The sequence below is a fragment of the Luteimonas sp. GW821-FHT14E02 genome (assembly GCF_058803905.1).
This window is the reverse complement of record NZ_JBXAPK010000001.1, coordinates 630582-683930: the sequence shown is the minus strand read 5'-3', so window position 1 is coordinate 683930 and position 53349 is coordinate 630582. Positions and strand designations below refer to the sequence as shown.

62 protein-coding genes (2 of these 62 running past the window's edge) are annotated in these 53349 nt (G+C 66.4%); 29 read left to right on the top strand and 33 right to left on the bottom strand.

What is annotated here, in order from left to right:
- Both AC1RNP_RS02995 and mqo read right to left on the bottom strand, forming a co-directional pair.
- Positions 1-283, bottom strand: the 5' portion of a protein-coding gene (locus AC1RNP_RS02995; protein ID WP_493049755.1) for an SRPBCC family protein. 191 nt of this gene lie to the left of the window's left edge; only the first 283 of its 474 coding nucleotides appear in the window; the start codon lies at positions 281-283; the stop codon falls past the left edge of the window.
- Positions 284-404: 121 nt separating this feature from the next.
- Positions 405-2123, bottom strand: a complete 1719-nt coding sequence (mqo, locus tag AC1RNP_RS02990) for a malate dehydrogenase (quinone) (RefSeq protein ID WP_493049754.1) — start codon at positions 2121-2123, stop codon at positions 405-407.
- Positions 2124-2372: 249 nt separating this feature from the next.
- Between mqo and AC1RNP_RS02985 the strand changes: the two genes are divergently transcribed.
- Positions 2373-2828, top strand: coding sequence for an Rrf2 family transcriptional regulator (locus AC1RNP_RS02985; RefSeq protein ID WP_493049753.1), 456 nt, complete (start codon positions 2373-2375; stop codon positions 2826-2828).
- A gap of 106 nt (positions 2829-2934) precedes the next feature.
- On the top strand, positions 2935-3948 hold the full coding sequence (locus tag AC1RNP_RS02980) for an MBL fold metallo-hydrolase (RefSeq protein ID WP_493049752.1): 1014 nt from the start codon (positions 2935-2937) through the stop codon (positions 3946-3948).
- Between the two features lie 144 nt (positions 3949-4092).
- Here AC1RNP_RS02980 and AC1RNP_RS02975 read toward each other — a convergent pair whose 3' ends face one another.
- The 4 genes from AC1RNP_RS02975 to AC1RNP_RS02960 all read right to left on the bottom strand — a co-directional run bounded on the left by AC1RNP_RS02975 (position 4093) and on the right by AC1RNP_RS02960 (position 6320).
- Complete coding sequence (locus tag AC1RNP_RS02975) at positions 4093-4479, bottom strand: VOC family protein (RefSeq protein ID WP_493049751.1); 387 nt, start codon at positions 4477-4479, stop codon at positions 4093-4095.
- 56 nt (positions 4480-4535) lie between these two features.
- Entirely contained in the window at positions 4536-5072 is a 537-nt protein-coding gene (locus AC1RNP_RS02970) for a DUF4199 domain-containing protein (RefSeq protein WP_493049750.1), read from the bottom strand.
- A gap of 106 nt (positions 5073-5178) precedes the next feature.
- Positions 5179-5592: a helix-turn-helix transcriptional regulator gene (locus AC1RNP_RS02965; protein ID WP_493049749.1), complete on the bottom strand. Its 414-nt coding sequence runs from the start codon at positions 5590-5592 to the stop codon at positions 5179-5181.
- 74 nt (positions 5593-5666) lie between these two features.
- Positions 5667-6320 (bottom strand): TetR/AcrR family transcriptional regulator, encoded by a 654-nt coding sequence (locus AC1RNP_RS02960; protein WP_493049748.1) that lies wholly within the window; start codon positions 6318-6320, stop codon positions 5667-5669.
- A gap of 487 nt (positions 6321-6807) precedes the next feature.
- Between AC1RNP_RS02960 and AC1RNP_RS02955 the strand changes: the two genes are divergently transcribed.
- Positions 6808-7527, top strand: a complete 720-nt coding sequence (locus AC1RNP_RS02955) for a MipA/OmpV family protein (RefSeq protein WP_493049747.1) — start codon at positions 6808-6810, stop codon at positions 7525-7527.
- Positions 7528-7557: 30 nt separating this feature from the next.
- Here AC1RNP_RS02955 and AC1RNP_RS02950 read toward each other — a convergent pair whose 3' ends face one another.
- From AC1RNP_RS02950 to AC1RNP_RS02940, 3 genes are all read right to left on the bottom strand, one after another.
- Entirely contained in the window at positions 7558-7854 is a 297-nt protein-coding gene (locus tag AC1RNP_RS02950; RefSeq protein ID WP_493049746.1) for an EF-hand domain-containing protein, read from the bottom strand.
- A gap of 89 nt (positions 7855-7943) precedes the next feature.
- On the bottom strand, positions 7944-9149 hold the full coding sequence (locus tag AC1RNP_RS02945) for a DesA family fatty acid desaturase (RefSeq protein WP_493049745.1): 1206 nt from the start codon (positions 9147-9149) through the stop codon (positions 7944-7946).
- A gap of 136 nt (positions 9150-9285) precedes the next feature.
- Positions 9286-10191 carry a CHAD domain-containing protein gene (locus tag AC1RNP_RS02940; protein WP_493049744.1) on the bottom strand — a complete coding sequence of 302 codons (906 nt, stop codon included), beginning with the start codon at positions 10189-10191 and terminating at the stop codon, positions 9286-9288.
- Positions 10192-10276: 85 nt separating this feature from the next.
- Here AC1RNP_RS02940 and AC1RNP_RS02935 point away from each other — a divergent pair, with 85 nt between their 5' ends.
- From AC1RNP_RS02935 to AC1RNP_RS02925, 3 genes are all read left to right on the top strand, one after another.
- Positions 10277-11137, top strand: a complete 861-nt coding sequence (locus AC1RNP_RS02935) for an ABC transporter ATP-binding protein (RefSeq protein WP_493049743.1) — start codon at positions 10277-10279, stop codon at positions 11135-11137.
- A complete protein-coding gene (gene mutM / locus AC1RNP_RS02930; RefSeq protein ID WP_493049742.1) occupies positions 11130-11957 on the top strand; it encodes a bifunctional DNA-formamidopyrimidine glycosylase/DNA-(apurinic or apyrimidinic site) lyase in 828 nt (275 codons plus the stop codon). Before AC1RNP_RS02935 ends, mutM begins: the two co-directional genes overlap by 8 nt.
- A gap of 100 nt (positions 11958-12057) precedes the next feature.
- Positions 12058-12831: a DNA/RNA non-specific endonuclease gene (locus AC1RNP_RS02925; RefSeq protein WP_493049741.1), complete on the top strand. Its 774-nt coding sequence runs from the start codon at positions 12058-12060 to the stop codon at positions 12829-12831.
- Positions 12832-12862: 31 nt separating this feature from the next.
- On the opposite strand, the gene AC1RNP_RS02920 is transcribed toward AC1RNP_RS02925, so the two are convergent.
- The 3 genes from AC1RNP_RS02920 to AC1RNP_RS02910 are packed head-to-tail and all read right to left on the bottom strand — an operon-like array spanning position 12863 to position 14645.
- Positions 12863-13207: a putative quinol monooxygenase gene (locus AC1RNP_RS02920; RefSeq protein WP_493049740.1), complete on the bottom strand. Its 345-nt coding sequence runs from the start codon at positions 13205-13207 to the stop codon at positions 12863-12865.
- 10 nt (positions 13208-13217) lie between these two features.
- Positions 13218-13838 carry a thymidine kinase gene (locus tag AC1RNP_RS02915; RefSeq protein WP_493049739.1) on the bottom strand — a complete coding sequence of 207 codons (621 nt, stop codon included), beginning with the start codon at positions 13836-13838 and terminating at the stop codon, positions 13218-13220.
- Between the two features lie 30 nt (positions 13839-13868).
- Positions 13869-14645, bottom strand: a complete 777-nt coding sequence (locus AC1RNP_RS02910) for a hypothetical protein (protein ID WP_493049738.1) — start codon at positions 14643-14645, stop codon at positions 13869-13871.
- Positions 14646-14758: 113 nt separating this feature from the next.
- Here AC1RNP_RS02910 and AC1RNP_RS02905 point away from each other — a divergent pair, with 113 nt between their 5' ends.
- From AC1RNP_RS02905 to AC1RNP_RS02890, 4 genes are all read left to right on the top strand, one after another.
- Positions 14759-16738 carry a UvrD-helicase domain-containing protein gene (locus tag AC1RNP_RS02905; RefSeq protein WP_493049737.1) on the top strand — a complete coding sequence of 660 codons (1980 nt, stop codon included), beginning with the start codon at positions 14759-14761 and terminating at the stop codon, positions 16736-16738.
- Between the two features lie 126 nt (positions 16739-16864).
- Complete coding sequence (locus AC1RNP_RS02900; RefSeq protein WP_493049736.1) at positions 16865-18043, top strand: calpain family cysteine peptidase; 1179 nt, start codon at positions 16865-16867, stop codon at positions 18041-18043.
- 49 nt (positions 18044-18092) lie between these two features.
- Entirely contained in the window at positions 18093-18680 is a 588-nt protein-coding gene (locus AC1RNP_RS02895; protein WP_493049735.1) for a hypothetical protein, read from the top strand.
- A 97-nt stretch (positions 18681-18777) separates the two neighbouring features.
- Positions 18778-19362 carry a DUF1003 domain-containing protein gene (locus AC1RNP_RS02890; RefSeq protein ID WP_493049734.1) on the top strand — a complete coding sequence of 195 codons (585 nt, stop codon included), beginning with the start codon at positions 18778-18780 and terminating at the stop codon, positions 19360-19362.
- A gap of 60 nt (positions 19363-19422) precedes the next feature.
- On the opposite strand, the gene AC1RNP_RS02885 is transcribed toward AC1RNP_RS02890, so the two are convergent.
- Positions 19423-20925: an XVIPCD domain-containing protein gene (locus AC1RNP_RS02885; RefSeq protein WP_493049733.1), complete on the bottom strand. Its 1503-nt coding sequence runs from the start codon at positions 20923-20925 to the stop codon at positions 19423-19425.
- A 10-nt stretch (positions 20926-20935) separates the two neighbouring features.
- The gene (locus AC1RNP_RS02880; protein ID WP_493049732.1) at positions 20936-21451 is read right to left on the bottom strand and encodes a hypothetical protein; all 516 of its coding nucleotides are present in this window, start codon (positions 21449-21451) and stop codon (positions 20936-20938) included.
- Here AC1RNP_RS02880 and AC1RNP_RS02875 point away from each other — a divergent pair.
- From AC1RNP_RS02875 to AC1RNP_RS02865, 3 genes are all read left to right on the top strand, one after another.
- Positions 21450-21710 (top strand): hypothetical protein, encoded by a 261-nt coding sequence (locus AC1RNP_RS02875; RefSeq protein ID WP_493049731.1) that lies wholly within the window; start codon positions 21450-21452, stop codon positions 21708-21710. The two genes, AC1RNP_RS02880 and AC1RNP_RS02875, sit on opposite strands and share 2 nt — an antisense overlap.
- Positions 21711-21768: 58 nt before the next feature.
- Positions 21769-22701: a 5'-nucleotidase, lipoprotein e(P4) family gene (locus AC1RNP_RS02870; protein ID WP_493049730.1), complete on the top strand. Its 933-nt coding sequence runs from the start codon at positions 21769-21771 to the stop codon at positions 22699-22701.
- Positions 22702-23029: 328 nt separating this feature from the next.
- Positions 23030-24103 carry a hypothetical protein gene (locus tag AC1RNP_RS02865; RefSeq protein WP_493049729.1) on the top strand — a complete coding sequence of 358 codons (1074 nt, stop codon included), beginning with the start codon at positions 23030-23032 and terminating at the stop codon, positions 24101-24103.
- Between the two features lie 149 nt (positions 24104-24252).
- Here the strand turns inward: AC1RNP_RS02865 and AC1RNP_RS02860 are convergent, their stop codons facing one another.
- From AC1RNP_RS02860 to AC1RNP_RS02795, 14 genes are all read right to left on the bottom strand, one after another.
- Positions 24253-24585 carry an EscF/YscF/HrpA family type III secretion system needle major subunit gene (locus AC1RNP_RS02860; RefSeq protein ID WP_226467207.1) on the bottom strand — a complete coding sequence of 111 codons (333 nt, stop codon included), beginning with the start codon at positions 24583-24585 and terminating at the stop codon, positions 24253-24255.
- An 84-nt stretch (positions 24586-24669) separates the two neighbouring features.
- Positions 24670-25248 (bottom strand): hypothetical protein, encoded by a 579-nt coding sequence (locus AC1RNP_RS02855; protein ID WP_493049728.1) that lies wholly within the window; start codon positions 25246-25248, stop codon positions 24670-24672.
- A 197-nt stretch (positions 25249-25445) separates the two neighbouring features.
- Positions 25446-26237, bottom strand: coding sequence for a hypothetical protein (locus tag AC1RNP_RS02850; RefSeq protein WP_493049727.1), 792 nt, complete (start codon positions 26235-26237; stop codon positions 25446-25448).
- Complete coding sequence (locus AC1RNP_RS02845; RefSeq protein ID WP_493049726.1) at positions 26234-26740, bottom strand: hypothetical protein; 507 nt, start codon at positions 26738-26740, stop codon at positions 26234-26236. The genes AC1RNP_RS02850 and AC1RNP_RS02845 overlap by 4 nt, the downstream gene beginning before the upstream one ends.
- Positions 26737-28134, bottom strand: a complete 1398-nt coding sequence (locus AC1RNP_RS02840; protein WP_493049725.1) for a FliI/YscN family ATPase — start codon at positions 28132-28134, stop codon at positions 26737-26739. The genes AC1RNP_RS02845 and AC1RNP_RS02840 overlap by 4 nt, the downstream gene beginning before the upstream one ends.
- 5 nt (positions 28135-28139) lie before the next feature.
- Positions 28140-28811 carry a FliH/SctL family protein gene (locus AC1RNP_RS02835; RefSeq protein ID WP_493049724.1) on the bottom strand — a complete coding sequence of 224 codons (672 nt, stop codon included), beginning with the start codon at positions 28809-28811 and terminating at the stop codon, positions 28140-28142.
- 4 nt (positions 28812-28815) lie between these two features.
- Positions 28816-29463, bottom strand: a complete 648-nt coding sequence (locus AC1RNP_RS02830; protein WP_493049723.1) for a hypothetical protein — start codon at positions 29461-29463, stop codon at positions 28816-28818.
- A complete protein-coding gene (locus AC1RNP_RS02825) occupies positions 29460-29756 on the bottom strand; it encodes a hypothetical protein (RefSeq protein WP_493049722.1) in 297 nt (98 codons plus the stop codon). The genes AC1RNP_RS02830 and AC1RNP_RS02825 overlap by 4 nt, the downstream gene beginning before the upstream one ends.
- Positions 29753-30583 carry a type III secretion system inner membrane ring lipoprotein SctJ gene (sctJ, locus tag AC1RNP_RS02820; RefSeq protein ID WP_493049721.1) on the bottom strand — a complete coding sequence of 277 codons (831 nt, stop codon included), beginning with the start codon at positions 30581-30583 and terminating at the stop codon, positions 29753-29755. Before sctJ ends, AC1RNP_RS02825 begins: the two co-directional genes overlap by 4 nt.
- Before the next feature lie 18 nt (positions 30584-30601).
- The gene (locus AC1RNP_RS02815) at positions 30602-31018 is read right to left on the bottom strand and encodes an EscF/YscF/HrpA family type III secretion system needle major subunit (protein ID WP_493049720.1); all 417 of its coding nucleotides are present in this window, start codon (positions 31016-31018) and stop codon (positions 30602-30604) included.
- Positions 31019-31135: 117 nt separating this feature from the next.
- On the bottom strand, positions 31136-31456 hold the full coding sequence (locus AC1RNP_RS02810) for a hypothetical protein (RefSeq protein ID WP_493049719.1): 321 nt from the start codon (positions 31454-31456) through the stop codon (positions 31136-31138).
- A 120-nt stretch (positions 31457-31576) separates the two neighbouring features.
- Positions 31577-32908 (bottom strand): FHA domain-containing protein, encoded by a 1332-nt coding sequence (locus tag AC1RNP_RS02805; protein WP_493049718.1) that lies wholly within the window; start codon positions 32906-32908, stop codon positions 31577-31579.
- Positions 32909-33149: 241 nt separating this feature from the next.
- The gene (gene sctV, locus AC1RNP_RS02800) at positions 33150-35201 is read right to left on the bottom strand and encodes a type III secretion system export apparatus subunit SctV (protein WP_493049717.1); all 2052 of its coding nucleotides are present in this window, start codon (positions 35199-35201) and stop codon (positions 33150-33152) included.
- 332 nt (positions 35202-35533) lie between these two features.
- Complete coding sequence (locus tag AC1RNP_RS02795; protein WP_493049716.1) at positions 35534-36007, bottom strand: flagellar biosynthetic protein FliO; 474 nt, start codon at positions 36005-36007, stop codon at positions 35534-35536.
- 123 nt (positions 36008-36130) lie between these two features.
- On the opposite strand from AC1RNP_RS02795, the gene AC1RNP_RS02790 reads away from it, so the two are divergent.
- The 6 genes from AC1RNP_RS02790 (at position 36131) to sctT (ending at position 40976) form a co-directional block, all read left to right on the top strand.
- Positions 36131-37201, top strand: a complete 1071-nt coding sequence (locus AC1RNP_RS02790) for a sensor histidine kinase (protein ID WP_493049715.1) — start codon at positions 36131-36133, stop codon at positions 37199-37201.
- Between the two features lie 3 nt (positions 37202-37204).
- Positions 37205-37807, top strand: coding sequence for a response regulator transcription factor (locus AC1RNP_RS02785; protein WP_493049714.1), 603 nt, complete (start codon positions 37205-37207; stop codon positions 37805-37807).
- Positions 37800-38891: a type III secretion system cytoplasmic ring protein SctQ gene (sctQ, locus tag AC1RNP_RS02780; protein ID WP_493049713.1), complete on the top strand. Its 1092-nt coding sequence runs from the start codon at positions 37800-37802 to the stop codon at positions 38889-38891. The genes AC1RNP_RS02785 and sctQ overlap by 8 nt, the downstream gene beginning before the upstream one ends.
- 96 nt (positions 38892-38987) lie before the next feature.
- A complete protein-coding gene (locus tag AC1RNP_RS02775) occupies positions 38988-39908 on the top strand; it encodes an EscR/YscR/HrcR family type III secretion system export apparatus protein (protein WP_493049712.1) in 921 nt (306 codons plus the stop codon).
- 13 nt (positions 39909-39921) lie between these two features.
- Positions 39922-40185 carry a type III secretion system export apparatus subunit SctS gene (gene sctS, locus AC1RNP_RS02770; protein ID WP_226467221.1) on the top strand — a complete coding sequence of 88 codons (264 nt, stop codon included), beginning with the start codon at positions 39922-39924 and terminating at the stop codon, positions 40183-40185.
- 8 nt (positions 40186-40193) lie between these two features.
- Positions 40194-40976, top strand: coding sequence for a type III secretion system export apparatus subunit SctT (gene sctT / locus AC1RNP_RS02765; protein ID WP_493049711.1), 783 nt, complete (start codon positions 40194-40196; stop codon positions 40974-40976).
- Positions 40977-41073: 97 nt separating this feature from the next.
- Here sctT and sctU read toward each other — a convergent pair whose 3' ends face one another.
- Positions 41074-42156, bottom strand: coding sequence for a type III secretion system export apparatus subunit SctU (sctU, locus tag AC1RNP_RS02760; protein ID WP_493049710.1), 1083 nt, complete (start codon positions 42154-42156; stop codon positions 41074-41076).
- A 227-nt stretch (positions 42157-42383) separates the two neighbouring features.
- Between sctU and AC1RNP_RS02755 the strand changes: the two genes are divergently transcribed.
- From AC1RNP_RS02755 to AC1RNP_RS02725, 7 genes are all read left to right on the top strand, one after another.
- Positions 42384-42701: a hypothetical protein gene (locus AC1RNP_RS02755; RefSeq protein WP_493049709.1), complete on the top strand. Its 318-nt coding sequence runs from the start codon at positions 42384-42386 to the stop codon at positions 42699-42701.
- Between the two features lie 84 nt (positions 42702-42785).
- Positions 42786-43493: a hypothetical protein gene (locus AC1RNP_RS02750; protein WP_493049708.1), complete on the top strand. Its 708-nt coding sequence runs from the start codon at positions 42786-42788 to the stop codon at positions 43491-43493.
- Between the two features lie 137 nt (positions 43494-43630).
- Positions 43631-44545: a hypothetical protein gene (locus AC1RNP_RS02745; RefSeq protein WP_493049707.1), complete on the top strand. Its 915-nt coding sequence runs from the start codon at positions 43631-43633 to the stop codon at positions 44543-44545.
- Between the two features lie 60 nt (positions 44546-44605).
- The gene (gene plsB / locus AC1RNP_RS02740) at positions 44606-47362 is read left to right on the top strand and encodes a glycerol-3-phosphate 1-O-acyltransferase PlsB (RefSeq protein WP_493049706.1); all 2757 of its coding nucleotides are present in this window, start codon (positions 44606-44608) and stop codon (positions 47360-47362) included.
- A complete protein-coding gene (locus tag AC1RNP_RS02735; RefSeq protein WP_493049704.1) occupies positions 47359-47700 on the top strand; it encodes a hypothetical protein in 342 nt (113 codons plus the stop codon). The genes plsB and AC1RNP_RS02735 overlap by 4 nt, the downstream gene beginning before the upstream one ends.
- 84 nt (positions 47701-47784) lie before the next feature.
- A complete protein-coding gene (locus AC1RNP_RS02730; protein WP_493049703.1) occupies positions 47785-48423 on the top strand; it encodes a glutathione S-transferase family protein in 639 nt (212 codons plus the stop codon).
- Between the two features lie 18 nt (positions 48424-48441).
- Positions 48442-49734 carry a hypothetical protein gene (locus AC1RNP_RS02725; RefSeq protein WP_493049701.1) on the top strand — a complete coding sequence of 431 codons (1293 nt, stop codon included), beginning with the start codon at positions 48442-48444 and terminating at the stop codon, positions 49732-49734.
- Here the strand turns inward: AC1RNP_RS02725 and AC1RNP_RS02720 are convergent.
- The 4 genes from AC1RNP_RS02720 to AC1RNP_RS02705 all read right to left on the bottom strand — a co-directional run bounded on the left by AC1RNP_RS02720 (position 49731) and on the right by AC1RNP_RS02705 (position 51930).
- Positions 49731-50354 (bottom strand): hypothetical protein, encoded by a 624-nt coding sequence (locus tag AC1RNP_RS02720; RefSeq protein ID WP_493049700.1) that lies wholly within the window; start codon positions 50352-50354, stop codon positions 49731-49733. The two genes, AC1RNP_RS02725 and AC1RNP_RS02720, sit on opposite strands and share 4 nt — an antisense overlap.
- Complete coding sequence (locus AC1RNP_RS02715; RefSeq protein ID WP_493049699.1) at positions 50351-50974, bottom strand: hypothetical protein; 624 nt, start codon at positions 50972-50974, stop codon at positions 50351-50353. The genes AC1RNP_RS02720 and AC1RNP_RS02715 overlap by 4 nt, the downstream gene beginning before the upstream one ends.
- The gene (locus tag AC1RNP_RS02710) at positions 50971-51624 is read right to left on the bottom strand and encodes a hypothetical protein (RefSeq protein ID WP_493049697.1); all 654 of its coding nucleotides are present in this window, start codon (positions 51622-51624) and stop codon (positions 50971-50973) included. Before AC1RNP_RS02710 ends, AC1RNP_RS02715 begins: the two co-directional genes overlap by 4 nt.
- 75 nt (positions 51625-51699) lie before the next feature.
- Entirely contained in the window at positions 51700-51930 is a 231-nt protein-coding gene (locus AC1RNP_RS02705) for a YdcH family protein (RefSeq protein WP_493049696.1), read from the bottom strand.
- Between the two features lie 70 nt (positions 51931-52000).
- Here AC1RNP_RS02705 and ttcA point away from each other — a divergent pair, with 70 nt between their 5' ends.
- The 3 genes in view from ttcA to AC1RNP_RS02690 are tightly spaced (each overlapping or abutting the next) and all read left to right on the top strand, a layout consistent with a single transcriptional unit that may run on beyond the window.
- The gene (ttcA, locus tag AC1RNP_RS02700; protein ID WP_493049695.1) at positions 52001-52930 is read left to right on the top strand and encodes a tRNA 2-thiocytidine(32) synthetase TtcA; all 930 of its coding nucleotides are present in this window, start codon (positions 52001-52003) and stop codon (positions 52928-52930) included.
- Positions 52920-53204, top strand: coding sequence for a hypothetical protein (locus AC1RNP_RS02695; protein ID WP_493049693.1), 285 nt, complete (start codon positions 52920-52922; stop codon positions 53202-53204). The genes ttcA and AC1RNP_RS02695 overlap by 11 nt, the downstream gene beginning before the upstream one ends.
- Positions 53204-53349, top strand: partial view of a recombination-associated protein RdgC gene (locus AC1RNP_RS02690; protein WP_493049691.1) — the beginning only. The gene runs 760 nt beyond the window's last position; the window shows 146 of its 906 coding nt (coding positions 1-146); its start codon is at positions 53204-53206; its stop codon lies off the right edge, out of view. Before AC1RNP_RS02695 ends, AC1RNP_RS02690 begins: the two co-directional genes overlap by 1 nt.

Genomic DNA, 53349 nt, shown 5'->3' with positions numbered 1-53349 from the left:
GCATGCGCCGCGAGAGTGTGTTCCAGTGCGTGTATCGAAGCCTGCGTTCGGGTTCGAACGCCTGCACGACGCCATGGTTCTCGAACCGCAACCTGCCATGCAAGACGCCACGCAAGAGAATCGGACCGCCGACCTCCCAACGCGTCTCCACCTCCAGCGGCTCGTCGGACATCCATGCCGGCATGCAGCGCGGATCGGTGAGCGCGCGCCAGACGAGTGACGGCGGCGCGTCGATGTCGATGGTCTTGGTGATCGTGTCAGGAAGTTCGGGATCGGTTGTCATCACGGAACATCGGATGGCGGCGTGCGTATGAGGGTTTGGTCATCCGGACCGAATCCAAGCCCTGCTCCAGCAGACAACACGCCGTCACATCGTGACCAGGCATCGTCATCCACGCAGAGAATCAGAGCGACTGCATCTCCTTGTTGCCTTCGTCGCGCTTGTCCTCAGGCACCAGCTCCGGCTGGGACTGCACCCTTGGTTCCGCGGCCGGGGTCGGTTGCAGGCCTGCATCCGGTGCTTCGGGCACTTCGATGAAAGGCAGCTGCAGTGTCTGGCTGGTCATTCGCCGGATGCGGTTGGTCAGCGCCGCGCTCTTGTTGAGCTCCTGGCCGTAGCTGGGGACGATCTCGGCGATGCGCGTCTGCCAAGGCCCTTCCATCTGCGCGGGAAAGGCCTGTGCCAACAACTTGAGCATGATCGGCGGCGAGGTCGATGCGCCGGGCGAAGCGCCAAGCAGGGCTGAAATCGTGTGGTCCTTGTCGGTGACGATTTCCGTGCCGAACTCCAGCGTGGCCTTGCCTGTTTCGGGATTGCGCTTGATGATCTGAACGCGCTGGCCCGCGGTGATCAGCTGCCAGTCCGCGCGCTTGGCCTTGGGGAAATATTTGACCAGCTCGGCCTGACGGTCATCGTCGTCGAGCGCGGCTTGCTGCATCATGTACTTGACCAGATCCAGGTTCTCCTCGCCGACGCGCAGCATCCCGCCCACGTTGTCGTGGTTGACCGAGGAGTACAGGTCAAACCACGACCCTTCCTTCAGGAACTTGGTGCTGTAGAGCGCAAACGGGCCGAACAGCACCACCGGCTTGCCTTCGAGCTTGCGCGCATCGATATGCGGCACGGACATCGGTGGCGATCCGGTTTCGGCCATGCCGTACACCTTCACCTGATGGCGGTTGGTGATGGCCGGATCGCGGAACGCGAGGAACTGCCCGCCCACCGGGAAGCCGGCATAGTCCTTCGACTCCGGAATGCCGGACATCTGCAGCAGCTTCAGCGCGGCGCCACCGGCACCGATGAAGACGTAGCGGGTTTTGATCGTCTGCTCGCGCCCGTCGCGCAGGTCCTTGACGGTCACATCCCAGGTCTTGTCGTCATTCTGGGAGAGACCGCGCACCTCGTGCCGCACATGCAGCCGGAAGTTGGGACTCTTGCGCAGGGCGTCGGCCAGTTGATGGGTGATCACGCCGAAGTTCACGTCTGTGCCGAGCGGCATGTAGGTCGCCGCGACTTTCTGCTTGGGATCGCGCCCCTCCATCACCAGCGGTGCCCAGCGCTGGATCTGCGCCGGATCGGTGGAAAACTGCATGCCGTAGAACAGCGGATTCCTGATCAGCGCGGCGTGGCGCTTGCGCAGATACTCGATACGATCCTCGCCCCAGACGAAACTCATGTGCGGCGTCGGATTGATGAAATCCGTGGGCTTGCCCAAACGCCCGTCGCGGACCTGGTACGACCAGAACTGTCGCGAGACTTCGAACTGCTCGGCGATGCCCACCGCCCGCTTGGTCTCGATCGACCCGTCCGGCAGCTCGGGCGTGTAGTTGAGCTCCGCGAAGGCCGAGTGACCCGTGCCCGCATTGTTCCAGCCGTTGGAACTCTCCAGCGCCACATCGTCGAGTCGCTCGTACAGGTGGATTGTCCAGCTTGGCTCCAGCTCCTGCAGGAAGGTCGCCAGCGTGACGCTCATGATGCCGCCGCCGACCAGCACCACATCCACCGGACGTTCGTTCTGCGCCTCCGGCGACGCGGGCTTGTAGAGCGGCCAGTAGAGAAACAGCGCCGCGCCCAGGACGAGGACCACCACGACGCCGACGAACCACTTGAGAAATCGTTTCACGATGCTTGTACTCCGCTCATCGGCCACATCGGGTCAGGCCACGATTGGACCACCACGATGCATGGTCGCACACGCGACACCGCAGGACTTTGGACGATTGCGCCCACTCATCGAACTCACCGTATCGCCTGTTTCGGGGCCGCGACGATGCTGATCTTCTGGCCGTTTTGCGAAAGTGAATATCGCGGCGGCTATGATAGCTTTCAATAAAAGCTGCTCTCTAGAAACACCGCCTTCCTGAGATCTACCGTGTCCACTTCCTCCCGCTTCGCGGTCGCCATCCATATTCTGACTGTGATTGCCTTGTTCCAAGGCAAGCCGGTGCGATCGGAAGTGATTGCGCGCAGCGTCAACACCAACCCGACGGTAGTGCGGCGCCTGCTTGGCATATTGACCGATGCGGGCCTGACCAAATCGCGAATGGGCCTGGGTGGCGGGGCATTGCTAGCGAAGCCCGCCAGCCAGATCACATTGCTCGATGTCTATCGCGCGGTCGAGGAGCCCTCCTTCTTCTCCTTGCATCGGGACGGGCCATGCCAGACCTGCCCGATTGGCATGAACATCACGCCTGTTCTCGAAGCAGAGTTCGGAAAAGCGGCCGAGGCTATGGAACGCACGCTTTCCAAGAGCACCATTGCCGATGCGGCGCGGAAGATCAAAGCCAGCGCAGGGGATGCGCTCACGCGCTTTCTGGCTCGCCACTGAGCCGAATGTCTTCTTGTGGTTTCGCCAAGAGTGATCTTCACCACATTTTCATGTGTATCTAAGTAAGTTACACAGCATCAATTTCAGATCATGCCAGGGGCTTTTAATGACAACCCGTCTTCGCGGCATTGCTGTGCGTGCGATCGCCGTTGCTGCATTACTAGTAATCGCCGGTGCGCATGCCGTCGACAAGAAACCATCCGCGCCGCGCACGAATTCAAAAGAGGGCAGCAACATGACGGCAACTCTCGCCTATGAAACCTTCGTTTCGGACGGCCTCGCTCGCGCAACCGCCCGCCTGCCAAGTGGGGGGACCATCTATTCCTCGCCGATCACCTCGACGCTGATCTACGGCAAGACCGACGCGGTCCTGGTCGACACGCCAATGAGTACCGAACAGACGCGCAAGGTCGGCGACTGGATTGAAAAATCCGGCAAGCATCTGAAGTTCATCTACATCACGCACGGTCATGGCGATCACTGGTTCGGTGCCAAGCAATTGGCAGACCGCTTTCCCGGCGTTGTCGTGTATGCCACGGCAGGCTCCATCGCGATGATGCATCAACAGGCGACGGAGGGCCGCAAGAACGTTTGGGATAAAGACTTCCCGGGCCAGATCGGCGAGTCGCCCGTATTGGCGGAACCGGTGCCGATCAAAGGTTTCGTGCTGGAGGGGCACTTGCTCCAGCCCATTGAAGTCGGACATACGGATACCGATGACACCAGCGTCCTCCATGTCCCTTCGCTGGGCCTGGTCGTCGCAGGGGATGCTGCCTACAACGGCGTCCACCAGTACCTGCTCGAAAGCGGTCACGGCGGTCTGGACGCTTGGTTGAGGGCGATCCGCAAGATTGAGGCGCTCAAGCCGCGCTTTGTCGTCGCCGGACACAAGAACAAGGCTTTGTCGGATGATCCCAAGATTCTTGAAGAAACCAGCCGCTATCTGCAGGACGCGAAACGTCTACTCGCCAAGAAACCTACTCCCCAAGCCTACTACGACCAAATGCTGGCGCTGTATCCGGATCGACTCAATCCGGGTCCGCTCTGGTATAGCGGTGTTGCTCTGTTGAAGCAGCAGGACGGCGATCAGTCCAAGGCCGCCGATATACACGAGCACTAATTCCCGGATTCGATCAGGGCATTCCCATGGCCATATCGATTGGACGGCCTGCAGCCGTCCAATCGACGCCCGCCGCTCTCGCCGCGGGAAAAAAGAATCTTGCGGGATCAGGCCGCAGATTCGTGCTGAAGCCGGTTATCCCGGTCACTGGCCCTCGGGTGGTTGCCAAAGCTCCACTTTGTTTCCTTCCGGATCGATGACCCAGGCGAACTTCCCGTACTCGGAATCGTCGATCTTCTCGAGCACGTTGCAGCCTTCTTCTCGCAAGACTTCAACCAGGGCGTGGAGATCCTCCACCCGGTAATTGATCATGAAAGTGGCGGCGCTGGGCGCGAACTGATCGCCTTGCGCTGAGCCAATGGACCAGACGGTTGTCCCGGCGACCGGCTTGCCTGCGCCGTCGGTCCAGGTGAAAGCCGTGCCGCCCCATTCCTGGACATCGATTCCAAGGTGCCGCTTGTACCAGGCCTGTAACGCCGGGGCGTCTTTGGCCTTGAAGAAGATGCCGCCAATGCCGGTGACTCGCTTCATAGGATCTCCGAAGTCGGATGGTGGTGAGGAAGAGTGTGTTTTCTGTTGATCAAGCTTCAACCCCGCCGCGCCGGCAGGAACCGGCTGTTTCGCAACAGTGCTGCCGAGACCAGCGACACCAGGACGCCGACCGGGAATATTTCCGTGAAGGTCATTGGCAGGCGAAACAGCGGGTCGGCGTACTGCACCTTGAACCTCGCCATGTCGGCGCTCAGTTTCGCCAGCGCCTCGGCGCTCGCGCCCTTCGTCCTTTCGCTTTCGATCATTGCCTGCGCATAGGTGCTGGCGAAATCCATGTGTGTCATCGCCTGCACCGCTTCCCACGCGATCACGTAGAAAATCCCGGCGATGAAGCTGACCCCCAGCCCGATCCCGAACGCCGGCCAGAACCCGATCACCCCACCCCGGTCCACGTCCCGGTGATGCTTGATCCCCACGAAAACCGCGCTCAGCGCGATCAGCATGGTCGTGTAGCCGATCAGCATGCCGTATTTCAGCGGCGGCATCCCGGAGAATCCGGCGAAGGTGCCGATCATGAATCCGCCGACGATCAAGCCCGCGATCACCCCGTACTTCAGGATGGTCCGCAACATGGTGTACTCCTCAGTGGTGGGGCAAGCCGCCATTGATCGCGATCCGGTGCCGTCAGGCAATCGCCCGAACGGGTGATTTCGGTGGATTCACCCGAAAAATCCGGTGTCAGGGCACGATCCCCAGCTCGCGCGCCCGGTGGATCGCCTCGGTACGCCGCCTCGCGCCCAGCTTCTCGAACAGCCGCGCCACGTGCGTCTTGACCGTGTTCGGGGAAACGTGGAGGTGCGCGGCGATCTCCTTGTTGGAGTGACCGGCGGCCAGTTCGTGCAGCACCTCCAGTTCCCGCTCACTCAGGCCCAGCGCCGTCTGCGCCTTCGGGTTGCCGTCGAAGGCGACCGGCGCCGGCGCGGCGAAGACCCGCACGCCCAAGACGATGCCCAGCACGAGGAAGGTGACCGCGACCAGGAACAAATAGATGTCACCCGAATGCATCCGCACCAGGCGTGCGTAGTCGAGCCACTGCAGGGCCAGCGTCCCCGCCGCCAACAGCACTCCATAGCCGACCACCCGCTTCCACATCCCCGCCTCCGCTCGCCCCTTGCGCGATCATCTTAGCGCCGGTCAGCGAGCGGCATGAATGCGCGGCTCACCGGTCAGGGCTCCAGAAGCTGGTGCAGCAGTTTGCGGTGCGTGCCTTTCATCCGCTCCACTTCTTCGGTGGCCGCGTCGCCAAATATCAGTGCTGCAACGGCCGCGTAGACGAACGGCGTCATGGCGAAATGGAAATGTTCACTGAGCAGGCCACGCTTCATGTGACCCATCGCCACCTGCTCATCGATGATGGCCTGCCGCTTTGCGCGATCGCCCAAGTTGGATTCATGCCATTTGGCCAGGATCCCGCCCGGGATGCGATGCCCTTCCGAAATGATCATCCGCAGGATGGCGAGGGCTTCGGGCGTGAAGGATGCGTAGGTCACATCGATCAGGTTGTCGATGAATCCCGGAACGTCCCGCGCGTCCCGCATCTGCGACCAGTTGCCTTGCGCCTTTCCCACCGAGGACAGGGATGCGAGCAGGGTCTCGAAGATTTCGTCCTTGCTGGAGAAGTGGACGTAGACATTGGCTTTTGAAATGCCCACGCGTTGCGCGATCTTGGAAATGCTCGTGGCGGCATAACCCTGCGTGCTGAACTCGGCCAGCGCCGCTTCCAGGATCTGCTTGCGACGGATCTCGGGGGAGAGCCGCGTTCTCTTCGCCTTTTGGCCGCCCCCCGCTTCGGGCCGTGTCGTCTCTTTCTTTGCCGTCATCACGCTGCTCCCTCGTTCGACTGCTCGCGTTCCCGGGACCGGAGGCCCAAGGTGTCTGCAACGCGGCAAGCGACGTCTCCCCCAGCCAGTGTAGTCGGTGGCGGCTCCCGCCCTCGGCGCTCCGCCGCGGCGGCCGATCGATTCGAGTCCTGTCCCGGCCAGCCCTGAAGCCCGGGTACGAGAAGGCGCCGCGGCCCGCGACCACGAAAGCCTGAACGTCCACCGACCGCTCCCGCCCCTTTAATGACCACTCGGTCATTATAGCGATTAGCATTCCTACTGTCCGCTCGGTCAGTAATCCCGCTCCCATCCGCCGCTTCTGCAGGTCGGAGGTGGCCGCCCGCGGTCAGGACAACCGACATCAGCTCGCCGGCCCCTCCATGGCCGGCCCCTATCGAGGATTTAAAAGATGCGTCATGAGGGATCCCACCGTTTTCCGCACAGCGCAGTCTGGGGGCTGTCCGGACTCCTTTTCGCTGGACTGGCCATGGCCATGCCCGCCCGCGCCCAGGAGGCCGAAGCTCCGGAAACGAACACCTCGCAATGGGGGATTGGCCTGGGCGCGGCCGTGATCGACCGGCCTTATCGCGGCTACGACAACGAAACGAAGGCACTGCCGATTGTCTATTTCGAGAATCGCTGGATGGAGCTCAACGCGGGGCGGTTCGATTTCAAGATCAACAAGAGCGACGACCTGAGCTTCCGTGTCCGGGCGCGCTACGCCCTAGATGGCTACGATCCCGACGATTCCGAATATCTGCGGGGAATGGAAGAGCGCGACGACAGCGTCTGGGCCGGCGCGGCGATCGTCTGGAACAGCCCGGTCGTGGACATCTCCGCCGAGTATCTGGTGGACGCCATGGACAAGAGCTCGGGCTCACGCGCCCGCATCCAGGCCGAGCGCCGCTTTGGCATGGGTCGCTTCGGATTGACGCCACGGCTGGCGGCGGAATGGGTCGACGACAAGTACGTCGACTATTACTACGGCGTCCGCCCGGAAGAAGCCACGCTGGCCCGCCCGTCCTATGCGGGCGATGCCACGGTCAATGTCGAGGCGGGCCTGCGTCTGGACTATTCCCCCGCCGAGCGGCATGCGTTGTTCCTGGATGTGGCCGCGACCGAATTCGGAGACGAGATCAAGGAAAGCCCGCTGGTCGAACGCTCCCGGCAAACCCGGGTGTCAGTCGGCTACCTGTTCCGCTTCTGAAGGTGCGCCGGCCATGCGCGCGTGGCCGTGTCACTGTGGCGGCGCGGCCAATTCGCGTGAATCCAGCGCCCCGTCATGATTGCGATCCTGGCGGGAGAAGGTGTCGGCGATGCGCGCGCGATGATCCTCGCGCGACACCGGCCTGCCCTTGCCGCCCGGAAGCTCGGCGCCACTGAGCTGGCCGTTGTGGTCGCGATCCATGGCGTCGAAGGCGTAACTCATCCAATCCTGATATTCGGCCAGCGAGACGCGGCCATCGCGATCGGTGTCCATGCGGGAGAGATAGTCGCCGGTGGCCTTCACCTGCGCCTGCGCGGCGCCCGCCATCGGCAAAACCGCACTCGCGAACAAGACTCCGCCCACGAAAAAGCCCGGCCAATGGCCGGGCTTCGTGCGTGCGTCACATGCGCGCATGCTTACGCGCGAGCGGGCAGCGAGTAGCCCTTCAGCCGCGCCGAATATTCCTGCAGGGCACGGATGCCGCTGGCCTCGGCCTCGCGGCACCAGGCCTGCAGGTTGTGCAGGGATTCGGAGGCGTTGTGGGTGCGCGCTTCGAGCAGCGCCGACAGGCGGGCGCGGTACTCGACCAGGGTGCGGATGCGCGGACGCTGGGCCACCCAGGTGCGCAGCTGTTCGCGCGCGTCCGGCTTCAGCCAGCGGCCGTCGTCGACCATGCCCTTGCGCAGCTTGCGCGGCAGCAGGGCGCGCAGCTTGGCGCCGGCGGCGCGGGCTTCCTCGCGCAGGGCCGGGGTCAGCACGTTGCGCTGGTAGTCGGTCATGGCCTGGAAGCGGTGGGCGAGCAGCGCCTTCATGGTGTCGCCATCCGGTACATGGATGTTGGGGCGCACATCGAGTGTGGGCGCCACGCGCAGCACCTTGGCCAGCTTCACCTTCTCGAGCAGCTTGATCGCGGCCCAGCCGATGTCGAACTCCCACTTGCGCAGGGCGAACTTGGCCGAGCTGGGGAAGGCGTGGTGGTTGTTGTGCAGTTCCTCGCCGCCGATCCACACGCCCCACGGGGTGAGGTTGGTGGCGGTGTCGGTGGTCTCGAAGTTGCGATAGCCCCACCAGTGGCCGAGGCCGTTGACGACGCCGGCAGCCCAGAACGGGATCCATGCCATCTGGATCGCCCAGATCGCCACGCCCTTGAAGCCGAACAGGGCGAAACTGATAAACAACAGGAACGTCGGCCCCATGGTGGCGAACGGGGTGTAGAGGTGGCGCTCGATCCAGTCGTTGGGCGCGCCCTTGCCGTACTGCTCGATGTCGGCGCGCTGGGCGCGCGCTTCGCGGTACAGCTCGACGCCGCGCCAGAACACGGTCTTGATGCCCTTGTACATCGGGCTGTGCGGGTCGTCCTCGGTCTCGCACTTGGCGTGGTGCTTGCGATGGATGGCCACCCACTCCTTGGTGATCATCGAGGTGGTCAGCCACGTCCAGAAACGGAAGAAGTGATTGAGCACGGGATGGAAGTCGACGCCGCGGTGCGCCTGGCTGCGATGCAGGTACAGGGTGACGGAGAAGATCGTCAGCTGGGTGGCGATCAGGAAGTAGATCACCAGGGTCCAGGGACCGGCCTGCGTGAGGCCGCCGGCGAGGAAGTCGAGCAAAGAGGTGGGCATTACAGCTCCAGGAACACGGTCAAATGACGGCAGCGGGGTGGACAGGACAGGCAAGGCCGTCGAGTGTCCCACGGACATCATGCCACCGCCGTGACGGTTTTCCATCCGTGCGTCGGGGTACGGTGCCAGCGGAGATTCAGTCGGATTTTCGGGGATCCGGCGTAGCGGGGGGCTCGGCGGGAATTGGCGGCGGTTCGACCGCGCGTTCGATGGCGGCGATGCGGCGCTGCTGCCTGGCCAGGGCGGCCTTGGCATAGCGGCGGAGGGCGATCCGGTCGGCTTTTTCGAGCGGCAGGCCGCCCTTGGCCTGCTCGAGCAGGAGCCGCAGGTCCTGCGCGACGCCCAGCTGCTCGGTGAGGGACTTGTCGAAGGCGCGCGGCGCGGTAAACGCCAGGCCCGCGGCCTTGGCGGCGCGCAGCTGTTGCGACAGGCGGCGCATGCGGCGGCGCCAGCGGTGCCAGTCGGCCTCGTCCCCGCTGGCGTGCACGCGCGCGTGCGCCCGGTCGGCATGGACAGCGCTTTCGGCCAGGGCGCGTTGCAGGCGGGCGGGCTGGAGGGCGGCCCAGGGCAGGGCGTCCAGGCCGGCCCACAGCACCTGCAGGGTCTGCCGGCGCGCGATCAGGGCGGGGTCGGCGTCGAGTTCGGCGCGCAGGCGTTCCGTCCGCCGCCGCACCGCGATGGCGCGGACGCGACGCAGCAGGGGGCGGGTTTCCGCGTCCGGATGCCTGGCGATACGGCGGTCGAGGGTCTCGATCAGGGCGTGGGCGTCGCGCAGGGCGGAGAGGCCGTGGTTCACGCGGGCCAGTTCGCGCGCCAACAGGCGGGCACCCTCACCGAGGGCCTCGCCGCCAAGGAGCAGCACCGCACGGGTGCGCCGCAAGCCCTTGCGGGCATGGTGCACGCCCGCGTGCAGGCGATGGCCGTGGCGCCCCAGGCCGGCGATGGCGGCATCGAGTTCGGCCGCGGCGTAGGCGTGCAGGGCCAGACCCGGCGGCTGGCCGGAGGGCGCGGTGGACGCAGCGGTGGCCGGCTTGTTTCGCATGGATGCGATACCCGTCGATGGCGACTGGCGATCCGAGTCTAATAGGGATGTTGCGATTTCCCGACTGCGCCTTCATCTCCCAGCCATGCCCGCCGACGCCACGCACCTCCCCGCTCCGCCGCTGATCGAACTCGATCGCGCCAGCGTGATGCGCGGCGCCCGTCTCGCGCTGCGGGAGGTGTCGCTGCGGATTCCGCCCGGCCGGCACACCGCGATCCTCGGGCCGAACGGCTGCGGCAAGTCGACGCTGATCAAGCTGATCACGCGCGAGCTGTATCCGCTGGCGCACGACGACGGCCGCCCCGCGGCGCGCCTCCTGGGCATGCATTTGTGGGACGTGCGCGAGATTCGGTCGCGACTCGGCATCGTTACCGGCGCGATCCATGACGACCTGTCGTCGTTGCCCGGCCTGCGCGTGGAAGATGTTGTCCTCGGCGCCTTCGAGGCGCGGTTGTCAGCGCCGGAGCCGCACACGGTCACGGCCGCGATGCGCGATCGCGCCCGCGAGGCGCTCGCGCGCGTGGACGCGTTGCCTCTGGCCGGGCGCGAATACGCGACGCTGTCGACCGGCGAAGCGCGTCGCGTGCTGGTCGCACGCGCGCTGGTGCATGAGCCGCGCGCCTTGCTGCTGGACGAACCGACGACCGGGCTGGACCTCGTCGCCCGTCATCGCCTGCTGCAGACGTTGCGTGCGCTCGCCCGGGACGGCATCACGCTGGTCCTGGTGACGCACCACCTCGAAGAACTGATCCCCGAGATCAACCACGTCGTGCTGCTGAGCGAAGGCCAGGTACTGGACGACGGACCGCGCGAACACGTGCTGACGGCCGAACGGCTGTCGCAAGCCTTCGGCGCGATCCTGGATTACGACGATCGCGACCATGAGGGCCGCGGACCTGCCGGCGCGGTCGTGATCGATGCCGGCGCGAGACCTGTCGATGCCTGAGCTGCCCGAAGTCGAAACCACCCGCCGCGGCCTCGCGCCGCACGTCGAAGGGCGACGCGTGCGCGAAGTCGTGCTGCGGCGGCCGGATCTGCGCTGGCCAATTCCGCGCGAGGTGTCCGAACTGTTGCCCGGCCAGCGCATCAACGCGGTGCGGCGGCGCGCCAAGTATCTATTGCTCGACACCGAGGTGGGCAGCGCGCTGCTGCATCTGGGCATGTCCGGCAGCCTGCGCGTGCTGCCGCCGAGCACGGCGGTGACCACGCACGATCACGTCGACGTCGCGCTCGATGCCGCGAACGGCTCCCCGCGCCGCGTGCTGCGCTTCAACGATCCGCGCCGCTTCGGCTGCCTGCTCTGGCAACCACCAGGAACGACGCACGAACTGTTGCGCGATCTCGGCCCCGAACCGTTGTCCGATGCCTTCGACGGGGAGTATTTGTTCGCGCTCAGCCGCGGCCGCAAGGCGCCGGTGAAAGTCTTCCTGATGGACCAGCGCGTGGTGGTGGGCGTGGGCAACATCTACGTCGCCGAGGCGCTGTTCGCGGCCGGCGTGTCGCCGCTGCGCGCGGCCGGGCGCGTTTCGCGCGAGAGCTATCTGCGCATCGCCGAGAGCATCCGCCGCATCCTGCAGTACGCGATCACGCGCGGCGGCACGACGCTGCGCGATTTCCTCAGCCCGGATGGCGCGCCGGGTTATTTCGAACAGGAATTGTCGGTGTACGGACGCGAAGGCGAGCCATGCAAGACCTGCGGACGCGCGTTGACGCTGACCACGATCGGCCAGCGCGCGACGGTGTGGTGTCGACGCTGCCAGCGCTGATGCGTCGGCGTTTCGTCATCGTTTCGACAACAAATTGTCATCTCGGTTTCTCATGAGAACGGCACGCTGCGGACTCTGACCAAGTCCGCAGAGGTTGCTCGTGAACTCAGCCGCAAGAGTGCTTTCGATCCTCGGGCTCTGGCTCGCCGCGCATTCGGCGCAGGCCATCACCTGCGACAGCAGCACCAACGACGAGTATCTGGGCGGCCAGAAGCCGGTGCTCCTGAATTCGGAGATGAACTCGGAAACGCTGTCGCTGTGCAAGCAGGAATACAACCTGTATGCCTCGAAGGTGACCGGTACCGATCTGTGGTCGGCGCAGCACCTCACCGAGGCACGCGTGCTCGGCGCGGAGTCGATCACCCGCATCGACATGAACTTCACCAGCGAGGCCGGCTTCCCCACCACGCATTCGAGCTACACCAACAGCGGCTACGACCGCGGCCACATGATGCCCGCCGGTGACGCGTCCACTACGACGGCGCAGAAGGAAACCTTCTCGATCGCCAACGTCGTGCCGCAGACGCCGAAGCTCAATCGCGGCGTCTGGGCGCAGATCGAAAGCACCGTGCGCATCCTCGCCAAGACCTACGGCGAGGTCTACATCGTCACCGGCCCGGACTTCGCCAGCATGTCCACCACCATCAACAGCGGCAAGGTGGTGGTGCCGACGCAGACTTGGAAGGCGGTCTACGTGCCCGATGCGCAGGTCGCCGGCGCCTACTGGTGCGAGAACACCGCCACGCCGACCTGCAAGGTGATCTCGATCGACCAGCTCTCGGATGACGCCTTCGTCGATCCGTTCCCGGCGCTGGCGGATGCCTTGCGCAACCAGACCGCTTCGGACTGGGAGGACATCCTGGTATTGCCCTGACCGGCGGCTGGCGTGCGCCGGCGGGCGATCCTCAGGCCGGTCCGTTCAGCGCACGCAGGCTGTCCACCGCTTCCGGCGCGGCCCACAGCAACGTGTTCACGTAGGTCTCGATCCTGCTGACGAGCGCTTCTCTCGGGCCTTGCCGCCATGCCTCCGAACCATAGAAGCGGCCTTGCTCCGCCTCCAGCGCCTCGCGGCTGTCGTAGGCGCGGATCAGGAAATAGGTTTCCTCTTCGTGATCCGAGCGGCCGTAGGCGATCACGTCCATGCCCGCGCCCCGGAGCATCGGCACGGCGCTGTCGTGCATGGCCGCGTGGAAATCGTCGATCGTGCCTGGCTTCAGGCGGTACGTGCGGATTTCGAGCAGGCGGTTCATGTGTCGCGGGTCAAAGCGGTAGCGGTTGTTGCAGCGGCTCGATACGCCCCTCGCCGCGCACGATCTTCTTGAACTCGGCGCGGCTCACCGAAACGTAGCGCTCGTTGCCGCCGATCTCCACCTGCGGCCCATCCTGCACGGCGTAGCCGCTGTCGTCCACACGCACGGTCATAGTCGCCTTCTTGCCGGTGTGGCAGATGGTCTTGATCTCGGACAGTTCGTCGGCCCAGGCCAACAGATATTGGCTGCCCTCGAACAGCTCACCGCGAAAATCCGTGCGCAGGCCGTAGCACAGCACCGGGATGCGCAGCGTGTCGACCACCTCGCTCAGCTGCCACACCTGCGCCTTGCTCAGGAACTGCGCCTCGTCCACCAGCACGCAATGCAGGTCGCCGTGCGCGGCGATGTCGTCCTGGATGCGCCGCTGCAGATCATCATCGCGATCGAACGACGCGCCCTGCGCCTGCAGACCGATGCGCGAGGCGACGGTGCCACTGCCGGCGCGATCGTCCAGGCGCGGTGTCAGGATCATCACCCGCATGCCGCGCTCGCGGTAGTTGTGCGCGGATTGCAGCAGCGTGGTGGTCTTTCCGGCGTTCATCGCCGAGTAGTAGAAGTAGAGCTTGGCCATGGGGCGGATTCTAACGTCCGCCGCGGCCGATCACTTCTCGTCGGGCTTCTCGTCAGGCGTTTCCGGTTCCGGCGCGTCGGCCTGGGGCGCGGTGTCCGGCACGCGCGACTTGAGCGGCGGCGCGTCTTCCTTCACCGTCTCCACCTCGCCGACGCTGACGCGGCCGATGCGCGGCTTCGCCCAGATGGCGTCGTGCCATTCCTGGTACAGCTTCGGGTCCCAGTAGCGCTTGTCGTAGAACTTGGACCCGCTGATGACCGTGCCGCCACCGGGGCTCGGCACGAAGATCTCCAGATTGCCGGTGAAGCCGGTGCGGCTTCCCGTCATCCGCAGCCGCTCGCGGCGCAGCGCGGTGGCGATGCGCGGCTTGGCGGCGGCGTCGCCGTATTTGGCGTAGAGCGCCTGCCCAACGTCGATGGCGCGCTTGCGTTCGTCCTCGGTCAGTTCGCCCCAATAGCGCTCGCGCAAACCGAGGAACCCTTCGTAGCCCCGCTCGGCGGCGAGATCCATCCAGGCGTAGGCCAACGCATGATCCTGCGGCGCGCCCTGCCCGTTCCACAGCATCTCCGCGACCATGCCCTGCGAGGGCTTGTCGGCATAGAAAGCGGCGCGCTGGAAGAACTTCAGCGCGTCCTCGAGCTTTTCCTGCTTGCGCCTTTCCAGCCCGAGCAGCCGATAGCGCAAATCAGGATGGCTGCTGAGAAAGCCGGCCGTGATCATCACCGGGTCCTGGAGCGGATCGGGCGGCAGCGCCTTCTTCTTGTCGGCGGCCGTCGCGGCGCCCGTGACCAGCAGCGCGCTCAACATGAAAATGGCGACTCTCCCCAGCATTCCTTGTCCTTGACTTTTTCCGGCGACCGCATCGTAGGCGGCCGGTGCCGCGCATGTCTGTAGACTGATGGCATAGATCGGAAGTTCCCATGCACGGCCTCAACCCCCAACAATCCGCCGCGGTCGCGCATTGCGACGGCCCGATGCTGGTGCTCGCAGGCGCCGGCAGCGGCAAGACGCGCGTGATCGTCGAGAAGATCGCGCACCTGATCCAATCCGGCCGCTACCCCGCCAAGCGCATCGCCGCGATCACCTTCACCAACAAGGCGGCGAAGGAAATGCGCGAGCGCGTCGGCCGCCGCATCAAGGGCGACGCGGCGGAAGGGCTGACCATCTGTACCTTCCACGCGCTCGGCTTGAAGCTGCTGCAGATCGAGCATGCGAAGGCCGGACTCAAGCGCGGCTTCTCGATCTTTGACGCCGACGACACCGCGACGCAGCTGAAGGACCTGATGCCCGGCGCGAAACCCGACGTGGTGCAGGCCATGCAGGGTCTGATCTCGCGCGCCAAGAACGCCGGCCTGTCGCCCGAAGAAGCGCTCGCAAGCGCGCAAAGCACGCGCGAGCACGAGGCGGCGGCGCTGTACGGCAAATATCAGGCACGGCTGTCGGCCTTCAACGCGGTCGATTTCGACGATCTCATCCGCCTGCCCGTGCAGTTGCTGGAGAACGACGAGGATTGCGCCCTGGCGTGGCGCGAGCGCATCGGCTACCTGCTCGTCGACGAATGCCAGGACACCAACGACGCGCAGTACCGGCTGCTGAAGGCGCTGGCCGGCGGCAAGGGCAATTTCACCTGCGTGGGCGACGACGACCAGAGCATCTACGCCTGGCGTGGCGCCAATCCGGAGAATCTGTCGCAACTGGCGCGCGACTATCCGGCGCTGAAGGTGGTCAAGCTCGAACAGAACTACCGCTGCAGCAACCGCGTGCTGCGCGCGGCCAACGCCTTGATCGCGAACAATCCGCACGAGCATCCCAAGACGCTGTGGAGCGCGCAGGCCGATGGCGAACGCATCCGCATCTGGGAATGCCGCGATTCCGCGCACGAGGCCGAACGCATCGCCGGCGAAATCCACTTCCTGCACACCGCGCGCAACGCGGTGTGGAGCGAATTCTGCATCCTGTTCCGCGGCAATCATCAGTCGCGCGCGCTGGAAAAGGCGCTGCAGCTGCTGCGCGTGCCCTATCACCTGTCCGGCGGCACCGCTTTCCTCGATCGCGGCGAGGTGAAGGATGCGTTGTCGTGGCTGCGCCTGATCGTCAATCCCGAGGATGACGCGGCCTTCCTGCGCGCGGTGCAGTCGCCCAAGCGCGAGGTCGGCGCGACCACGCTGGCGAAGCTGGCCGAACTCGCGCAGCACGCGCACATGCCGCTCTTGCGCGCGGCCGAGTCGGTGGGCCTGCTGAAGCAGTTGCAACCACGCGCGGCGAACGCGCTCAGCGGTTTCGTCGACATCGTGCGCGGCTTGCGCAGTGACGCGGCGCACTTGTCGCCCTCCGACCTCGTGCGCAAGCTCAACGAACGTTCCGGCCTGCTCGACGCGCTGCGCGCGCAGTGCAAGACCGAGCAGCTGTTCCAGATTCGTCGCGGCAACCTCGACGAACTGGCCGAATGGTTCGAGGGCGCGCGCGGCACCAGCGCCGGCGAACTCGCCGCCTCGCTCGCCCTGCTCACCCACGCTGACAAGAACGACGCCGGCAATCAGGTGCGGCTGATGAGCCTGCATGCGGCGAAGGGGCTGGAATTCCGCTATGTCTTCATCGCCGGCTGCGAGGATGGCACGCTGCCGCACGAAGCCAGCATCGACGAGGGCCGCCTCGATGAGGAGCGGCGACTGCTCTACGTCGGCATCACCCGCGCGAAGGAGCAGCTGTGGCTCTCGCATTCGCGCGAGGCGCAGCGCTGGGGCAGCAAGCTGCGTCTGTCGCCCAGCCGCTTCTTCGACGAACTGCCGGCCGCCGAGTTGCAGCGCGACGGCGCGGACCCGGTGGCCGACGCGGAGCGCAAGAAGGAACGTGCCGATGTCGGCTTCGCTGCGATCAGGGCGATGCTGGACGCGGGTTGACGCAGTTCCGGATTCGCCGATCGAATTCCCCCGGCGACGCGATCGCCGCGTCGCCCCGGTTACAACTGGTGCGCTTTTGTTGTAAAAACAGCGCACTGGACACCCATTGACATAAGGACTTGCGATATGGCCGATCCTCGGCGCATCACCTTCAGCGACGCTGATCTCTACGACAGGAACGATCCACGACCGCGCGCGCGCGACATCAGCCAGGACGCGGTCGGCGACTGTTATCTGATGGCCCCGATGGGATCGCTCGCCGAACTGCAACCGGATCGGATTCGTCAGGCGATTCGTTACGACCAGGCGACCGGCAATTTCCAGGTCACGCTCTACCGCAACGCCGGCGGCGTGCCGACGTCCGAGACGATCACCGTCACACAGGACGCGCTGCGCGACAACCTGCGCAGGAACGGCGGCAGCGGCACCGACAACGCCTTGCAGGCGATGGATGATCTCGTGCGTCAGGGCGGCGGCGCCGTCACGAACGATCGTTACGGTGTGCGCGACAACCCGATCTGGCCGGCGGTGATCGAGACGGCCGCCGCCATCCAGGCGCGCCAGCGTGGCGGCCGGGACGGGCTGGATGAAGGCTATCGATGGCTTCAAGGCAATGTCGACGCGCAAGGCAACCCGTTCGGCGCGGTCCCAAGTCTCGGCTCGTTCACCCTGACCGGCGACTATGGTCATTTTCAACCAGCGCCACCGCCCGCACAGGCCAATGCGATGGCGCGCGACATCGAGGACGCGCTCGCACGGGGACAGCCGGTGACGCTCGCCACCATGCCAGGGCGAGGACAGGACGGCCTGGCGGACGGGCACGCTTACATGGTCGAAGGTGTCACGCGCGATCGCAACGGCGAAGCCATCCTGCAATTGCGCAATCCGTGGGGGCATAACAACGTCGGCGAATCGCGCGACTCGAACAGCCCCACGCTCTCGATCAATCTGCGCGATGCGCTCGGCCAGGGCGGCATCCAGGGTTACCACACCGGCCCCGGGCGCCAGCAGCCGGATCTCGCACGCGACACACCATCCGCGCCGACGAACACACCGGCGAATGCGCCAGCCAGAACCGGCAACCCGCACGTCAACAGCCTGTTGGATGCGATCGGCGATCCCGCGGCGATGCGGCACGCGATGACCGCACTGGCGCAATCGCCGGACGGACAGGCATTCCGCGCCGAAGGCCAGGCACTCTGGCAGGCGCAGCAATCGCCCGCCCAGACACCTCGCAGCCACGACCCGATCGCATTGCCGTCGCCGAACGAGGAACCGGCGCCGCGCGTGATGCGCATGCAGTAAGCATCACGGACACAAGAGAGCGGACACCATCACGCCTTGGGGGCGATCCATGCTTGGCAAGCTGTTCGGCAAGAAGAAGGCCACGCCCGATGTCATCGTGGCGACGCTCAACGCGCGCATCCAGCCGATGCACCGGCACGAGCGCTACGAAGATCCGCTCGACGCGGTTCTGAAGCAACACAATGTCGGCGAAATCTCGGGTGGCGGCACGCTGCAGGGAACCGGCGGCGAGATCGAATGCTGCGACGTGGAAATCCAGGTGACCAACGCCTCCACGGAAACGATCGCGCTCATCTCGCACACGCTGGAACGGCTCGGCGCCCCGAAAGGGTCGCGATTGTCGGTCTCGGGCGTCGCGCAGCCGGTTGCGTTCGGCGTCAACGAAGGCCTCGCGCTCTATCTCAACGGCACCGACCTGCCCGAGGAGATTTACGCGAAATACGATTCGAACGTGGTCTACAACGAACTCGAGGATGCACTCGGCGGGGAAGGCGGCATCCACAGCTGGTGGCAGGGGCCGCGCGAGACCGCGTTCTATCTGTACGGCCCATCCTTCGACACGATGAAGAAGCTGATCCTGCCGTTCGTCGACAGCTATCCGCTCTGCCAGAAGGCGAGGATCGAGAAGATCGCCTGAACCGGCGGGCATGCCCGTGATCCAGGCATGCGGGAACGCTCCCGGCCTGAGGAAGCCGAACGCGCCATTACGATGACGGCCGCGCACAATAGCCGCCATGCCGGCCCATCCGCCCGGCGTGGACACGGTCATGGCGATTTCCGATCACGATGTCACGCATGCCGCCGAGCGCTGGCTCGGCAAGACGACCAACAAGCTGTCCGAGTCCGAGAAGCGCGTTCTGCGCCACGCGCTCGAACGCAAACCGATCTCGCGCAGATCGCACAAGCCCGACGAAGTGACGTTCGGCGAATGGCTGGCCGACAAGGTCGCCATGTTCGGGGGCTCGTGGACGTTTCTCATGTTGTTCGCCGGTTTCCTGGTGGCATGGGCCGGCGCCAATGTCTGGCTGCTGAGCCGGCCGTTCGATCCCTACCCCTTCATCTTTCTCAATCTGATGTTGTCGATGCTGGCGGCCGCGCAGGCACCGATCATCATGATGAGCCAGAACCGTCAGGCGACGAAGGACCGCATCGCCGCCGAACTCGATTACGAGATCAATCTGAAAGCGGAGATCGAGATCATGGCGCTGCACGAGAAACTCGATCAGATGCGCAACGAGCAGATGCAGTCGCTGCTGGCCGATCAGCAGCGACAGATCGACATGCTCACCCGGTTGATCAGCGAACGGCCGCGCGACTGACTCGCTCGTCGCGGATTCCGCGCCCGGCCACGCTCGGCAGGGCGCGTCATCGCAGGATCGTCAGCGGGAGAAGCCCTGCACCTGCGATTCAGTCTGTTGAGGTGAAACGGGTCCCGCCTGCGCTCCCGCTTTCAGCTGCTGCAGGCTCTGTTCCAGAGGCTGCGCGGCGGCCTGCGTCTTCTCCTGATAGACACGATTCGTGTCCAGCGGATTGTCGGGATTCGTCCATGCCGCGATCAGGCCCTTGCCATCGGTGCTCGCCACGACCGCCGTGATCGAAGGCAGATGGTTCGACTGCGCCTGCGCCGCCAGTGCGCCCGCAACGCGCTCCATCTCCTGCGCGTTGCGGTAGCCGCCGGCCTGCGGCCCCAGCGCCTGCACGCGCTCCAGCGCTTGCGCGTACAGCGGATGCGCCTGCGATCCCGACACGGCTTCGGCCGACAGCGGCAGGCGCTGCGGCAGACCGCCCGGGAACCCACCACCCGGAAGCATGCCCGGAACCGGCGACACGGGAATCGCCTTGGGCGGCACGAGGGAATGCGGCTTGTCGGTGTCCAGCTTGATCTTGGTGCCGTCGCTGTTGTCGTAGAAGGTGCGCGGCTTGCCGTCGGCGAATTTCAGGTGGGGCTGGATCGCGTTGTAGTCGACGCCCATCTGCTTGAGGTTGATCGTGATGTCCTTGGCCTTGTCGACATCGAGGATGGTCCGCACCAGTTCGGTGGCAACCTGCTGCTTGTAGGTCTCGCGATTGCTCGCCCCGAATTGCGGACGTTCGAAGAACGTTTTCTGCAGCACCTTGATGTTGTCGTCGGTCTGCGGCAGCAGCCCGCTGCCGGGCGGGGAAATGGTGAGCCCCGGATGCAGCTTGCCCTTGTCGACGTCGAAGAAATCCTTTTTGCGATCGTCCGGGATCGCGGCGAAGATCTTCGCCTCGGTGCGGTCCTTCTTGTCCAGCGACAGCACAATGCTGTTGTAGTACTCCAGGTGCGCACGTGATTCGGACGCGCTGCGCTCGGCCACCTTGTCGCCGATGACCTTGGTGAAGTCGTGGGCCTGCTTGCCGTCGTTGAGGATCTTCTCAGCTTCGGTGATGAAGGCCTTGTCGGCGGTGCGTCCCTTGTCGCGTTCCTGCGAATGGTCGAGCTCGTGGCCGATGATGCCGATCAGCTCGTTGCGCGCGGGGCCTTTCTTCGCGGCGATCAGTGCGATCGCCGGGTTGATGTACATCAGGTCGTTCTTGCCGTCGTAGGCGCCGCCCGCGCCCATGTCCTTGGAGCCGATCTCGATCTTCTTGATGCGGCCGTCGCCGATCTCCTTGATGAAGTCGGCCTTCAGCTCCGGCGAGGATTTGATCGCTTCCTCGGTGGACTTGCGCACCGTGGCCGCATTGGCCTTGCGCGTGGCCTCGTCGGTGCCGAGGAAGACGCGATCCTTCGCCGCCGTTCCGAGCTGGTCGTAGGCGTCCTTCCGGTAGAGGTTGATCTGATCGACGAGCTTGCTGTCGGCCCCCATGCGGGCCTCCCAGTCGTCGAGCATTTTTTTCAGGTCCTGATCCGTGGCCATGGCGTCTCTCCTATGTCCCGTCGGAACGGGTGCTGACGGAGATGGTGCTCACGCAGGCGTGCTCCGGCCGCGCCGCGCTCTCGCCGATGGTCTGGATGCGCACGGTGACCTGATCGCGCCTGAACTCCCAGAAACGCGTGCCGCCGCGTTCACCGGGGACCGGCGTCGGTGAGAAGCCGCTGGCCTGCAGCGCCGACTTGTAGGCCTCGAAATCCGGCTGGCAGACCGCCGTGCGGTCGACGCCGTCGCCATCGGCGTTGTTGATCGAGAACAGCAGGCTGTCGGCGCCGCCCTCGCCACTGGCCAGGGTGCCGAGGCGGAAGCTCCAGTCCCGGGTGATCTGTCCGCGCGTGCCGTGGAGATAGACGGTGCCGGATTCCTCCGACAGCGTCAGTCCCGTCACTTCCTCGATGCGCGCGGGGGCGAGGTCCTGCCTGTCGCGGATGCTGTCGATCAGCCGCAGCAGCTTGGCGCCGATGGCTTCGGAACTGATCGCCGCGGCCGAAGTTTCGCTGGTGGTTTGCATGCTCTTGTCCTCCACATGGCTCGCGCAGGAAGCGGTCAATGCGCACAACGCCATCGTCGCGAGCCTGATCATCATCAGCCTGCGCCCCGGAACACGCGTGGCATCTGCTTTGCGCATATCGGCCAGTCACCCCGTTGCGGCCATGCTAAATCCAAATCCCTGGAACGGCGCAACGCGGGACTGGACCGCGGCGCGCCAGACATCCGGGGGTGAAATCCCCCATCCCTGGATACCAACGGCAAAACCGGCGCCCGACTGACACGTCCCGGCCGCCCGGCTCCGCTAAACTCGCGCGATTTTCCCGATCGGAGCTCGCGATGCGCCCCACCCTGGCGACCATTTCCCTGCTGGCCCTGGCCCTGGCCGCCTGCAAACCGGCCTCGTACACCGCGCCGCAGGGCGCCGCCGCCGCGGAAACCAAGCCCGCCGCGACCGCCGCCAAGGCCGATGCCGCCTCGGCCGATGACAACCTCAACGCGGTGCTGTGGATGCAGCGCTCGGAGGAGTACCGGGCCAGCGCCGAGACCATCTACCGCGCCGCCGCCGACAGGCTCGACGTCGCGCTGAAGGAAAAGAACTGGGACGCCCTGGTGCCGGAGGAGCGCGACAACGCCGGCAAGACGGCCGATCTCAAGCTTTCCGATCTGAAGCCCGCCGTCATCATGGACATCGACGAGACCGTGCTCGACAACGCGCCCTACCAGGCGCGTCTGGTGACGGGCGGCAAGGAATACGACGAGGTGACCTGGGACCAGTGGGTCGCCGAGAAGAAGGCCAAGCCGGTCCCCGGCGTGGTCGATTTCGCCAAGGCCGCGCAGGCGCGCGGCGTGACCATCCTGTACCTGTCCAACCGCGCCGTGCACCTGAAGGAGGCGACCCTCGCCAACCTGAAGGCGGTCGGCATGCCGGTGGCGAGCGACGACGTGTTCCTCGGCCTGGGCACCTTCGTGAAGGATTGCGAGCAGAACGGCAGCGAGAAGAACTGCCGCCGCCGCCTGGCCGGGCAGCGCTACCGCGTGCTGATGCAGTTCGGCGACCAGCTCGGCGACTTCGTGCAGATCCTCGCCAACACCCCCGCCGATCGCACCAAGCTGCTCGACCAGTACCACGACTGGTTCGGCGAGCGCTGGTGGATGCTGCCCAACCCCAGCTACGGCGGCTGGGAGCCGGCCCTGTTCAACAACGCCTGGGACCAGCCACGGGCCGCCCGCCGCGACGCCAAGCGCCAGGCACTTGACTTGAGAAATTAATCAATTCAATAAGTTGAGAGATTTTACTTCAGGTATTGCATTAACTATGGCGCCGCGTTAGTCTGCTCGCGCCCGGCTCGTCCGGGGCCATGCCACAACCGAAAGTCCTCCGGCGAGAGCCGGATATTTTTAGGGAGACCCTCCGGGTCTCCCTTTCTTTTGCCCGGCCGTCGAGTCGTCCAACCGACTTCAGAGCCGCTGCGGCCGCCGCACGAACGGCACGTGAGCATGGGGTTTCGACTAGGGTTTTCCCTAGGTGAATCGCACCAGCGACAGGACTAGGCTGGCGTGGCGTGCATCCGCCCTGCGCACGCCTTGGAGGTGCGACATGTCAGGCCCCGATGGCGTCGGCCCCCCGCAAATTCCCCCGGGATTGTTGAACAACCTGCCCAGCGATCGGGGCGGTCCGCATCGCGTCGATTCGCCCAATCCGAATTCGCCAAATTCACCAAACTCGCCGTATGACGTCGACGACGGCGTGGTGCAGACGCCGCGCAACGGCGATCCCGACTTCAATCCTTCGAATCCCGACACCTCTCGCGGGAATCCTCTGGGCGACGCCGGCAGCCCTGCGCGCAGCAGCTTCGAGTCGCAGGCGCAGAACCTCTACGCCGCGTTCTCGCGCGAATCGCAGACCTCCGCGCCGCTGGGCACCTCCGACGCGAGACTGCTCGCACCGAGCCAGAGCGGACAGGTGACGACGGCGAACGCGCCGAGCCTGTCGACGCCCGCCAACGCGCCCACCGCCCCGGCGGCACCGGGCGCCACCACCGCGACCGCCTCCACGGTCGCCACGGCCACGGCGCAACCCATCCAGGGACCGGCGACACCGATGCTGGTCCAGACAGCGACCTCCGCGCACCTCATCGCGCCGGGCACCGCCGCTGGCGTCGAGCAGTTGGCCGCCTCGCTGCGCCCGGATGCGCTGCCCACGAATCCCGCGATGAACCTGCCGCCGACCCTGGCGCTTCCGGGCGTCGCCGCCGGCGCGACGATGGCCGTTTCTCCCGCCATCGATCCGCGCGGCGTGACGTTGCCGGCCAACGATCGCGTCCCCGGCGTGCGCGGCGAACTGCAGGCGCAAGGCAACACGATCGTCACCGGATGGCGCCGGCGTGCGCGCAACAAGTCCGGCCCCTTCTCGGAGCATTCGCGCGCGCGTTCGCTGTTCAATCGCGATTCCGACAGCGACAACGGCGCGCAGGCCTGGCAGTGGCTGTTCTGGATCCTGGGCATCGTCGCCTACGCCAGCATCGCCCTGGCGATCGTCGTGCTCATGCCCGGCGGTGGCGGCATCTTCAGCGACAGCAGCAGCCGCGGCATGTCCGGCGGCCTGATCGCGCTCGGCTGCGTCAGCTTCGCGGTCGCCTGGTGGGTGGCGCGGAGAATGCGCCGCCGCTGAGCGCGGCGGCTTTTCTTTTTTGGAATACACGGTGCCTCGCGTTCGCGCGCGCATGCGCGCGAAGCGCGTCCGCATCATGCGAAGCATTTGCGGCGACACAAAAAAGAAGGGCGGCCCGGAGGCCGCCCTTCGTACAACCCGGCAGTGGATTACTGCTTGCTGGCAGCCTTGGTGTTGGCTTCGCCGATGGTCTTCACGACCGTCTGCGCGGTGTTCATCAGCAGGCTGAACTCCTGCGACTTGACCTGGAAGTTGGTCATGGTGGCCGGATCATCCTTGGTCACCGCGTTGGAAGCGGCGGTCATGTCCTTCCACGACTCGGTGATCATCTTGTTCAGGCCTTCCACCAGCGCGGCGAGCCAAGACTTGGAACCCTTGGCGACGCTGTTGGCGCTGCTGCTCTCGCGCGACTTCTCGTTGCCCGACATGGCGATGTGGTTGAGCAGGGAGGCATAGGCGCGGTCGGCATTGTTCTCGATCATTTTGTTTCTCCTAGAGATGTGTATTTGAGTTGGTTGCGAATCCGGGATTGCGTAAACCCTCGCGTGCGCGACGGGCTTGCTCGATCAGACCGGAGGTCCACGCGAGGTGCGTGTCCGCCTCAAATTCGGTTTTCTAGGTTGAACGCGTGCATCCTGAAGGCCAGAAGACGTGGCCTGCTTGGACTGCGCGGCGGCGTCGCGCTGCGCCTCCAGCCAAGCCAGCGCCTTCTCTTCACCGTCCTGTTCGCAGCGCTTGGCGAATTCGACGGCCAGTTTCACTTCCGGCTTGTCGAGCGGCTGCATCGCCTCGTCGAACTGCCGGATCAGCGCGGCGACATCGCCATCTTCGGCGAAGCCAGATTCGCGCAGGCCATCGAGCATCTGGACCCATTGGCCGCGATCGGGCCGGGTGACTAGCGTCGGCTCGATCGGCGCGCTTTCCACCGCATGCAGCAGGTGGTCGAGCAGGAAATCACGGCCCTGCTCGTCGAGATCGGGGTTGTCCTGCAGCGTGGCTTCGATCTTGCGGCGCAGGGCGTCGCGCAGCTGCTGCTCTTGATCGTTCTGTGGAGCATCCTCCGCCACGTTGGCGGCTTCGGCGACGCCCCCCTGCCGGGCGCGCTCAAGCAAGCCTGCCCGCGAGGCGGGGCGCTTGCGAGGCACTGGGCGGCGGTTGGTGGGTGCCATCAGGACTCAGCTCCGGGAAGGGCCGGGGACGCCTGGATGGCGAATCCCCCCGGACCGTGTTGAGGCAAGTTAAGCAGAGAAGTTCGCGCTTTGGTACCTAGGGTGAGCCCTAGGGATGAGCCGGCAGATGTTTTGCACCGCAGCATTCCCATTCCCGCGCACATTCCCGCGAATCAGGTGTGGAAATGCGGATCGACGATCAATTCGCCCAGCTCGCTGTCGGCGAACCGCTTGGCCAGCTCCGGCGCGGCGCGGCGGATCGCGTCGTAGCTGTCGCGGGAGCGCGAATCCGCGCGCAGCACCCAGCCGGTGGCGGTCTTGCTGAGCAGCAGGTCGGTGCCCGGCAGGGTGGCGTCGGACATGCGCAGCAGCACCTGGCCGTCGCTGTGCTTGTCGGCGCTGTCGCTGGCAGCCATCTGGCGGACGTGTCTCTGGATCAGTTCGGCGAAGACCTGCGTGTTCACGGGCGTGGGCGCGGTCGGGGGCGGCCCGGCATCGCCGCGCAGGGCCATCTGGGCCTGCCAGAGGCTGGCGACGTCGGTGGAGGCGTCCGATTGCGAGGACGCATCCCGTCCGCCGCCCTTGCGATGGATTTCGTGGTCGTCCATCCGCTGTGAGACGGCGGCCTGCCGCTCGGCGCTTTCGCTCTCCTGCCCCTGGGCGGCCAGCCGCTCGGTGAGCTTGCTCTGTTCGGTCTTCGTGTTCGCCAGGCCTTGCTGCTCCTGGCGCACCGCGTTCTGCCGGTTGGTGGCACTGGTTTCGGATTGCTGTCCCGTGCGCGGCGCCTTCGGCGGCGGCGGCTCGGCCTGGCGTTGCAGGGCGGCGCGGAAGCGGTCGACGCTTTCGGCGCTGGCCTGCTGTGCGCGGTGCTGCTCGTTGCCGATGCGCTCGGCGCGGTCGAGTGCCTGCTGGTGACGGACGCGAGCGGCCTCACTGCGCCGGTCGTCGCTGCGATCGATGCTCATCGATGGTCTCCTCCTTCACTCAACTGCAGATGCCGGGCGCTGGCCAGCAGGTCCTCGGCGACGGCTTCCTCCACCCGCGCTTCCAGCGCGCGCTGTTCGCCGCGCCAGGTGTCCCGGCGCTTTTCCAGCGCTTCCTGGCGCGCCTTGGCGCGGAAGAAGGCGGTGCGGGCGTCGGCAAGCACCTGCTCGGCCTCGCGCAGTTTCTGCTGCGCCTGGGCCAGGCGCTGCTGCGCGAGGACGATGTGATTGGCGAGCAGTTCGATGTGCGCCTCGCGCTGCTCCAGCGCGATCGGCCAGGCGACACCGGGCGGCGGCGGATCAAGCAGGCGGCGGCGCTGGTCGTTGCGCGTGGCGTGCAGGTTGCGGATCTCGCCTTCGATCGCGGTGCAGGCTTCGCGACAGGCCGCGACCACGCGCTGGCATTCCAGCACGTACAGGCGCGCGGTCTCGGTGCGGTGTTCGCGCAGGCGGAGCAGCGTGGCGAGCGGGTAGCGCTTGGTCATGCGAACAACCTGCGCAACGCCTCGGACGACTGCGCGAACGGCACCAGTTCGGTCGCCGACTGCTGCAGCAGCTTGCGGATCGGGCCGATCTTGTCGATGGCGATGTCGGCATCCGGATCGGTGCCGCGCTTGTATTCGCCCAGCTGCAGCAGCAGTTCGATGTCGTTGAACTTGGCGAGGTATTTGCGCAGCTGGCCGGCGGCGCGCAGATGGGCCTGATCGACCACGCGCGGCATGGTGCGGCTCAGGGACGTGAGCACGTCGATGGCCGGGTAGTGATACGCGGCGGCGAGCTTGCGCGAGAGCACGATGTGTCCGTCGAGGATCGAACGCACTTCCTCGACGATCGGATCGCCGCCGTCCTCGTCCTCGGCCAGCACGGTGTAGAAGGCGGTGATCGAGCCCTTGTCGTTGTTGCCGGCGCGCTCGAACAGGCGCGGCATCGCGGAAAATACCGACGGCGGGAAGCCGCGTCGCGCCGGCGGTTCGCCGATGGCGAGACCGACGTCGCGCAGCGCGCGCGCGAAGCGCGTCACCGAGTCCATCAGCAGCAGCACGCGGCTGCCCTTGTCGCGGAAGTATTCGGCGATCGCGGTGCCGACCCAGGCGGCGCGGCTGCGCTCCAGCGCGGGACGATCGGAGGTGGCGACGACGATCACCGACTTCGCCAGGCCGGCCGCGCCGAGATTGTCGTGGATGAATTCGTTGACCTCGCGGCCACGCTCGCCGACCAGCACGATCACGTTGACGTCGGCGTTGCCGCCGCGCGCCAGCATGCCGAGCAGGGTGCTCTTGCCGCCGCCGGCGACGGCGAAGATGCCGATGCGCTGGCCTTCGCCGGCGGTCATCGTCGCGTCGATGGCGCGCACACCGGTGGAGAAGGGGCGTTCGATCAGGTTGCGCGACAGCGGATTGGGCGAGGCCGCGTAGATCGGCACCGGCACCGACGGGCCGATCGTGCCCTTGCCGTCGATCGGTTCGCCGTGCGCGTCGAGGATGCGGCCAAGCAGGCCGGGGCCGGCGCGCACCGCCGCCTGCTGACCGCTGGCGACGACTTCGGTGGTCGCGGCGATGCCATCGAGCGGACCGAGCGGCGTGAGCAGCGTGAGTTGCTTGGACACGCCGACCACTTCGGCGGCGAGCCGGAAATTGGGATCGCCGGCGCCCGGCGGGTTTCTCAAGTGGCACAACTCGCCGATCGAGGCCTTCAGGCCGGTGGCGCGGATCAGCGTGCCGTAGGCTTCGGCGACGCGGCCGACGCGCTCGATCGAGAGCGAATGCGCCTTGGCCAGCGCGCCGAACAGCGGGTCGTCGGCGTCGAAACCGGCGAGCTGCCCTTCAGCGACCAGAGCAGGGGGAGCGATGGACTTGTCCGCGGCTTTATCGGTACTCATCGTGCTTATCCGGAATGTTGCCCACCGGCGGCATTGGCGAGCGCGGTGCGGATGGCTTCGATCTGCTGCGCCACGCCGGCACGCACTTCGCCGGCTTCCGACACGACGACGCAGCTGAGCGGATCGAGGCTGAGATCGTCGACCAGTTCGATCACGCCGACCGCCGGATGCGCCTGACGCACCGCGCCGAGACCGGCGGCGACGCTCTCGCGCACCGACGGATGCACGCGGATCAGCAGGAACTGTTCGGCCTGCGCCGCTTCCACCGCGCGCATCACCATCGGCGGCACCACGGTCCTGGCGTCGAAGCCGGGCGCGATGCGCGCAACGATCGCACAAGCGAGATCGACCACGCGACCGCTGGCTTCGGCCAGCACGCGCGCACGCCGCTCGTTGAGCGCGGCCAGCTGTTCGGTCATCTGCTGCTCGACGCGCTTCAGGCCTTCGGCGAAGCCGGCGGCATGGCCTTGCTCGCGCGCCTGCGCGACTTCCGCGGCGGCCTGGTCGTAGAGTGCGTTGACGCGGGCCAGCAGCGTGTCGAGTTCGTCCAGGTGCGCCCAGTCCTCGGCCGGCACGACGTTGCCGGTGAGCGTGCGCTCGTACTGCTTGCGCTCGAACACGACGGCCGTGGCGCGCGAGGTAGCGTAAGCAGGGGTGGTGTTGGATTCGGACGACATCGTGTTACTGGGTTCCCGTGCGTTTTTCGTGATGGCCGGTGAGGAAGATCACCTGCTTCTCCGGCAGGTGGGCGGGCACCACGTCCTCGCGCGGCCATTGCAGCATCACCCAGTCGGCGAAGGCGGGATCGCGCGCCATCGCCCAGGCGCGCAACTCGCCGCGGCCCTGGGCGTCGAGCAGCGCGTGCAGCGCATCGTCGTCCTGCGCCGATACCGCCAGCGTGGCGTGCAGTTCGGTGCGCAGCCGTGTCGCGACGGCCTTGTCGACGTGGCCGTCCCAGACCGCCTTGTCGAGTGCGAGGAGATAGCTGTTGCCGAGCGCGCGCTTGAGGATGCGCACCGGCTCGCGCCCGACTTCGGAGCGGATCGCCGGGGCGTAGGCGAGCACGCCCAGATCGCGGATCAGCACGGCCAGACGTTCGCGCGGCCACAGCGCCGCGAGCTTGGAGATGCCGCCGTCGGCGCGCGGCGCGAACAGGTACGGCGCGGGGCCGGTCACCAGCCAGCGCGCCAGCAGGCGCTGGCCGAGATCGCTCTCGTGTGCGCGTTGCAGAAGTTTTGGGTCGAGGTCGTCGGCGGTACCACCCGTTCCGGCACCGGTGTATCGATACCATTCGGTATCGATGCCTTCGAGGAGTGCCTGGAGCGTCATTGGGGGTTACCTGTGCGGTTCTTTGTGTCGCTTTGCGTCGTGATGCGGCTTGCGGAGCCGTGCGGCCCCGCTATCGAGCGGGGCTTCGAGAACATAACGGACGCTTTGAGGGCGTCCGTCTCTTCTTCCTGATTTCTGTTGCCGTCCATGGCGGCACGTTCCGGCTTCGGTTCGTTCTGCGCTGCCATCCATGGCGCAACTCGTCTGGCTTCGGGCTGTCCGGCCCGGCCGTTCATGGCCGGGCGTTCGCAAACGCTGCGCGGCGGTGCCGCGCAAAGCGTGCGTTTGCTCACCCCTTCCACACCGGTGCCGTTTCCGGCTGTTTCGGTTGCGCCTTGCCGCCGCCGCGCAGGCGCGCGATCAGGGCGATGCCGATGGCCAGCAGCAGCACGACGCCGGCGGTGATGCCGATCGCCAGCGGGCTGATCGAGGACAGGGCGGCCGGCATCGAGCCGCTGCGGGCGATCTTCTGCGAGGCCTGCTTCTGTCCCACCGGGAAGAACTTGATCGTGACCTTGTTGACGTCCTTCAGGCCGGCGATGCCGTCCTTGATGTAGACCTTCAGGTCGGTCTCGCGATCGCTCAGGTTGACATCGGGACGATGGAAGATCATCACCGAGGCCGAGGAGTCGGGCGTCTCGCCGCTGAGCGGTTCGCGGTCCGGCAGGGCGATCGACACTTCCGCATCGACCACGCCGTTGACCTTGAGCAGCTTCTGCCGCATGCCTTCCTCAAGGCCGTAGATGTAGCGCGCCTTCTCCTCCAGCGCCGAGGACGCGAAGCTCTCCTTCTTGAAGAGTTCGCCCATCGACTCGGAGCGGCGGCGCGGCAGGCCGTTGGCGTTGAGCACCTGCATCGCACTGGGGAAGTCGCTCTGCGAGATGCTGACTTCCCAGCGCTCCTTGCTGCTGAGCGAAGGTTCCTTGGAGGCATCGATGCCGGCGCCGAGCAGCGCCGCCATCACCTGGTTGGCCTGCTGCTCGTCGAGATCGCTATACAGCGCCGACTTGCTGCAGGCCGCCAGCAGCAGGCATGCGCACAGTGCCACGACCCAGGCTTGCGGCCGCAGCATCCGCGACGACGGCATCCGCGACAACAGCCGCCATGACGACGATTTCATGCCCGTCCCCATGTCCTCTTACGACTGCTGACGGAACAGCTGCTGGATGCCGTCCGAGGTGCGGTTGGCGACGCTGGAGGTCAGCTGCGCCTTGAGCATGAACTCCTGGCACGCCACCGTCATCTCGATCATGGCGCTGGGCGTGGCCGCGAACTCGGGGCTCTTCATCTTCTCGGCCAGGGCGCCGATGTCGTTGGCGCCGCTGTTGAGGTTCTCGGCGAACGAGACCAGCGAGCGCATGCCTTCCGACGGCCCCTGCACGGCACCGACGTTCGCCGTCGCCGTCTGGTTGCCGACCGACGCGGCATTGCGGGCGGCATACGCGTCCGAGAACTGATGCACCTCGAACGCGGTCGCCTGCGGCTGTGCGGCCGGCGCGGTGGCCTGGGTGGCTTTGACAGCTTCCGCTGCGACTGCCTGGATTGCTTCTGTCATTTCAATTTCCTCAACCAAGTGAGAAAAACGCGCAGATCAAACGAGCCGGATCGGAACGCTGACAACCGCGTACCGGGACCGGTATCCCCCTCAAGCGGTGGCTCTACATCAAGCCGGTTACCTGCTTTCGGCGACCTTCTTCATCGCTTCGCTGGCGCTGGTGAGCTGGGTGTTCACGCTCGTGGACTTGAACTGCATTTCCATGGCGGCCGTGGTGACGTTGATGACGTCGGACGGCTTGTCGGCACCGGCGGACAGGGCGTCCGACAGGCTGGTGATCTTGTTGGCCTGGGCGTCGAGGGTGCTCTTGGCGCTTTCGGCCAGCGCGCGCAGCCAACCGCTGCCGCTGCTACCGCCACTGCCGCTACCGGCGGAAACGCCACCGACGGTGGCCTTGCCTACGAAACCGAGCAGTTGGCTCTGATCAATCGTGTTCATCTTGCATGTCTCCTCGTGGATAACGGTCGGTGGACCGGATTACAACGATGTGGTGATAAAGGTGATGAATCAGCGTTAAGACGGTGTGAAATCTTGTGACGGACTGCGCTTGGGACAACCTTACATCTTTTTTGACTTGTCACCGGCAGGGGTGGCGCCTGCCGACGGGGATTTGGAGCCGCTTGTCGCCGGCTTGGGATTTGCGGCGGGTTGAGGCGCCGGAGCCGCGGCGGAGGCCGGCGCGGCAGCCGGTGTCCCGGCGGCCTTGGCCTCATCCGCCAATTTCTGATCGGCCGCCGCGGCCAGTTCCTGGGCGGTCACCGGCTGCACCAGGACCCTGTGCGGCGCGCCGTCGTGGCCCAGCACCTGCGCGGTCTCGCCGATCGACAGCAGCTTGCCCAGGCCGGGGATATCGGCACCGACCGCGTAGGTCTGGCCGTCCATGCCCACCAGATGCGCATCCTTGCCGCGCACGATGGAAATGATCCGGGTCGGCGGAGGCGGCGCGCTGGCCGCGGGCGGCGGCGCGTTGGCCGGGCCCTGGCCGATGGCCAGTGCCGTCTGGTTCTTCGGCACGATGCGGGTCAGGCCGCGCACGTCGCGCATGGCCCTCGATTGCGCCACCCGCTGCAATGCGACCATGTCCGGGAAGTAGCCGGCGACCTCGACATTGCCCTCGCCCAGATAGCGGGTCTTGATGTCCACGCCGGGCAGGGTGGTGCGCAGCACTTCGCCCACGTCGGCGGCGATCTGCTCGCCGGTGCGCAGGTTCAGCGCCACCGGCAGGTCCTTCTCCTGGATGCGGCGCTGGATGCGGTCGGTGGTGGCGCGGTCGGGGACGATGCCCGACAGGGTCAGGCCGGTGCCGTCGTTGGACAGGCCACCCTTGTAGATCTGGAAGTCGTGCACCAGCGCCTTGGCCTCGGCGTCGGTATCCACCTTCTGCTTGTGTGAAGGCATCACCGCGGCGAACACCGCCAGGGCGGCCAAGGACAGCACCGCGATGGCGGCGATCATCGGCAGCCGGCGCATGCCGGCGCTGCTCACGCGCGCGGCGGCGGCGCTGAAACCGGTGTTGCCCGGTTGCAGGGTGGCCCAGCCCGGGTCGTCCTCGGTGCCGTAGGCGATCGCGGCCTCGCCGATCTGGATGCGCTGCAACGGGCGCAGCTCGACCGGATCGCCGGGGTTCAGCGGCTGGCCGTCGATGCGCAGCGGCGCGTCGAGCGCGCGCAACGAGGACACGTCGCCGAGCAGGTTGATCAAGGCGTGATGCCGGGCGACGCCGGCATCGGCCAGCACGATGTCGCAGTCCTCGCCGCTGCCGACGAGGATCATTTCGCGGGACGCCAGCGTGCGTCCCGCGCCGGCGTGCAGGCCCGACAGGATGCGCAGCACCTGCGTGCCATCCCCTTTCCCGGGGCGGGCAGTGGCATTGTCGTGGCTGGAAGACATGGTTCGACTCACTTGCGGATGATCTACCGCGGTTTGTGACTTAGCTACCTAGGGAGTTCCCGAGTCCTTCGCGTCGTGGCCGTCTTGAACATCTGTCTGCGCACGAACGATGGACCCGGTTTGCCCAATTCGGGATGAACCCGATCAACCTAAATTGGACACCGCATTCAGGCATTCCTGCCTGAATACGGGTTCGGCGCGTCCTTGTGCCGGAAACCTCGACGACCGCTCGAGGCTTCCGTCATGCATTGATCTGCCCGGCCTGCACGATGCGCAGATCGGGAGCGAGTTCCTGATACGACAGGACCGGCAGCTCGAAGAAATCCACTTCCATCAGCTTGCGCAGGTGGCGTCTCACATCCAGCGAGCACAGCAGCACCGGGCGCACGCCAGCCGCCTGCCGCGCCAGATGCGAGCGCACTTCGCTGCCCAGGCGCGCGGCCAGTTCGGGCGAGATCGCCAGCTGGCTGGCGCCGCCGGCCACGCGCACCGACTGCCGCAGCTTGTCTTCCAGTTCCGGATGGATCAGCAACACGTGCAGCGTGCGGTCGGCATCAGCATAACGATCGGCGATCTCGCGCTTCAGGGCCACGCGCACATATTCGGTGAGCAGCACCACGTCCTTCTCGCGCCCGCCGACGTCGGTGATCGCCTCGAAGGCATCGCGCAGGTTGCGCACCGGCACGCCTTCCTCGGCGAGACGGCGCAGCACGTCGGCCACGCGCTGCGGCGCGACCACGCGCAGCATTTCCTTGACCAGATCGGGGTAGTCGCGCTGCATGCGCGCGAACAGGTTCGAGGTTTCCTGGATGCCGATGAAGCTGCCCATGCGGCGCTGCAGGGCGCTGCGCACATGGTCGGCGATCACGTCCAGCGGCACGCGCGTGTCCTCGCCCGCCTCGCTCACCCACTCGCCGGCCAGCGGCGGGAAGAAGCCGGCCAGCTTGGGCGCGGCATCGCTGGCCATGCGCGGCGCGCGGAAATGCGCATCGAAGCGCAGGCGGCCGGACGCGACACGGGCGCCATGCGCGCTGAGGCGATATTCGCCTTCGCCGAGCGCTTCGTTCGCGCGCACCTGCGGCATCGGCACCGGTACGCCAAATTCCTCGCGCATCTTCTGCGTGATCTCGGCGATGCGCGCACGCACGGGTTCGTTGCCACCGCCGACCGACAGCGCCGGCGCCAGTTCGAGCAGCAGCGGCGCGGGCGGGGCGAGGTCCTCGGCTTCGGCCGGCTTGTGCACGCCCGCCACTTCCTCCTCGGTGACGCGGAAGGCGCGGCGCAGCAGTTCGAAATGATGGCGATAGCGCCAGGCCGACATCGTCAGCAGCGCGACGCCCAGCACCAGGAACACCTGCCAGGGGAATCCCGGCACGAACATCATCAGCAAGGCCAGGCAGCCGGTGATCAGCATCACGCGCGGCTGTCCGGAGATCTGCCGGGTGATCGCCTCGCCGAGATGCCGGTCGTCCTGCTCGCCCGCGGTGCGCGTCACCACCAGGCCCGCGGCGATCGTGGCGAGGATGGCGGGAATCTGCGACACCAGGCCGTCGCCGATGGTGAGGATGCTGTAGGTGTGCGTCGCGGTGCCGAGGTCCATGCCATGTTGCAGCACGCCGACCGCCAGACCGCCGAGCAGGTTGATGATGATGATGACGATGCCGGCGATGGCATCGCCCTTCACGAACTTCATGGCGCCGTCGAGGCTGCCGTGCAGCTGGCTTTCCACTTCCAGCAGGCGGCGCTTGCGGCGCGCCTCGTCCTTGTCGATCAGGCCCGAGCGCAGGTCCGAGTCGATCGACAGCTGCTTGCCGGGCATGGCGTCGAGAGTGAAGCGCGCGGCCACTTCCGCCACGCGCTCGGCGCCCTTGGCGACGACGATGAACTGCACCACGGTGATGATCATGAACACCACCAGGCCGACCACCAGATTGCCGCCGGCCACCATGGTGCCGAAGGTGTTGACGATGTGGCCCGCCTCGGCGTTGAGCAGGATCGAGCGCGTGATCGCTATCGACAGCGCGAGCCGGAACAGCGTGGTCAGCAGCAGCACGCTCGGGAAGCTGGAGAACGCGACCGGCGTGGGGATGTAGATCGACAGCAGCAGCAGGCCGAAGCCGATCGAGATGTTGAACGCCACCAGGATGTCGATCGCGATCAACGGCAGCGGCAGGATCATCACGCTGATGATCGTCACCGCCGCGAAGGCGAGGACGATGTCGCTGTAGCCGGTGCGCAGGCGCGGCCCGGTCCCGGCCGGGGCGGCCATGATGGAATCGATCAGCGAGCGCATGGGCGGTCTCCGCGGACGTCGGTCGTTGCGAAAGCGTGGCCTACGCGCAGAGGCTGCCCCGGACCTGATCCGGAGACGTCGGCATCCGGGCACGCCCGGAAAGAAAGAGAAACCGTAACGCCTCGCCCTGCGGCGAGATCGCGAACCTGGCGCATTCTTCCCCTGACCTCATGCGTCACAAATTGGCGAATTACGATATACCGCCAGCGCGCCGAAGACGTGAAGATGGCGTGACGATGGCGCGACAATGCCCACTGCGCTCATCTAAATGAATTCGAGGCCCGGGCCTGAGTCGGGGCAGGGTGAAATTCCGGACTTGGCATCACAAAATCTTAACGTGAGCGGGGTATACCGGTGCCCTCGACCGCAGGGGGGGCTGCCGGTTCGGGGGTCTCCGGCGCGACCAGATCGCCGGGGTCGAGGTCCGTGAGGAATGTCACCCCTTGGCCCGCCACTCCCACGGCGAACACCCGCCCGGACCGTGATTTGACCAGCACGATCCGCTCCCTCGGGCCCACGGGAAGAATCTGTAGGATCGTCAGCGGGGTGGCGTTCTGCCCGGTCAGGCCGAAACGTCTCCGCGCGACATGCAGCACGGCAAACAGGGCGAGAATGATCAAAGCCAGCGGCAGCACAATCCCGAGCAGTTCACCCGTCATGGACGGGGTGTCAGCCGGTGCGCCCGCCGCCGGCGTTGAGGCGGTGACGGCGGCCAGCACCGGGCCGGCCCAGCCGCAGACCAGGGGGATGAGGATGGCCGGCAACCACGACCGGGACACTCGGTTTTGCGAACGATTCTGGAGCATGGGACCCGGCGGGGCGGAGCGGAAACGCGGCGATTACCGTAGCAGGGCCGCGCGCTGTCGTCTGCCACGCCGCCGTCCGCAGGGCGGTGCGCGGCCGGGACGGCCGGTATCGGTAGTCGCGCCATGACCGCGCCTCGCGCCAGGCCGCACCCCGTCGCCGGCCCCGGCCCGCTGCTGGAAGCCGTGCCGTTCGCCTGCGCCGCCTACGCGGACAAGGACGGCGCCCTGGTGGCGGCCAACCAGCGCTTCCTCGATGCCTTCTCGGCCCTGCCCGAGCACGTCCGCCGCGACGCCCTGCTCACCGCCCTGCACGCCGACGTCGTCGGCGCCGGTGCGCCGCCGCAGGACGTGCACACCCCGCACAGCGGACGCTGGTACGCGCTGCACTGGGGCGAGGCCGAGCACGACGGGCAGGCGCTGTCGGTGCTCACCGCGGTCGACATCAGCGAACGCATCGAGGCGCTGGATTCGCGCAAGAGCCAGCAGGAGAAGCTGCTGTTCACCTCGCGCATGATGTCGGTCGGCGAGATGGCGGCCACGCTCGCGCACGAGTTGAACCAGCCGCTGGCGGCGATCATGAATTACTTGAACGGCAGCCTGCGCCTGGTCGGCCAGGCCGGCGGCCCGGCGCAGGTCGAGCGCGCGCTCACCGCCGCGCGCACGCAGGCCGAGCACGCCTCGGCGGTGATCGCGCGCGTGCGCGAGTTCGTGCGCGCACGCGAGCCCAAGCGCAGCGAGCAGGACGTCAGCGTGATGGCCGCCACCGTGATGGAATTGCTGCGCCTGGAAGCCGAACGCCTGCAATTGCGCATCGACGTGCTGCTGGCGCCCTCGCTGCCGCCGGTGTACGCCGATCGCGTGATGATCGAGCAGGTGCTGCTGAACCTGACCAAGAACGCGATCGAGGCGATGCGCGAGGTACCGGCCACGCAGCGCGAACTGCGCATCGAGGGCCGCGTCAATCTCGACGACGAGGTGGAAGTGCGCGTCGCCGATCGCGGCGCCGGCCTCACGTCCGCGCAACAAGGCCAGCTGTTCTCGCCGTTCTTCACCACCAAGAACGACGGACTCGGCATCGGGCTGGCGATTTGCCGCTCGATCATCGAGTATCACAAAGGACGGCTATTCTTCGAACCGCGCGAGGGCGGCGGCAGCATCTTCGGTTTCACCCTCCCGCGATTTGGCGAGAGGTGATCCATGAGTGAAGCGCGCATCTATCTGGTCGACGACAACGACGGTTTCCGCGATTCCACCGCGTGGCTGCTGGAAACGGCGGGATTCGAGGTGCAGGCCTTCGCCTCCGGCCCGGCCTTCCTGGAGGCGCAGGCGGGCACGCGCCCGGCCGACGCGTCCGAATGCCTGATCTCCGACATCCGCATGCCGGAAATGAGCGGCCTGCAATTGCAGGAAGAGCTGCTGCACCGCGGCATCGCGCTGCCATTGGTGTTCGTGACCGCGCACGGCGACGTGCCGCTGGCGGTGGAGGCGATGCGCAAGGGCGCGTCCAACTTCCTCGAAAAGCCCTTCGACGACGAAGCCCTGATCGAAGCCATCCGCGCCGCGCTGGTCAACGCGCGCAACCGCCACGCCGGCGGCGCGCAGGCCGACTGCCTGGCCAAGCTGAGCCCGCGCGAACGCCAGGTGCTCGACCTCGTGGTGGCCAGCAAGCCGAACAAGATCATCGCCGACGTGCTCGGCATCAGCATCAAGACCGTGGAACTGCACCGCGCGAACATGATGAACAAACTCGGGGTACGCTCGCTGCCCGAATTGATGAAGGTGGCGCTGGGCCATGGGTAACGCCGCAGCTGTGACACAAGACGCACAGCAAGCCGCATCGCTGCGCGGACGCATCCCGACACTGCGCCCGCTGCAGGCGCAGGCATTGCGGCGCTTCTTCGGCAGCGCGCAGCGCTGGTTCCTCAACGATGGCGGCATGCTCACGTTCTGGCCGGGCGCGGCCGGCACCGCCGCCGAAACCTTCCACGTGGACGCCGACGGCACCGTGCTGCCGCTGCGCCTGGATGCAGGCGCGCCGCTGCAACCGGGCCTGCGCTGGAGCGACTACAGCGGACGCTCGCGCATGCTGGCCTGGAGCCTCGCGCACGAACCGCAGCTGATGCGTCTGAGCGAAGGGCTCGGCATCTCGCTGCTGCCGGTGGAGTCGGCGCCGCCCGAGGACGGCGACGCGCTCTGGTTCAGTTTCTCCATCGACGACGAGCCCGCCGAGGGCGGCGCGCCGCAGCCGGCGCGCACGCGCGGCGCGATCCGCTTCCCGACCGCGTGGCTGGATCGCCTGCTGGCGCGCGCCGAACCGGTCTACGCCGACGATCCGCTGCCCGAGGTCACGCAGTGGCTGGATCTGCCCGCGCAGGTGACGTTGGAATGCGCCGGCCCGGTCCTCGATCAGGACGAGTGGGACGAACTGCAGCCCGGCGACGTGATCCTCGCCGGCAACCGCCGCGCGCCGCCGGTGTTCGAAGCCCATGCCCGCGGCCGCGCCTGGCCGCTCGCGCCCACGCCGGGAGGCTGGCGCGTCGAAGCCGAGGCCAGGACGGTGACCATACCACCCGCTTTCCTACGAGATGCTCCGGAGCTTTCCATGACGATGAACGAATCCGACCTTCCCGAAGAAGACGGCGGCGAAGCCGCCGTCGAAGATCATCCGGCGCGCCGCCTGCCGGTGCAGGTGGTGTTCGACATCGGCCAGATCGAGTTGACGGTGGGCGATCTCGCTTCGCTGCAACCGGGCTACGTGTTCGCGCTGCCTTCGCATCTGGAAGGCGCCAACGTGACCATCCGCGCCAACGGCAGCCGTGCCGGACGCGGCGAAATCGTGGCTGTGGGCGACACGCTCGGCGTGCGGTTGTTGGCGTGGGGTTGATAGCCTCTGCCCGTCATTCCCGCGAAGGCGGGAATGACGGGTAAAAAATTCGACCTCGTACATTCCCTTTGACGCGCAAAGGCAGGCCCTGACCTTATGGATTTCAGCACCCTCGACCCGGCACTCATCCTGGTGACCGTCGTCAGCCTGGCGCTGGCGCCATTCGTGGCGGTGATGGTCACCTCGTTCACCAAGATAGTGGTCGTGCTCAGCCTGCTGCGCAACGCGCTCGGCCTGCAGCAGGTGCCGCCGAACGTGGTCATCAACGGCCTGGCGATCGTGCTGTCGATCTATGTGATGTATCCGGTGATCCTCGACACCAACGCCGCGATCGAGGCACGCAAGCAGGGATTGCCGCCGCCGGCGACCTCCATCATCACCACGCCGCCCGCGCAGAGCGCGCCGCCGCCGCAAGCGCAGACGCCGCCACCGGCGGCGGTTCCGAGTTCGCCCGCGGCCGCGGCGGGCGAGCAGGCCGAGGCCGAAGCCGTCGTCAACGCCGAGCAGAACGCCCAGGATCCTTTCGCCAACGTCACCGACGGCAGCCCGGCAGCGCCGGCTGCGCCCGCCGCCAATGCGGCACCGCCCCCGCAGGCGACGCTGCCGCCCTTGCCTGCCAAGGGCGTGGAACGCCTGCTCGCCCTGGCGCAGGCCGGCAAGGAACCGCTGCGCGGCTTCCTGCTCAAGCATTCGCACGACGCCGAGCGCGAGTTCTTCCTGCAGAGTGCGCAACGCCTGCTGCCGCCGGCCAAGCGCAACGACATCACCGCCAACGATTTCATCGTGATCATTCCGGCCTTCACCGTCAGCGAACTGACGGCGGCGTTCCAGATCGGCTTCCTGATCTTCCTGCCGTTCCTGATTATCGATCTGGTGGTGTCCAACATCCTGCTCGCGCTCGGCATGATGATGCTCTCGCCGACCACGGTGTCGCTGCCGTTCAAGCTGCTGCTGTTCGTGCTGATCGACGGTTGGGCGAAGCTCGTGCACGGGCTCGTGCTGACTTACGGGAACTGAGAGGACCAATTCCATGGGCGAAGTCCTCGAACTCACCAAACAAGCACTCTGGCTGACGCTGATTCTTTCAGGCCCGCCGGTCGGCGCGGCCGCATTGGTCGGCTTGCTGGTGGCCTTCCTGCAGGCGGCTACGCAATTGCAGGAACAGACGTTCGCCTACGCGCTGAAGTTCTTCACGATCGTGGTCACGCTGTTCGTCACCGCGGCGCTGATCGGCGGCACGCTGTACACCTTTGCTGATCGTTTGTTTCTCGATTTCCCTGGCATGGTGCGCTGAGCCGAACCGTGCAGTACGAATTGCTCGGCAATCCCCTCCTCGCGCTCGGGTTGACCCTGCCGCGCGTGATCGGCGCGTTCCTGATGCTGCCGCTGATCACCGCCGAGAACATGCCGGCGCTGGTGCGCAACAGCTTCCTGGTGAGCCTGGCGATCGTCGCCCTGCCGGTCGCGCTCGCGGGTCTGCCGGCCGGCGGCATGCCCGTCACCGACATGGTGCCGATCCTGCTCAAGGAACTGTTCCTCGGCATCGCGCTGGGCTTCTGCTTTGGCATCGTGTTCTGGGCGATCGGCGCGGCCGGCAACATCCTCGACACGCAGATCGGCATGAGCATGGCCTCGATCATGGATCCGATCCAGGGTCATCAGTCGTCGCTGCACGGACAGTTCCTATCGCAGCTGGCGGCGTGGCTGTTCATGGCCAGCGGCGCGTTCCTGATCTTCCTCGATCTGCTGATGTCGAGTTATTCGGTGTGGCCGGTCACCTCGTTCTGGCCGAACCTGCATCCCGGCGGCCTGTCCGCCTTCGTCGGCCAGTTCGGCTACATGATGACCGCGGCGCTGCTGCTGGCCGCGCCGGCGATGGTGATCCTGCTGATCATCGACATCTCCTTCGGCCTGGTGAACCGCTACGCGCCCTCGCTCAACGTGTTCGCGATGACGCTGCCGATCAAGGCGTGGCTGGCAACGGCGATCATCCTGCTGCTGCTTGGTTCGCTGGTGGAGTTCGTGCTGAGGCGGCTGGGCGACCAGCATGGGTTCCTGGAGATGCTGCAGAAGGTCTTCGGGTAGGGCGGGCCTCGGCCCGCCATTGCCATCGCAACGCGCCTGCCATTTCGCCGGAAGCTGCCGCCGACGGAATCATGGCGATGGCGGGCCAAGGCCCGCCCTACTCGCTCCCCGTCTCTTCGCCGCGATTGCGCCGCACGCTCTCCGCCCAGTGCAGCACTTCAGCCACGGCTTCGAAGAATTCGTCGCTGATGTAGTGGTCGAGTTCGATCTTCTCGTTCAACCCGCGCGCCAGTTCGATGTTCTGCAGGATCGGGATGCCGGCTTCCTCGGCCGCCTTCTTGATCTGCTCGGCGTCGTAATCCTCACCCTTGGCGACCACGATCGGCAGGTCGTCGACACCGTGTTCGTACTGCAGGGCGATGGCGATGTGGGTGGGATTGGTCACGACGACGTTGGCTCCGCGCACGGCGTTGAGCATGTTCTGCTGCGACCACTCCTGATGCAACTGGCGGCGCCGCGATTTGATGTAGGGATCACCTTCGTTCTCCTTCACCTCCTGGCGGATGTCGCGCCGGCTCATGCGCAGCTTCTTGGTGTAGGTGAACTTCTGGTACCAGACATCGAGCGCGGAGACGAAGAAGAACACGAAGATCGTCCACACGCCGATGCGCACCAGCGCGTACCAGACCGCCGAGCCGATCGCGATCGGCGGCGAGCCGATCAGCCGCAGCAGCGACGGCAACATGCCCCAGAGCACGACGCCGCCGATGAAGAGCAGGAAGGCGCTCTTGATGATCGATTTCACCAGCTCGACCAGGTTGTCGAGCGTGAACATCTTCTTGAGGCCCTCGACCGGATTCATCTGGTCGAGCTTGGGCGCCAGCTTCTTCATCGACAGGATCGGCCCGACCTGCAGGAATTCCACCAGCACGCCCAGGAACAGCGCCAGCACCAGCAGCGGCAGAGTCAGCCACAGCAGCACGTCGAAGGCGCCGGCGGCCACTTCGCGCACGGCGGTATCGAATGGCTTGCCGATCGCACTGAAGCTGAGCTCGAACAGCTCCTGCAGCTTGCCGTACATGAACCCCATCATCAGCCAGCCGCCCACCAGCCAGCCGAGCACGAGCACGGTGCTGGTCAGCTCCTTGCTCTTGGCGACATTGCCTTCCTTGCGGGCGTCGCGGATCTTTTTCTGGGTAGGCGGTTCGGTCTTGTCGGCGCCCTGGTCCTTGTCGGCCATGCGGGCTCACCTGTGGAAGCAATGGCCGCGGCAGGCTAGCATGACCCGTGTGCCCGGACCCCGTTGCGCGGCCGGTGCCTGAACGCCAGGCAAGGCGAGGGCTCCGCGCCGGCGGCAAGGCTCGACATCTAGGGTTACCCCTAGCTGCCCCGGCCCTGGCCGCCGCGATAAATTCCCTCCATCGCCGCCAATGCGGCCATTGCCAGGTTCCCCCGAACTCTCTGTCCATGAGCGGTATCAGCAGCCCGACCGATCCTCGCCTCACCGCACCCGGCCTCGACCAGGTGCATGGGCAGGTCGCGCTCGACCCGCAGCAGCAGGGACTCGTCCAGGATCCAGGCCTCCAGCCGGCACCGGCCGCGGTCCAGGACGCCGGCGAAGGCATCCTCCAGGCCCGCGCCTGGGATCAGGAAGGCCCGCACCATCTCGACAGCGAACCGGATCTGCAGGCGCAATTCAGCGCCCTGTCCCTGGCCGACGCCGCCGCGCAGGCCCCCGAAGCGATCGCCGCACCGCTGGAACAGCCGGCCGTCGACGCGGCCTGAGCCGCCACCCCTGATGAAGCTCTAGACTGGCGGCCTTCCAGCCGCCATTAGCTTTTCATTGATTCGCTTCATTCCGCATTCCCCATGACCGACATTCCATCCCCCGCCGCCCTGCGATCGGCCGCCAGCCGTTTGGTGGCCGTGCTCGGCGCGCACGAGGATCCGGAATACCGGCTCGCGGTGCTCAAGCGGCTGGCGCGGCGGATGGGCGAAGCAAGCCATTCGGAAGCGGGCTATCCCCTGTTCCTGCGCGTGCTCGGCGTGATCGCCGAAAGCGACGACGACGATGCCAAGCGCCTGCTCGCCGAAACCTTCGGCACCGCGCTGCGGCGCATGGACATGCCCGGCGGCGCGCTGAACTCGTGGGGCGCGACGCGGGTGCCGGACAGCGGCGAGCTGCTGTCGGCCGGTCCGCTGTCGGGCAACGTCTTCTCAGGCCAGTTCTTCGGCGCCACGCCACAGCGCATGCTAGGGCCGGTGGAATACCTCACCGTCTGGTATCTGCAGCGCACGCAGCGCATCGCGCTCGGCGCCGACGCCTTCCGCACCACGCTGGCGCGGCTGATCGCGCTGTTCAATCACAGCGACGACGCTCGCGCCCTGTATCCGCAGAAGCTCGCCGCCGACGCGCAGAACGAACTGGAAGGCGCCTACACCCGCGCCACCCGCGAGCGGCTGGCGACGATCGCGGCGGCATGGAAGGCCGGCAAGACGCCGGAGGAAGTGGCCGAGGCCGCGGTCGAGATTCCGCTGACCGACAGCCCGCGCGACTGGGTGGTGCGCGACCTGTAACCACACCTCGCACGGCGCGCGCGCAGAATCCCAGCTCTGAGAATCCCGTTCTGAAGAATCCCGATTCTGCGAGGCGGGTCCTTGCCGGCTCGCGGGGGCGCCGCCAAGATGCCCCGCCCAGGGGGAGAAGCTGCCGCATGCGACATCGATTCCGGAGACTCGCGTTCTCTGCCGCATGGCTGCTGCTCGTCTGCGCCACCGCCTGCCAGCGCCAACCCGACGGCCACACGACGACAACGCAGACGCCACCGGGCGCCGAACGCCCGGCGCAAGCCGTCACTCAGCTGACCCGCCACCTGCGCGACAACGACCTGGCCGCCTTCGCACGCGATGCCGTGCCGCCGACCGTGCATGCGCAACTTGAAACCGCCTGGCGCGAAGGCCGCACGCGCTGGCCGCTCGACGAGCTGCCGCTGGGCGAACGCATCCCGCAGCTGCTCGCGACGCTGACCAGACCCGGCTCGGAAACCCGCCTGCGCGCCGACTTCAATCGCCAGTTCGCCAACGCCGACGCCGAACTGAAATCCACCGCCGCCACCCTCGGCCTGTTCACCGCGCAATACGTGCGCAACGAAGGCGACTTCAGCGAAAGCGAGCGCGAGCATTACAGCCAGCTCATCGTCGCCGCCACGCGCTGGGCGCAGGCCGCACCACTGTCCGACCCGGAACGGGCGAAGGCCGCGATCCCCCTGCTGGCCGCGACAGCGCGCAAGACCGGGCTGGCCATGGAAGCGGACTTCGCCCGCCTCGGCATGCAGGACAGCCTGCGCCGGCTCACGGAATTCTCCCGGGTCTGCAAGCAAGTGTTGACCGGCTACGGGCTCGACATCGACGCCGGCCTCGACACCCTCGACGCCACCTTGCAGTCGCAAACCGGCGACACCGCCCAGATCCGCATGCGCTACCACTTCGCCGGACAGCCCATCGACGCGGTGGTGGGCGTGGAGCGCATCGATGGGCGCTGGTACGTCAGCGATTTCCTGCGGCATGCGAAAGCGGCCGTCGCGATAACCGCGCCGCCCGCCGCCGGCACGGCCAAAACCTCGGGTTGAGCCCTCCCAGTTCACGGCAAGCGCTTCGGCACGGGAGAGCCCACCCCCGGCTTCGGCATAATGCCGCCAATGCCAACCCAGCCCAACCTGTTCGATCCCGATCCGACCCCGCCGTCCGGCACCACCGAGCCGGCGCAGGCCGAGACGCCCCGCGCCGACGCCTCCGTCCCACAAGCTGGTGAGACGCACGACGACCCGGCCGCCTCCGAGCCCCCGCAAGCCGACGGCGACGGCGAGGGCGAGGGCGACTCCGCCCAGCCGCCCCCCGCGCCGCCCGAGCGGCCCGACGTCCGCGTGCGCCGGCCCTGGTGGATCCGGCTGCTCGGCAGATTCCTCAGCCCCTGGATCGAACTGAAGATCGAACCGCAGGCCCCGCGTGATCTCATCGGCGAACGCCCGGTCTGCTACGTCCTCGAGGACTACGGCCTGTCCAACGCGCTGCTCCTCGACCGCGCCTGCCGCGAGGCCGGCATGCCCTCGCCGCTGAGCCCGCTGCCGGGCGATCCGCTCGGCCGCAAGCGCGCCTACCTCGCGCTGTCGCGGCGCAGCGCCGGCAGCATGCTCAGCTACCTGGCCGTGACCGGCGAGCCGCTGCCGACCAAGGCCAAAACCCACTCCGAATCCCTGGCGCGTCTGCTGGAAGCCCACCGTGCCGATCCGGCGCTGGATGTGCAGCTGGTGCCGGTGTCGATCTTCGTCGGCCAGGCGCCGGACCGCAGCAGCGGCTGGTTCTCGGTGCTGTTCTCGGAAAACTGGACCCTGGTCGGCCGCTTCCGCCGCCTGCTGGCGATCCTGCTCAACGGCCGCAACACGCTGGTACAGTTCGCCGCGCCCGTCGACGTGCGTGGCATCCTCGCCGAGGCGCTGCCGCCCGAACGCACGGTGCGCAAGCTCTCGCGCATCCTGAGGACGCACTTCAACCGCATCCGCGAAGCGGTGATCGGCCCCGACCTGTCGACGCGGCGCCTGCTGATCGACAAGGTGCTCTCCTCCGATCCGGTGAAGGACGCGATCGCCGCCCAGGCCAAGCGCGACAACAGCAGCATCGAGGAAGCGTGGAAGAAGGCCTACGCGATGGCCTACGAGATCGCCGCCGATTACTCGCACCCGGTGGTTCGTTCGCTGAGCTTCATCCTCACGCCGGTGTGGAACACGATCTACCGCGGCGTGCTGGTGCATCACCTCGATGCGCTGAAGGCGGCCGCGCCCGGCCATGAAGTGGTGTACGTGCCGAGCCACCGCAGCCACATGGACTACCTGCTGCTGTCGTACCTGCTCTACACCAAGGGCGTGGTGCCGCCGCACATCGCCGCCGGCATCAACCTCAACCTGCCGGTGATCGGCACGATCCTTCGCAAGGGCGGCGCGTTCTTCCTGCGTCGCAGCATCAAGGGCAGCCCGCTGTATTCGGCGATCTTCAGCGAATACGTCGCGCAACTGGTGGCCGGCGGCTATTCGATCGAATACTTCATCGAAGGCGGGCGCTCGCGCACCGGCCGCCTGCTGCAACCCAAGGGCGGCATGATCGCGATGACGGTGCGCGGCTACCTGCGCCAACCGATCCGGCCAGTGCTATTTCAGCCGGTCTACATCGGCTACGAAAAGCTGATGGAGGGCGGCAGCTATCTCGAAGAGCTGAGCGGCAAGCCGAAGGAGAAGGAATCGATCTGGGCGCTGCTGTGGGGCATCCCGCAGGTGCTGCGGCAGAACTACGGCCAGGTGGTGGTGAATTTCGGCGAACGCATCCCGCTCGCCGACATGCTCACCCAGCACGCGCCGGAGTGGGACGGACAGCCGCTGTCGGAAGACGAAAAGCCGCAGTGGCTGTCGAACACCATCGACGCACTGGCGCAGCGCATCAACATCAACGTCAACCGCGCCGCCGACGTCAATCCGATCAACCTGCTGGCCCTCGCCTTGCTCTCCACGCCCAAGCACGCGATGGGCGAGGCCGATCTGCGCGAACAGATCGCGCTGTCGAAGACGCTGCTGCAGGACGTGCCGTACAGCGACTTCGTCACCGTGACGCCGCACGCACCCGAGGACATCATCGCCCACGGCGAGGAGATCAAGGTGCTGGAACGCGTCAGCCATCCGCTCGGCGACGTGCTCACGGTCGACGAGGACACGTCGGTCCTGCTGTCGTACTTCCGCAACAACGTCATCCACCTGTTCACCGCCGCCAGCTGGATCGCCTGCTGCTTCCAGCACAATCGCCGCATGGCGCGCAACAGCCTGCAGCGCATCGGCCGCAGCGTGTATCCGTTCCTGCAGTCCGAACTGTTCCTGCCCTGGGACGAGGACGGCTTCGCCGATCGTATCGGCCGCACCATCGACGTGTTCGTGCGCGAAGGGCTGCTGGAACAAGTCGGCGATGACGACGGCGGCATCCTCGCGCGCAACGCCGGACAATCCGACGAAGTGTTCCGCCTGCGCGCCATCGGCCATCCGCTGCAGCAGGCGTTCGAGCGCTACTACATCGCCATTTCCGTGCTGGCCAAGAACGGCCCCGGCGCACTCGGCGCGGGCGAGCTGGAAAGCCTGTGCCAACTCGCCGCGCAACGCCTGTCGCTGCTGTACGCGCCGGCGGCACCGGAATTCTTCGACAAGGGCCTGTTCCGCAGCTTCATCCAGAAACTGCGTGAATTGAAGCTGGTGTGGCTGGACGAGAACAGCAAACTGGTGTTCGACCAACGCCTGGATACCTGGGCGAAGGACGCCAAGGTGATCCTCGGCCGCGAGTTGCGCCACACCATCGAGAAAGTGAGTCCGGAGGCGGCGAAGCCGGAGCCGGAACCTGATCTGATGGCGTCGTGAGCCGACTCGATTCAAAACCGGTCAGGGCAACTCGCGATCCTGCAGTGATCGCGGCCTGGGAGCAGGCTGTCCTAGCTCACAAAGTCAAGCATAGATATCTGCAACCCGCGCTGATGATCGGCATGTTGGTGAGTTTCATCCTGATATTCAAAATCGCTTATCTCATTTTTCTATTTTTCTTTCTCTTCGCGGCCCTGATCCTAGTACGTATGTTGGAAAAGCACGCACTTGTCTGCCCGCATTGCGCACGCAATCCCGTTTCATTGTTCGGCCGCGAGTCTTCGCTCGATGCCGAGTTCTGCAAGCATTGCCTGTACTGGCTGAGACCACCTTTTTGAATCCTCGTTCACCGACATGGTACGAATGCGGATGGTAGTGTGTGTGGTTCCGGAGGCCCTCGCTCCCGCAGAAGTGAAATGACCATGCGATTGATCGGAATGCTCGACTCGCCTTACGTGCGCCGCGTGGCGATTTCCCTGCAACTGCTCGGCCTGCGCTTCGAGCACCAGTCACTGTCGGTATTCCGCACCTACGAGCAGTTCCGGGAGATCAATCCGCTGGTCAAGGCGCCGACGCTGATCTGCGACGACGGCACCGTGCTGATGGATTCGCCGCTGATCCTCGAATACGCCGAGGCCCTCGCCGCTCCCCGCAAGAGCCTCATGCCGCAGGACATCGCGCAGCGGCCGCAAGCGTTGCGCTTCATCGGCCTGGCGATGACCGCATGCGAGAAAAGCGTGCAGCGGTATTACGAGCAGGCCCTGCGGCCGGAAGAAAAGCGGCATGCCCCCTGGCTGGATCGCGTCACCGGGCAGCTCCTGACCGCCTTCGATGTGCTGGAGTCGGAACTGCAACGCCATCCGCTCGCCGTAACGCGCGAAGCCATCGATCAGGCGGGCATCACCACGGCCGTGGCCTGGCATTTCACGCAAGCGATGCATCCGGGCCTCGTATCCGCGACCGATCACCCCGCCTTGCAAGCCTTCTCGGAACAGGCGGAAGCCTTGCCGGAATTCAAGGCGGCGCCGCACGGCGACAGCACGTATCGGCAGGATGGCTGACGTGATGAGGCACTCCGCATGAGCGCCGCCATGCCCGCGGCCACGAATCCACCGCTCGCCGCGATGCACGCCTCGCCGGGCTCGGCCTGGTGGGACATCCCGCGCCTGGCCGGACGCCTGCTGTGGCGGCACTGGCCGGCGCTGGCGTTCTGGTTCTTCGCGCAGCGCGTGGCCTACGACCTGTTGCTGGATGCGGCGATCAAGCTCGCCGAGCATTCGGTCCTGCTGGCCTGGGCGGCGATGGCACTGCTGATCCTCACGCAACTGGTGGGCAGCATCGCGATGTTCCTGACGCTGCGGCCGTCGCTGCCGATGCTGACCGACGAGAGCGTGCCGGTGGTGCGGGGATCGGGGCCGTGGACGCAGTCGCTGGCGGTGGCGCTGCTGCCATTCTTCGCCTACTACGCCGCGTGGGGGCTGCTGGAGAACATCAATCGCGCTTTCGAACTGCGCTACAAATTCAGCATCTGGTACGAACAGCAGGAGCTGATCCACAACATCCTGCAGATCAAGGGCTGGTGGATCGCCTTGCTGGTTTCGTTCGGACTGCGCCACGTCAGCAAGCGTCTGGCCGCGCGCAGCCATCGTCTCATCTGGCCGATGCTGGTGACGGTGTGCGAGGCGTACTGGATCTACGTCGGCGTGGCCGTGATCGCGCGCGGCGTCGCACGCGCCAAGGACTGGTGGCACGAACGCGCGGTGTACGTGGCGGCCACCGACTGGTGGCAGAACCCGTTCGTGATGCCGGAGTGGCTGCCGCCGGTCAAGCGCGTCGTGGAACCGCTCTGGGACGTGATCACCACCGCGGCCGGCGGCCTGGTGCTGCCGCTGATCTGGCTGGCGATCACCGCGATCGTGTACGGGCTCGACCTGCGCCGCACGCAGCGCATCGATGCCGCCGACGCGCGCCTGCGCGTGGTGCGCAGGCGCTACCGCACCGCGCACTGGACCGTGCGCAAGCTCACCGACAAGGCCAGCGCCGGCTGGACCAGCAAGGGCGTGCCGGTGCTCAACAGCCTGCGACTCGTACTACGTGCGGGTCTGCCCGCGCTGCTGACGTTGTGCGTGGGTTGGCAGCTGCTCGCCTTCATCGATGCGTGGGGATGGCGGCTGCTGGATCTCGCGCTTGGTCCGCGCGATCCTGGGTGGCAGCAGGTGATCGGCCAGCCGCTGTCGGCGTTGGTCAAGCCACCCGTCACACTGCGGCCGGCACTGTTCACCGATCTGCTGCGCGTGGTGCTGCTGGCGGCGACGTTCGATCGCGCCATCGCGGGTCTGCCGCGAGCCGCGAAGAGCGGCCACTCGCGCTAGAACGCGAACCGCAGATAGCGGCCGGGCTCCGGCGCCTTCGGATTCTTTTCGTCGGTCGCGGACATCACGATCTCGGGATGCAACTCGCGCAACCGCGCCGCCTGCGCGCGCGGCACCTGATAGATGTGCACGAACCGGAACGGCTTGCCCGGCGCCGCCCACGATTTGTCGCCGCGATCGTCGCTTCCGCAATCGCGCGACTGCGGGTAGCGCTTGCGCGAAACCGACGCCTGATTGGCTTGCCACAGACGGCCTTGTGCATCCGAGAGCCGGCCCTGGCAACGATTGAGCGTCTTGGCGACGGTGCCGGGCGCGGCGATCACCTCGAAGCGCGCCACCAGCAGCGCCGCATCCGGTCGTTCGCGCGACAACGGCCCTTCTTCCGGCGGCAATGCATCCACGCCGAGCAGACGCCAGCGCGCGCCGGCGTAGTCCGCCCACTGTCCGGCCGGCACGTCGGTCGGGAACAGCGGTTCGCGCTTGGCGTATTCGCGCAGCGCATCGCGATACGGGGCGATCATCGCGAACGCGCCCAGCAGCACTGCGCCGAGCAGCCATCCGAGATTGCGGCGCCACCAGCCGCGGCGCGCCGTCGTCGTGGTGTCGATGGCGGCGTTCATGGGCGCAGATCCAGGACAGGCTTGGCTTCGGCCAGCAACGCCTTCGCGCGCGCGGCGTCGATGCCCAGATCGATATCGACGAGGCTGTCGCCGCCGTTGGGCACCAGATAACTCCAGTACACCTGCAGATGCGCGCCCTCCAGGCGATCGGGCGGCAGCTCGAAGAAATAGGCGCCGCGTTCGGGCAACCCCGCGGCCAGCTCGCGCCCTTCGAGATTGAGGCCCTTCAAACGCGGCCGGTCGGAAGAAGCGCTGTCGTAGGCCAGACCATCGCGCGTGAGGATGCGCGCCTGCACCGCGCCCGGCTCTTGCGTGGCCTCGACCTCGGCCAGCACCGAGAGCCAGACACCCGGCGTGTGCAGTTCGTAATCCGGCTTGCCGTAGTCGCCCTTCAGCAGATAGGCGTGCGCCACCTTGATGCGCTTGATGCGCACCGTGAAATTGCGGCCCCGCGCTTCCTCGTTTGCGGTGTAGCGCTGCAGGATCGGCGCATCGCGATCCTCGTAGCGCGATTCGCCCTTGCGCAACAGCACGATGGCCGCCAGTGCCAGCAGTACCCAGACGAAGTGATGCCAGCGCCAGCGTCGCGACGAGGTGGCGCCCGAAGCAGCGGCGTTCAAGGCCCGGCTCCCGTGCGCGGACGCCGCTCTTCCACCGGCAGCTCGAAACGCGCGCCGGGCGGTCCCTGCACCCAGGCGCTTTCGTCATTCAGATGCGCCTTTTCCTGGAACGCGCGCCGGAACACGCCCCAATTTCGCTTGCCGCCGTCGATCGGCGTGCCCTTGGGCAGTTCCCAGATGAGATCGACCTGCGTCGGCAGGCGCGGCCCGAGATCCGTCAATAGCAGGTGGTCCCGCGCATAGGCCGCCGACTTGGCCTTCACTGGCGTACCGTCGGGGGTCAGCAGGACCACGTCGCTCATCGGATAACCGAAGCCCGACGTGCTGCGCTCGATGAGATTCTCCAGCGTGACCTGCAGCACCAGATAGTCCACCTGCTTCCAGTCGTAGAGATCCTTGCCAGGCTCCCGATCGGAAACCCAGGCGCGCAGCGGCGTCACCGCCAGCGCGCCGTTGTCATAGCGCTGCCCGGCGGCCAGGCGCGGCAGCCTGGCCTTCGATTCGGCCTTCTCGAACCCGCCCAGTTGTGCCGTCGTCGCGATGGCGAGCAGTGCCAGCACGCCGGCGGCCAGCCACCACGGATTGCGGATTGCTTGACGGAGATGGAATTCGCTCACGTAGGGCGTCGGCCGGGGGACCGGCCGCACCATACCATCCGTTCCCGGGAAGATCAGCCGCGCAGCGGCGGAAAGGCGAACGCCTGCGCGGCTTTGGCCAAGTCCGTCTCAGGCCGGCTCGTCGGGAATCAGCGCGCTCTCCAGCCGCGCGATCATGTCCTTCAGCTGCAACTTGCGCTTCTTCATGCGTTTGACAGCCAGCTCGTCGGCCTCGATGTCGGCCTGCAGGCGCACGATGGCCACGTCGAGGTCCCGGTGCTCGAGCTTCAGCTCGATCAGCTGGCGGCTGATGTCGGCGTCGTTGGCGAAGACCATGGTCTGGAGCGGAGGTCCGGGCACGGAAGCATTGAGCTTACACGCGGACCCCGATCTCCGTCACCGAGACGCCGGCTAGTAGAATAGGGAGTTCATGAGCGTCATCCTGCCCCTGCCCGATCCGATCGTCCGCCGCCCCCCGGGCGCGCAGCGCGACGCCCGCGAGCTGAACAAGCTCGGCAAGCGCCTGCGCCACCAGGTCGGTCGCGCCATCGCCGACTTCGGCATGATCGAGGACGGCGACAAGGTGATGGTGTGCCTGTCCGGCGGCAAGGACAGCTACACGATGCTGGACATCCTGCTCCAGCTGCAGAAGAAAGCACCGGTGCGGTTCACCCTGACCGCCGTGAACCTCGACCAGAAGCAGCCCGACTTCCCCGAGCACGTGCTGCCGCAGTATCTCGAATCGATCGGCGTCGACTACAAGATCCTCGAACAGGACACCTATTCCGTCGTCACCCGCGTGGTGCCGGAAGGCAAGACCATGTGCTCGCTGTGCTCGCGCCTGCGGCGCGGCGCGCTGTATACCTTCGCCGAGGAACAGGGCTACACCAAGATCGCACTCGGCCACCATCGCGACGATCTGGTCGCCACGTTCTTCCTCAACCTGTTCTTCCATTCGAAGATCAGCGGCATGCCGCCGAAGCTGCTGTCCGACGACGGCAAGCACGTGGTGATCCGCCCGCTCGCCTACGTGCGCGAGGACGACATCACCGCCTACGCGCAGGCCAAGGCCTTCCCGATCATTCCCTGCAACCTGTGCGGCTCGCAGGAGAACCTGCAGCGCAAGCAGGTGAAGAAGATGATGGATGCCTGGGAACACGAATCGCCCGGACGCATCGAGCAGATCGCGCGCGCGCTGGGCGACATCCGGCCCTCGCAGCTGAGCGATCCGAGGCTGTTCGATTTCCTCGCGCTGGGACGGCGCGGCGATGCGCCGTTGCCGGATGCGCATGATTGGTTGGCGGGTGAGCCGCACGGCGATGCGGAGGTTGCGCAGGGGCACGTCGCGGATGCCGATTGAAGGCCTGAAGCCCGGCGACATCCAACCCGGCGATGTTTATGAAGACTGCGCGTATCATCCCTGCCTGTGCCTCGGCGCGGAACCGAACAGCTTTGACATCTGGGGTATCTCGCTAGTCGACGGCTCCTATCCACGCAGTTGCGATCTGCAGCACTGCGGCATCCGCAAACTTACCTTGGAAGAGGCGTGGCGCTGGAAGCGTCATGGCCCTTCCGATATCGAACTCGAACCGACCGACCGATGGTGGGCCGGGTCTTCTGATCAGGATTCTTGATGTTCTTCCGTAACCTCACGCTGTTCCGCTTCCCCACCTCGCTCGATCTCTCCGAACTTGACACCCACCTCGCCGCAGTCCCGCTCAAGCCGGTCGGCGCGCTGGAGCTGACTTCGCGCGGTTTCATCTCGCCCTTCGGCCGCGA

Excerpts from the sequence above, each read along its gene's own strand:
- AC1RNP_RS02910 (WP_493049738.1), bottom strand. The coding sequence starts at position 14,645 with ATGTTGAGCGCGCTGCTGGTCACGGGCGCCGCGACGGCCGCCGACAAG.
- AC1RNP_RS02885 (WP_493049733.1), bottom strand. The coding sequence starts at position 20,925 with ATGGCCACGGATCAGGACCTGAAAAAAATGCTCGACGACTGGGAGGCC.
- AC1RNP_RS02775 (WP_493049712.1), top strand. The coding sequence starts at position 38,988 with ATGGATTTCAGCACCCTCGACCCGGCACTCATCCTGGTGACCGTCGTC.
- mutM (WP_493049742.1), top strand. The coding sequence starts at position 11,130 with ATGCCTGAGCTGCCCGAAGTCGAAACCACCCGCCGCGGCCTCGCGCCG.
- AC1RNP_RS02935 (WP_493049743.1), top strand. The coding sequence starts at position 10,277 with ATGCCCGCCGACGCCACGCACCTCCCCGCTCCGCCGCTGATCGAACTC.
- AC1RNP_RS02950 (WP_493049746.1), bottom strand. The coding sequence starts at position 7,854 with ATGGCGGGCGCCGCGCAGGCGCAGGTGAAGGCCACCGGCGACTATCTC.
- AC1RNP_RS02870 (WP_493049730.1), top strand. The coding sequence starts at position 21,769 with ATGCGCCCCACCCTGGCGACCATTTCCCTGCTGGCCCTGGCCCTGGCC.
- AC1RNP_RS02965 (WP_493049749.1), bottom strand. The coding sequence starts at position 5,592 with ATGTGGAAGCGGGTGGTCGGCTATGGAGTGCTGTTGGCGGCGGGGACG.
- AC1RNP_RS02860 (WP_226467207.1), bottom strand. The coding sequence starts at position 24,585 with ATGATCGAGAACAATGCCGACCGCGCCTATGCCTCCCTGCTCAACCAC.
- AC1RNP_RS02755 (WP_493049709.1), top strand. The coding sequence starts at position 42,384 with ATGAGCGGTATCAGCAGCCCGACCGATCCTCGCCTCACCGCACCCGGC.
- AC1RNP_RS02830 (WP_493049723.1), bottom strand. The coding sequence starts at position 29,463 with ATGACGCTCCAGGCACTCCTCGAAGGCATCGATACCGAATGGTATCGA.
- AC1RNP_RS02940 (WP_493049744.1), bottom strand. The coding sequence starts at position 10,191 with ATGCGAAACAAGCCGGCCACCGCTGCGTCCACCGCGCCCTCCGGCCAG.
- AC1RNP_RS02795 (WP_493049716.1), bottom strand. The coding sequence starts at position 36,007 with ATGCTCCAGAATCGTTCGCAAAACCGAGTGTCCCGGTCGTGGTTGCCG.
- AC1RNP_RS02725 (WP_493049701.1), top strand. The coding sequence starts at position 48,442 with ATGAGCGCCGCCATGCCCGCGGCCACGAATCCACCGCTCGCCGCGATG.
- AC1RNP_RS02835 (WP_493049724.1), bottom strand. The coding sequence starts at position 28,811 with ATGTCGTCCGAATCCAACACCACCCCTGCTTACGCTACCTCGCGCGCC.
- sctQ (WP_493049713.1), top strand. The coding sequence starts at position 37,800 with ATGGGTAACGCCGCAGCTGTGACACAAGACGCACAGCAAGCCGCATCG.
- AC1RNP_RS02895 (WP_493049735.1), top strand. The coding sequence starts at position 18,093 with ATGCTTGGCAAGCTGTTCGGCAAGAAGAAGGCCACGCCCGATGTCATC.
- AC1RNP_RS02710 (WP_493049697.1), bottom strand. The coding sequence starts at position 51,624 with ATGGTGCGGCCGGTCCCCCGGCCGACGCCCTACGTGAGCGAATTCCAT.
- AC1RNP_RS02785 (WP_493049714.1), top strand. The coding sequence starts at position 37,205 with ATGAGTGAAGCGCGCATCTATCTGGTCGACGACAACGACGGTTTCCGC.
- AC1RNP_RS02900 (WP_493049736.1), top strand. The coding sequence starts at position 16,865 with ATGGCCGATCCTCGGCGCATCACCTTCAGCGACGCTGATCTCTACGAC.
- AC1RNP_RS02815 (WP_493049720.1), bottom strand. The coding sequence starts at position 31,018 with ATGACAGAAGCAATCCAGGCAGTCGCAGCGGAAGCTGTCAAAGCCACC.
- AC1RNP_RS02905 (WP_493049737.1), top strand. The coding sequence starts at position 14,759 with ATGCACGGCCTCAACCCCCAACAATCCGCCGCGGTCGCGCATTGCGAC.
- AC1RNP_RS02945 (WP_493049745.1), bottom strand. The coding sequence starts at position 9,149 with ATGCCCACCTCTTTGCTCGACTTCCTCGCCGGCGGCCTCACGCAGGCC.
- AC1RNP_RS02865 (WP_493049729.1), top strand. The coding sequence starts at position 23,030 with ATGTCAGGCCCCGATGGCGTCGGCCCCCCGCAAATTCCCCCGGGATTG.
- sctJ (WP_493049721.1), bottom strand. The coding sequence starts at position 30,583 with ATGAAATCGTCGTCATGGCGGCTGTTGTCGCGGATGCCGTCGTCGCGG.
- AC1RNP_RS02960 (WP_493049748.1), bottom strand. The coding sequence starts at position 6,320 with ATGACGGCAAAGAAAGAGACGACACGGCCCGAAGCGGGGGGCGGCCAA.
- AC1RNP_RS02805 (WP_493049718.1), bottom strand. The coding sequence starts at position 32,908 with ATGTCTTCCAGCCACGACAATGCCACTGCCCGCCCCGGGAAAGGGGAT.
- AC1RNP_RS02915 (WP_493049739.1), bottom strand. The coding sequence starts at position 13,838 with ATGGCCAAGCTCTACTTCTACTACTCGGCGATGAACGCCGGAAAGACC.
- plsB (WP_493049706.1), top strand. The coding sequence starts at position 44,606 with ATGCCGCCAATGCCAACCCAGCCCAACCTGTTCGATCCCGATCCGACC.
- AC1RNP_RS02880 (WP_493049732.1), bottom strand. The coding sequence starts at position 21,451 with ATGCAAACCACCAGCGAAACTTCGGCCGCGGCGATCAGTTCCGAAGCC.
- AC1RNP_RS02980 (WP_493049752.1), top strand. The coding sequence starts at position 2,935 with ATGACAACCCGTCTTCGCGGCATTGCTGTGCGTGCGATCGCCGTTGCT.
- AC1RNP_RS02890 (WP_493049734.1), top strand. The coding sequence starts at position 18,778 with ATGCCGGCCCATCCGCCCGGCGTGGACACGGTCATGGCGATTTCCGAT.
- ttcA (WP_493049695.1), top strand. The coding sequence starts at position 52,001 with ATGAGCGTCATCCTGCCCCTGCCCGATCCGATCGTCCGCCGCCCCCCG.
- AC1RNP_RS02750 (WP_493049708.1), top strand. The coding sequence starts at position 42,786 with ATGACCGACATTCCATCCCCCGCCGCCCTGCGATCGGCCGCCAGCCGT.
- AC1RNP_RS02730 (WP_493049703.1), top strand. The coding sequence starts at position 47,785 with ATGCGATTGATCGGAATGCTCGACTCGCCTTACGTGCGCCGCGTGGCG.
- AC1RNP_RS02970 (WP_493049750.1), bottom strand. The coding sequence starts at position 5,072 with ATGTTGCGGACCATCCTGAAGTACGGGGTGATCGCGGGCTTGATCGTC.
- AC1RNP_RS02875 (WP_493049731.1), top strand. The coding sequence starts at position 21,450 with ATGCTCTTGTCCTCCACATGGCTCGCGCAGGAAGCGGTCAATGCGCAC.
- AC1RNP_RS02695 (WP_493049693.1), top strand. The coding sequence starts at position 52,920 with ATGCCGATTGAAGGCCTGAAGCCCGGCGACATCCAACCCGGCGATGTT.
- sctU (WP_493049710.1), bottom strand. The coding sequence starts at position 42,156 with ATGGCCGACAAGGACCAGGGCGCCGACAAGACCGAACCGCCTACCCAG.
- AC1RNP_RS02845 (WP_493049726.1), bottom strand. The coding sequence starts at position 26,740 with ATGACCAAGCGCTACCCGCTCGCCACGCTGCTCCGCCTGCGCGAACAC.
- AC1RNP_RS02955 (WP_493049747.1), top strand. The coding sequence starts at position 6,808 with ATGGCCATGCCCGCCCGCGCCCAGGAGGCCGAAGCTCCGGAAACGAAC.
- AC1RNP_RS02850 (WP_493049727.1), bottom strand. The coding sequence starts at position 26,237 with ATGAGCATCGATCGCAGCGACGACCGGCGCAGTGAGGCCGCTCGCGTC.
- sctS (WP_226467221.1), top strand. The coding sequence starts at position 39,922 with ATGGGCGAAGTCCTCGAACTCACCAAACAAGCACTCTGGCTGACGCTG.
- AC1RNP_RS02920 (WP_493049740.1), bottom strand. The coding sequence starts at position 13,207 with ATGAACCGCCTGCTCGAAATCCGCACGTACCGCCTGAAGCCAGGCACG.
- AC1RNP_RS02810 (WP_493049719.1), bottom strand. The coding sequence starts at position 31,456 with ATGAACACGATTGATCAGAGCCAACTGCTCGGTTTCGTAGGCAAGGCC.
- AC1RNP_RS02975 (WP_493049751.1), bottom strand. The coding sequence starts at position 4,479 with ATGAAGCGAGTCACCGGCATTGGCGGCATCTTCTTCAAGGCCAAAGAC.
- AC1RNP_RS02840 (WP_493049725.1), bottom strand. The coding sequence starts at position 28,134 with ATGAGTACCGATAAAGCCGCGGACAAGTCCATCGCTCCCCCTGCTCTG.
- AC1RNP_RS02720 (WP_493049700.1), bottom strand. The coding sequence starts at position 50,354 with ATGAACGCCGCCATCGACACCACGACGACGGCGCGCCGCGGCTGGTGG.
- AC1RNP_RS02745 (WP_493049707.1), top strand. The coding sequence starts at position 43,631 with ATGCGACATCGATTCCGGAGACTCGCGTTCTCTGCCGCATGGCTGCTG.
- AC1RNP_RS02790 (WP_493049715.1), top strand. The coding sequence starts at position 36,131 with ATGACCGCGCCTCGCGCCAGGCCGCACCCCGTCGCCGGCCCCGGCCCG.
- sctV (WP_493049717.1), bottom strand. The coding sequence starts at position 35,201 with ATGCGCTCGCTGATCGATTCCATCATGGCCGCCCCGGCCGGGACCGGG.